We start from the raw sequence: 45886 nt of genomic DNA, 5'->3' as shown, positions 1-45886 counted from the left end.
GGGGGGGGGGGGGGGGGCTGTTGGGCCGGGCGCAGGGCGGCGAGGGCCGCCGGTCCGACCAGGCAGATGCCGAGCACTGTCGTCACGGCTCGCACCGTGTCCCACGTGAGCGTCGACGTGACGAGCGAGTAGAGGCCGAACGAAGCCAGGTTCGTGCCCAGGGACGCACCGGGGGAGTAGGAGATGCCGGTCCCCGAGCCAACGGCGAACGGCCAGAACCACAGGTTCATCACGAGCCCGAACAGGTAGGACGCGACGACGCCGTAGCACGCGAGCATGGCGATCTCGACGCGCGCGCCCGCGCGCGGTCCCATCCGGCCGACCCGACCTTCGCTCCCGAGCCGCGGCAGCAGGGCAGCTCCGGCGCCCACCCAGCCGCAGGCGAACATCTGGAACGGGGTCCACGGCCCGAACCCGCCCCAGAGCACCGAAGACACCGCGATGGTCAGCAGTCCGAGCAGCAGTCCGAACCGTGCGCCGTAGACCCGCCCGGCCAGGATCAACAGGATGAACACGGCCTCGACACCGCCGACGCCCGTGCCCGCGATCCGGACCGCAGCTCCGACGGCCGCGAGCACCCCGAGGAGGGCCACCGTCTTCGCGGTGTACATCTCGCGGTCGACCACGAGGGCGAGCGCGACGATCACGGCAGGCACGAGGGCGAACGCGATGAACGGAACGGCGCCCTGCGCGTCCCTGGGTACGGCGGCGGCGAACAGCGGCCAGGCGAATCCCGCGGCGGCGAGCAGGCTGCCGCCCCACAGCACGACGGATGTCCAGCGACCGCTTCTGCGCTTCAATGCGTCACCCGCGGGTCAGGGCCGGTGGTGCAGACAGCGCCGAGAGTTCCTGCGGCCGGGGCCGCGCCCGTCGTCGTTCCCGTCTTCGTTCCCGTTGTCGTGCGCGTCATCGAGCGCGGTCCCGTTGAGGACTCGACGCCGGTTTCCGCGCCGCCGTACTCAGCGCCGGTCACCCGTCCGGCCTCGAGGTGAAGTGCCCGGGTGGCGAAGTGCCGGGCGAAGTCGCGGTCGTGCGTCGCGAACAGCACCGCGCATTCCCGGTTGGACGCGCGTTGCAGCGCCGCTCCCACGAGCGCGCGGGCGGCGGCGTCGAGGCCGCGGGTGGGCTCGTCGACGAGCAGCACCCGAGGTGCGGCCGCGAGTTGGATCGCGATCGCGAGGCAGAGCCGCTGGCCCGCCGACAGGTCCCGCGGGTGACGCTCGAGAAGCGGTGCCGCTGTGGCGGAGTCGTGGCCGAGAAGCCGCGCGAACGTCCCGGCGGTGGAGCCCGGGTCGGATATCGCGCTTCGCCCACCACGCCGGCCCGCCATTCTCCCGGTCCTTCGGTCTGCCGTCGACCGGTCACTGCGGCGGCACTCGTCCGCGACGGTCGTGGCGAAGAACAGGTCGTCGAAATTCTCCGGTACGAGTGCGACGGCACGGCGCCGGGTCTTCCGGGGCAGCGCAGCGACGTCCTGCCCGGCGACGATCACGGTCCCTCGGGTCGAGGGCAGCGCGAGCGCGTTCAGGAGGCTGCTCTTGCCCGCGCCGTTCCGGCCTTCCAGGGCGACGATCTCGCCGGCCGCGAGTTCGAGGGACACCGCGTCTACGACGGTCCGGTCGCCGTGTCGAACCGTCAGGCCGTGGATGCCGGCGAGCGGCCCTGCGTTGGCCGGCACCTCGTCGGCAGGCACCTCGGTGGGCGGTCCGTAGCCAGCGCCCGGCGTCGCGAGGCGGTGGTCGCCGACCCGGCCGGGCGGGAGCTCACCGGGCAGCAGCATTCGCGCGCGGTGCCCCTCGAGCACGAGCCAGGCATCCGCGATCGGGTCGAATTCGCGGGTGTTGTGCTCGGCAACCACGACGCAGACCCCGGCTTCGTGGGCCAGCCGGTCGAGTACCCCGCAGACCCTGTCCCTCGCGACCCGGTCGAGCTCGGCGAGCGGTTCGTCGATGAGCAGGAGCATCGGACGCCGGATCAGTGCGCCACCGAGGGAGACGAGGGTGGCCTCTCCCGCGGAGAGCGCCGAGACGGGGCGGGCAAGCAACTGCGTGATGCCGAGTTGCGCCGCCACCTCCCGCACCCGCTGCTCCACGATAACCGGGGCAACGCCCCGCAGGGCAAGAGCGAATCCGATCTCCTCCGCAACGGTCTCGGCGACGAAGGACAGCCGCACGTTCTGGGGCACCAGGCCGACGAAGCCGGCCGTGTCGCGCGGGGGAGTCTCGGCCCGGTCGGCGCCGCCGATCTCGATCCGGCCGGCCTGGTGACCATTGTGGAAGTGCTGGAACAGTCCGCTCATCGCCTGGAGCAGGCCGGACTTGCCAGAACCGGTCGGCCCGACGATGACCGTGAGCGTGCCGGGGGCGAGCGCGAGGTCGAGGTGCTGGAGGCGCCAGTCCCCGTCGAAATCGAGCGCGGCATCCGTCATGAGCGCGGGCACCTCACAGGCACCGTCCACTGCCCTGGTCGACGCGAATCCGCGGGTCTCCATCGATGCGGCGAGGGAGAGGGCGCGCTCGATGGTCTGCTCGAAAACCGGGACCAGCAGCGCTGCCACGGTCCGCTCACCACGGAGGGCGGCGGCCAGGCGGACTCGCCTGACCGAGTCGAGCAGTGCGGGAAACGTGGCCCACGCGATCACGAGAGCGCGGGACACCGTGCGCAGCGGCCCGCGGCGAGCGCCGCGGGCGAACAAGCGGCTCACGTCGACGACCGCGTTGAGTACCCCGAAGAAGGCGATCACCGCGGCGACCGGGAGCGCGCTGAGTGCCGCGTTCCAGATTCCGCCCGTCGTGACGGTTCCGAACAGTGCCACGTGGCTGAATGGGCCGGCGAGCGGGATGCGGGGCAGGTCGAGCAGCACCGCGCCGCCGCCGCCGCCTCCGCCGAAGAGCAGCCGATAGCCCACCCGCAGACCGATGAATCCGAGCGCGAGCAGCATGGCCGCGCGCAGGGGAGCCGGGCGGAAGCGGAACACCGGGGTCGGAGTCTTAGCTGCCGGGTGTCGGGGTCTCGGTGCCCGTGGTGAACACGAGGCCGAGGGACTGTCCCGGCGTCACCTGGAGGCTGCCGAGGCCCTCCTGGGCGTATTCCCAGGCCGCCCCCGGGGTGGGCTGGATCCACAACGCCCAGTAGGCGTATGCGGGTGCCATCGACTGGCACGATTCGACGAACGAGGCCTGGCCCGTGACCGTGACTGTTTCGTCGGCGGCGGGGCGCCCGTTCACGCGGCAGACGACCTGGTCGCCGTACTGGACGGTTCCCTCGGTCGAGACCGCGGCGGTCTTCATCACGGCGCTCGCGGCGATCGTGGTCGCCGCGGCGGTGTCCACGCAGTCGGTGATCTTGGGTGCGGCGAGGGTTCCGAAATCGACGACGACCCGCACGCCGGAGCAGGCCTCGGGCGAGGCAGACTCCGTGGGAGCGGCCGCTGCGGCGGTTCCGGGCGTGGCGGTTCCGCTGGTCGAGGTGGACGGGCCGGTGGCGCAACCGCTGAGCGCCAGCGCTCCGAGCAGGGTGAGCGTAGCGAGTGCTGGCATCTTCATGTCCCCCAGAATACTGAGCGTCAAGCCGGAATCGGAATTCGTCAGACGCGCAGGGTCACCGTGCTGGAGCAGGCCGGCGACACCGGTGCCGGGCCGGCATCACAGCGCAGGCACTCGCTCGGCCGGGAGGGGAGGCGCGGGCGGGGTCCCGTCGCCGAACGGACGCCCGCCCAGGGCCTCGCGACCCGATGGTTCGAGCCAGCCGCGCGCATCCGGCCCCTTCGGGACGATGCCGCTCGGATTGATGTCGCTGTGGGTGACGTAGTAGTGGCGTTTGATCTGATCGAAGTCGATGGTGTCGCCGAATCCCGGCGTCTGGAACAGGTCCCTCGCGTATGCCCACAGCACGGGCATCTCGCTGAGCTTGTTCCGGTTGCACTTGAAGTGCCCGTGATACACGGCGTCGAAGCGTGCGAGCGTTGTGAAGAGGCGGATGTCGGCCTCGGTGATGGTGTCGCCGACGAGGTAGCGCTGAGCCGTGAGACGGTCTTCCAACCAGTCCAGACGGGCGAACAGGGTGTCGTATGCCCGCTCGTAGGACTTCTGGCTGCCGGCAAAACCGCACTTGTAGACGCCGTTGTTGACATCGTGGAAAATCAGGTCGGCGACCTCGTCGATTTCGGCGCGATGCTCGACGGGATACAGATCGGGAGCGCCCGCACGGTGATACTCGACCCATTCGGTTTCGAAGTCGATCGTGATCTGCGGGTAGTTGTTGGTGACGACCCGTCCGCTCGGAACGTCCACGATCGCGGGTACGGTGATGCCGCGCGGGTAGTCCGGGAATCTCGCGAAATAGGCCTGCTGGAGCCGTTCAATGCCGAGCACCGGGTCGACGGCGCCGGGGTCGAGGTCGAAGGTCCAGCTGTTCTTGTCGTGTGTCGGTCCGGGAAGGCCCAGCGAGATGACCTCCTCCAGCCCGAGCAGGCGCCGGACGATCGCCGTTCGGTTCGCCCACGGACAGGCCCGCGCGGCCACGAGCCGGTACCTGCCGGGCTCAACGGGCCAGCCGTCGCGAGCGTCGCGGGTGATGCGGTCCTCGATGTAGTGAGTGTCGCGATCGAAGGGCTGTCCCGGTTCGATGTAGCTCGGCTTCAGGTCTGCGCCCTCGGGCATTGGGGTGGTCATTCCTCAACGGTAGCGGTGGCGCGAGATGACACAGCGCGAGAATTTACCTCGCGGTAACGGAGTCGCGTCATTCTGGATGCTGTGCAGCGGCTACTCTCCGAGGAAGGCATTCAGAGGAGATACTGCATGATCGGTCGCGTTGACCCGTTTATCGGCACCGAGGTAACGGACCTTCCTCCCCAGACCGGTCTCGCCGCGACGTGGTGGTGGCCGAAGCCGCAGATCGGGAACACGCACCCTGGCGCCACCTACCCTCTCGGGATGGTGTCGGCCTGCGCCTATTCGGGCGCCTATCCGACGGGCTACGGCCGGTACGACCTCTCGCTCGAGGGCATCCCGCCCCTCCTGCATGAGCGTCACCTCGCTTCGGGATTCGCGCACTTCCAGCAGTCCGGTACCGGCGCCATCCGCAAGTACTACAACTATTTCCGCGTCACGCCGATGATCGAACCGCTCGACGTGCTCGGGCGTACGTGGGAGCTGACCGACGAACAGGCCGAGCCGGGCTGGTATTCCGGAACCCTCGACTCGGGCATCACCGCGGAGCTCACCGTCGGGCCGAAGAGCGCGGTGCACCGGTACACCTTCCCCGCACACTCCAAGGCGCGGGTCGTCATCGACTTCTCGCACGGTGGCCTGTCGATCCCGTACGGCGCCACAATCCCGGTGCGGGCCCACCTCGAGTGCCTCGAGCCCGGAGTCGCGAGTGGCGAGATCGTCGTGGAGGGCGCCCCTCTGTCGGTGTACATCGAGTGCGACAACCCCCAGTGGCGTCAGATGCTCTGGTACGACAGGCGCCTGATGCCCGGTGGGACCCGGCTCGACTTCGACCATATCCGGCCGACGACCTTGCGTCCGTTCGGCCTGATGTGGGCCGGTCCGAGCGAGGAGGGCCAGACGATCGAGCTGCGGATCGGATTCTCCCTGCGGGGCGTCGAGCAGGCCAAGCGTAACCTCGAGGCGGACTGCGGAACCGGACCGGCGCAATTCACGCCTCGCCGCGAGCGCACCCAGAAGGTCTGGCGTAAGAAGCTCAAGGGCATCACGGTCAGGACACCGTCTGCCGCTCGCCAGACGGTGTTCTCGACGGCGCTGTACCACGCCCTGATCAAGCCCTGCCTGGCCCCGTCGGAGAGCCCGTTCTGGCCGACGGACGGGCCGTTCGTGTTCGATATCAGCACGATGTGGGACATCTACCGCACCCAGCTGCCGCTGATCACCGCACTGATGCCGGAACGGGCCGTCGAGCTGGCGAACGCGATGATCACCATCTCGGAGGAGGAGGGCAACTTCCCCATCGGGTACCGGATGGCCCGGGGGAGCGACCGCTTTTCACGCCAGGCGAGTGCTCTGGCCCACACCTTTCTCTCCGACCTGTGCCAGCTCGGCCTGCCCGGCATCGACTGGGACTGGGCCCTCGTGCACATGTCCGACGACCTGCGCCGCACCTACGGTGAGGAGTTCCTGGTGCACGGGGAGGCGCATCCGATCAGCCACACCCTCGACCTCGCGTTCGGATACTGGTGCACCGCGAAGGTTGCCGGGCATGTCGGCGACAGGGCCCTCGTCGAGCAGTTCGTCGCCCTGGCCGAGCGCTGGGTGAACGCCTACGACCCGGTCACCGGTCTCCTGAAGGACTCCACGTACTACGAGGGCACCCGGCACAACTACTCGTTCCGGCTGGTGCACGACATGGATGCCCGCATCGCCCTGAGTGGAGGGGCCGAGCGGTTCATCGCGCAGCTCGACGAGTTCTTCGGCTACGGCGCCGAGCCGGTGAAGCAGCTCGTCCGGGGCTCCGGCCCGGAGGAAATCATTGCCGGCTATCGCCTTGGCCGATTCGAGGGGCTCAACAACGAACCCGACATGGAAGCGCCGTGGTCGTACCACTACGTGGGTCGGCCGGACCGCACGGCCGAGATCGTGCACAACATCGTGCACCAGCAGTTCGGCACCGGGCGGGGCGGGCTCCCGGGCAACGACGACTCCGGTGGACTGAGTTCCTGGTTCGTGTGGGCCTCACTCGGGCTGTTCCCCGTCGCCGGCCAGAACATCTTCCTCGTCAATGCGCCATCGTTCGAGAAGTCGACGTTCTCTGTCGGTAAGCACTCGTTCACCATCCGTACTCGTGGATTCATTGAACCGACACCCGGCGGACCCGTACAGTATGTGCAGGCTATGGAATTCAACGGGGAACCGCTCGAGCGCACGTGGCTCAGCGGAAACGAATTCCACGCGGGTGGCGACCTCGTCGTGGAATTGGGGCCTGAGCCGAGCAGCTGGGGAACGACGGACTTCCCACCCTCGACGCCATCATCCTTGTCACCATCACGAGCGTCACGATCCACGGGAGAGACACCATGAATTCTGTTGAGAACCGGCTTGTCATCGTGGTCCGGGCCGATCCGGTCATCTGCGGCCACTCCGTCGAAGCGCGCAACCTCGCGGAGACCGCGCTCGAGCGCGGCTTCGACGAGGTGCGGATCGTCACGTGGCCGATCGACAAGCTCCAGGCCTCCGGGCTGCCGCTCAAGCCGCTCGACTCCGTGCTGCCGTACAGCAAGGGAATCTTTGTCGACCGGCCTGCTCCGGTCGGCGACTACAAGGTGCTCGACGGCCGCCACCTCGCCGGGGTCACCGGCCGGCTGATCGAGCTCTTCACCGACGGCGTGCCGACGGTGTGCCTGTCGCTCTACCTGACCCCTCACACGCTCGCCGTCTCCGATGCAGTCCGGGCCGCCTGGGGGACCGGGCTGCCGGTCAACGTCACGACGATTGCAGAGGCGGTCGGTTCGGATGTCACGAACGTCGTGCGTACCGCCGTCGAGGAGGGACGGTTCGGCGCCGCAGCGCACATCCTGTCGAGCTACCTCGGCCAGGACTACTGTGTCGCCGTCTCCGAATACACCCGCCAGCTCATCATCACCGAGGCGGAGCTCGTCGACGAGCACCATGGCACCCGGTACGCGGCCCAGTGCCGCGAGCGGATCACGATCTCCTACCCGGCGATCGACGCCGACTCGTACCTGCACCTCGACGAGAGTGTCATCGAGGATGTGCTGACCGCCCGCGGTCTCGAACGCGACGGGTACATCCTGTTCCTTTCCCGTCTCACCGCGGCGAAGGGCGTCGACGATCTCATCGCGGGGTACGCAATCAGCGCGGCCAGCCAGAACAAGATCCTCGTGATCGCGGGCCGTGGCCCGCAGTCCGAGGCGCTCCGGGCGATCGCCGCGGCCTCACCGCTCGCCGACCGCATTCGGTTCCTCGATGACGTCGGTGATGCGGAGAAGCCGTACCTGATGGCCGGATGTGCCGCCTTCGTGCTTCCGAGCAAACCACGGCCGGAGTTCGTGGAGACGTTCGGCATCGCTTTGGCCGAGAAGATGCTGGCCGGCGGCGGTCCCGTGATCACGACGGTCACAGGCGGCATCGGCGAAGCGGTGGGCGACCACGCCCTGATCATCCCCGTCGAGGACCCGCAGGCGATCGCCGAGGCGATCGACCACGCAATCCTCGAAACCACGGCGGATGAACGCAGGGACTGGGCAGACCGAGCGCGCGAGTACGCGATGCAGTTCGACCGGCGCAACGTCTTCGACAAGATGTTCGCCCCGTTGCGCGACACCGCCGAGGTCCCGCACCAGTAGGAGCCGCAGCAGTAGGAGCGGAGCCGGGGGTCAGACCAGTCGCGGGCGAGCCGGCGGGTCTGAAACCGTGAAGTCTGAAGCGGTGGCGTCTGAAGCGCCGATGTCTGAACTGCCGGGGTCCGAAATGCACAGTTTCGAACGCCGATAGTGCGGAACACGGTGGCTAAGCCGCTGCCGCTGGCGCTGGCGCTGCCGCCGTCCCCGCTACACCGCCGATCTTCCTCGTCAGTCGCCGTCCCGGAGGATCGGGCTCGTGCTGGTGAGGAGGAGGGGTCTCTGTCGGGGGTCGAGTCCGGGTGGTGGGGTGAGCCAGTATCGGCCCCTGTCGTCGCGGGTGATGCGCCAGTGTTCGTTGTGGAGTCTGAGGTGGTCGGCCCGGCAGAGCAGGATCCCGTCGTCGAGGTTGGTTTCGCCGGTGTCGTCTTTCCAGTGGCGGATGTGGTGGGTTTCGGTCCAGGAGGGTGGTCGGTCGCAGCCGGGCCACATGCAGCCGCCGTCGCGGATGGCGAGGGCGGCCCGTTGGGCGGGGCTGAAGGTGCGTTGTTCGCGGCCGAGGTCGATGCCGCTGCCGTGGTCGTCGAAGGTCACGTCGAGGATCCCGCTGTCGCAGAGGTTGCGTTCCAGGGTTTCGGTGGAGACCGTGACTGCGGTGCCCTCGATGACGCCCGGCTGGAGTGTTGGCGTCTCGGTTTCGGGGTTCGCCCCGGCATCGTCGGTTGGTTCGCCTGCGATGGGAGCCTGCTTTCCGGGTTCGGTCGCGATCGTCGCGGACCCGGTGGGCGCAGTCCCTGTGGGTGCCATACCGGTCGATAAGGCTTCGGTCGGTGCGGTGCCGCTCGGGGCCGTGCCACTCGGTGCGGTGTTCCGGGGGCGGATGGTGACCATGCGGACGGCGGGACTGCGGCCGCCGGCGATGCGCTTCGGGTCGGCTTTCACGCCGAGTTTGGTCAGGGCGAGGAACGCGTCCGCGGTGAGTTGCTCGGTGGTGCGCGGGTCGTCCTGCACCCGTTTCGCCCACGCGGCTTGTTCCTTGTCGACAAACCGCACCCCGCCACGCCTTGGGCTGGTGATGGCGTCGTAGGTCTGCATCAGGTATTCGCCGTCTTCCGGGGCGAACAGGCCCACCATGCGCACCTGCCCCGTGTGGAGCCGGTAGAACCGCAGGGACCGGTCGTCGTAGGCGGCTTTCTCGCGGGCGGCGATGCCGGCCTCATCGAGTACGTCCCGCACCCTTCTGGCCCGTTTGAACAACTGGTCGGCGTTCAGGGTGCGTGCCTCGGTGAGGAGCCGGGTGAGGGCGGTGGCGAGTTTCTCCGGTGTGATCGCCCGGTCCAGGTCGCCGAGGCCTTTGCGGAGCGACTCCGCTTTCTCGACGCTGAGCCAGCCCTGGGCGAGGGCCCGGCCGATCGGCGTGTGCCACGGCGGCACTACGGCCGGCGGCACCGGATGCTCGATCGGTGGCAGGTCGGGAGCGGCCACGTCGAGGGGCGGAGTTTCGTCGAGCAGCTTCTCGGCCTCGGCGGCCTCCCGGGCGGCTTTCTCGGCGGCGTCGGCTTCGGCTAGCAAACGGCCGACCGCGAGCAGCTTGGCCGCGTCGCCCTTGCTCGACCCGGAAACGTCCTGGAGCAGGTCTTCCGGGGAACGGTAGCCCTTCCGGGCGGCGAGGCCCTTCCCGCCGAGTTCGGGCCGGGACCGGCGGGCGAGGGTCGCCGCGAACCACGCCGCCTGGGTGTCGAGTGCCCGCCGGGCGCCAGCGATGAGTACCTGTCCTTCCAGCACGGCCTCGTCGGTGAGCGCGTCGACAATCGTCGACGAGCCACCGAGCCCGGCGATGACATCCGCCAGCGACCGTAACCCGGCGAGTACACCGCCGCCCTGCCCCGGGCTCTTCCGCACCGGATCGCCGTGCCCCGACTCGCCGAACACCCGATCGCGATACGGCTGATCGGGTGAAGCGGGCGACTCCGGGAGGTTGGTGATGCCCCCACGTTACGACCGACCACCGACACTCTCTGAGTATCGCTCAGGTCTGTCAAAACTCCGTCTGACCAGCAAACTGTTGAGGACAAGTCGTCACTCAAATGCTTCGAAAAAACGGTCACGGAACTCGTCCATCCGCCATTCGGGTGCCGTGCGATCCGGCAGCATTCCCGGTTGCCAGTGCCAGGGAGCGATCCGACTCATGACACCGGGGTCCTGGGAGATGATGCTGATCGGCACAGTGTGGTTCGCGCCTTCGCCACTGACAACAGTCGCCGGTTGGTGGTCGCCGAGTACGACGAGGACGAGGTTCGGGTTGCCGTAGGTGGTGAGGAACGAGATGAGCGTGCTGAGCGTGTATTCAACCGATTGTCCGTAGAGCTGCTGCACCAGATGCGGGTTCTGCCAGACCTCGCTCGGAGACAGCCCCTGGTCCGGCTGGGGGTCGTAGATCGAGCCGTCCCTGACCGCGGTCCACGGCACCTCGTGGTGCAGGGGAGTCCACGGGGTGTGCGAGGACACCAGGTCGTTCTCCGCCATCAGCGGACGGTGCGGTCCTGCCAGCTCGTGCTTCTGAAAGTATGCCCAGGTGTACTGGTCGGGTATCAGGGCATAGCTGAACGGAGGACCCTGATATCCGACGTTCTGGGAGGTGAGTTCTGTGCCGAAATGATAGAACGATCGGCCGATCGGCCACGGCCCGGTGTCGGAGGGCACGTCACTGATGGTGTCCCAGCCCGCCTCGGAGAATGCCCTGCTGAGGGTGAGCCGGTTTCCGGCGGTGACCTGATCGTATTTCTGTTGTGAATCGATCCAGAGCCCGGTCTGCAGGGTGGAGTGGGCGAGCCAGCTGATTCCGCCAAACGTCGGCGAGGTGAGAAAGGCGCTGCGTTCCTGGTAACCCCTGGCTGCGAGCGCTGCGTTTCCCCTGCGCAAGACGTCGTCGACGCCGACGGAGAAGAACGTGTCCTGAACGGCGACCTGGCCATAACTTTCGATGAACGCGACGATGACGTCCTTTCCCTTCAGTCCGGTGAGGAGAGTGGATGACGGCAGTCGGGCGTATTCGTCGGTTGCGCTCGCGCGCGCGAAGCTGGCCTGGTCGGCATCCGCGATCCTGACCTGCTCGGCTTTCTCGACGACCGTGTGGATCGTGTCCGCAGCGGCGACGGATTCGCCGGGCACGACCTGGGCGCCGCTGAGTCCGAGCACGATCCAACTCGCTGAGATCACGACACCACCGATCGCTGCCGGGCGGCGGTGCCGACGCATGGCGTCCGAGATCCGAAGGAATGCGCTAGCGAGTAATAGAGAGACAGCCAGGAAGGCGAGCGGGATCAGGACGAGTAGCGCGACCGATGCGACCGGGCCGGCAGAATCCCGGAGGACACCGTAGGCATCCCGCACCGCCGGCCAGCCGGTCACGACATTGAATGGCTGACCGACCGTCGATCTGAACCCACGATCGAGAGCCGCGAGGGCGATGGTTGCGACGAAGACCATGGCGGCGAGGATCGAGACGCTCCGGCGAGCGAACGGACGCCGCAGCCCCGCCAGGATTACGACGACGACGACCGCTTCCAGGGGAACGCGAACCAGGGCCAGCACCGACCCCGTGCTGATCCATCCAGGAGCGAGGACGGCGACCAAGGCCAGGACGAGGGCCGCGACCAGGCCCACCCGTCGTCGAACCGTCGGCGGACGGTTGGCGCTCACCGCATTCCCACCATGACCGGCGTCGTGACCACAGCCGGGTGGGCGTCCGCGTCGTGCTCGGTGAACCGATCTGAGAGCGCGTAGCGCATCAGGACCATGTCGCCGATCGGCCTGGCTTCTGCGAGGTGAGCCCGCCGCTCACTGGTCCAGGGAAACACGGCGTCGCCGACGAAGCGGGCACCCCCGGCCGAGCCGACGAAGAACGGCGCCACGCACAACTGGAGCTCGTCGACAAGATTCGCGGCCAGAAACTGCGTGTGGACTATCGCTCCTCCCTCGACCATGAGCCTGCCGATCCCGCGCCGGCCCAGGTCGGCCAGGAGGTCGGACATTCTCACGCCACCGTCCAGTCCGACGACAACGGCGGCGGGTTCTAGCCGTCGCCGGAGGCCACCGGCCAGCGGTGCGGGGCAGTACACGAGCCGAGTGGTGTCGCCCGAGGTGAAGAATGCCGCGTTCGGATCGAGATCGCCCGTCGCCGTCACCGTGACCTTCCACGGTGAGCGCGGCAGGCCGGCTGCCTCTCGACGGTTCTGCCGTGCGGCGCTCCTCACCAGCAATCGCGGGTTGTCGGCTCGCACGGTTCGTGCACCGACCAGGATGGCGTCGTGGCGTGCCCGCACGGCGTCAACGCGATCGAGGTCGGCCGCATTCGACAGGGTGAGCCGCGGTGGACGCGCTGTGTCGAGATACCCATCGAGCGAGATGGCGCTGCTCAGGGTGACGTATGGCGTGAGTGTCACGGTGTCTCCTCGTGGTCGAGAGCGTGGTCGAGAGCGTGCGGAACCAGAATGGACTCCGGTCGTCGCAGACGAGCGGCGACAGCGGCGGCGACGAGCGCGCCCGGCGCGATCGAGAGGATCGTGAGCACACCGAACAGGGTGGATGCCGCCACCCCCGCCGGCGCGCCCACACCCGCGAGTGCGAATGCCCAGCCGGCGATGCCCTCGCGAGGTCCCCAGCCGCCGATGTTCAGCGGGATCGAGGCGCCGAGCAGGATCACGAGAGCGAGAGTGATCATCCGCACCCCGGACATCCTCTCGCCAACGGCCAGCGTTGCGAGCGTGAGTGTCGCGACATGGCAGCCGACGACGATGACCGACGCGAGCGCGACCTGAAGGGAGGTGCGCAGCGATCCGAGGCCGGCCCGGAGTTCGTGCGCCTCGCTGAGCAGCACCGCACGGGCGCGGGCGCTCAGCGCTATCGCAGCGGCAAGCCCGGCGACGACAATGCCGAATCCGATCCCGAGCGCCGGCAGCAGGTAGCCCTCGAACTCGGTTCCGAAGCACGCCAGCACGACCAGCGCCAGGGCGAGCTGCACCACCTGCCCCGACACGCGTTCTACTGCGACCGCGCGCGCGGCGGGCCTGACGCTTGTACCGCTCGGGCCGCTGTCGACTGCTCGGCGGATGTCCCCGACGATTCCGCCGGGAAGGATCGTGTTCAGGAACTGGGACTGGTAGTACATTCCGACGGCGGTCGATAAGCGGAGCGGAACTCCCAGGCGCGTCGCGATGAGCTGCCACCGCCACGAGGCAGCCACCGTCGCCACGGCAGCAAGGAGCAGGGCCGCACCGATCGTCGGTCCGTCCAGGCTGAGGATTCCCCGCAGGAACGGGCCCGTGCCCACCTGGCCGATGACGCCGACGAGGACGGCGGCGCCGAGGACCGGACGGAGGGCACGGCGGAAACCCGCCGACCGTAACGCCTGGCGAATCCGGGTTCGGACGCGGAGGGTCATCCGCGCGGCCAGGCCAGCAGGTCGACGTGGCGGATGCGCGCTGCCAGCTCCCCGCGTCCGATCTGGGACATCCGAAGTCGCCGGTAGCGCCCGGCCTCAGCGCTCAGCCGAGGATCCTGCTCGACGGCGGCGTCCACCCATCCGCTGAACCAGTCGACGAGCAGGCGGTGCCTGGTGTGGTCGAGCAGCCATTCCGTGACGGTCTGGCGCACATCCCAGCCGGCCTGTGTGAACAGACCGCGCGCAATCGCCGCGCCGTACGGACCGAGCTGCCTCCGATTGTCTGCCAGTCGGAGCTGATGTGCGTTGAAGGCATCCTCGAACGCTGCGTCGAGGTCGTCCCGGGGGCGCAGGCGCACCCGGCCCGTCACGCTGAGAGTCAGAAGAGCGGGGCAGCGGGCTCCGACGCAGGCGTCCACGATGGTGTGGGTCTCGTGGGAGGTCAGCACATCGAGCAGAGCGGATGCGGTCACCAGGGACGCTCCCGCCAGGTCGGATGCCCGCAGGTCGGCGAGATTTCCCGGTCGGGCCACAACGGAGATCAATGCCGAGTTCCTGTCCTGCGGACGGATCCGATTGATGGCCGATTCGATCAGGTCCGGATTCCAGTCGTGCAGGATCCACGTCTGGGGTCCGGGAAGCAGGGGAGCGAGCCAGCGCATCATCGAACCGGTCCCGCTGCCGAGATCGTGAACGATGACGGGTCCCTCAGGGACCTTCGTCGCGGCGGCGAGCGCAAGGTCGTGTGAGCGCGCAACGGCGTCCTCCGGCTCACGCAGCGCCAGCCATTCCTGACTGACGAGGGGAATACTCGTCATGGGCAAACCGCCGTTTCGCTGAGTGCCACCTCGGTGAGCGTCGACGCAATAGTGGCGACCGTCGCGCTCCAGGGCCTGGCCCGTCTGCTGGCCGCCACGGCGGCTCCCTTGAGCTGCGACCTCAGTACCCCACTCGCGAGCCAGTGGCGCAGCGCGACTTCGAGCGCCCGCGGGTCCTCCGGCGCGACGAGGATCCCCGCCGATTCGTTCGAGAGCGCTTCCGGTATCCCACCGACACGGGAGGCCAGGACGGGGATGCCGCGGGCCAGGGCCTCTGTGACGACCATCCCGAAGCTCTCGTACCGGGATGGCACGACGACAAGGTCGGTCCCGGCGTATGCGTTGTCCAACTGTGGTCCGGCCAGCGCACCCGTGAACCGTGCCCTGCCGGTGAGGCGAGTCCGGCGGCGGGCGCGCGTCAGCTCGTCGACAAAAGCGGGGGCACCGTCGAGTGATCCGACGAAGGTGCACGTCCACCCGGAAACGTCGGTGAGGTGCGCCAATGCGTCCAGCAGCAGATCCTGGCCTTTGTGCGGGGCGACCACGCCGACGCACAGCAGCCGGTCGCCTGCTGGTGTAGCGTTCGCCGTGGTGGCGGGATCCGTCCCCGGGTAGGCGACGACGACGTCGCCGGGCTCTGAGTCGTGACGCGTGATGATCTCGGACCGGGTCCATCCGCTCGTGGCGATGATGCGTTTCGCAGCCCGGAATGCGTCTCGTTCGCGGCTTTCGGCAGTGACCATGTGCGCGAGGACTACCAAGCGGAGCCGGGTGGCCTGGAGGCCCAATGCCACCGATTCGCGGGCGGCGACCAGGCCGTCGACCAGGGCGAGCGCACCGTCCGGCAGCCTCGACAGGGTCTGGGCCGTGAGCGTGCCGTCATCCGGCGGGATCGGAACCATGTGCACCTCCCAGCCGCGGCGTCGGAGCCCATCGCGAACGTGCTGGTCGTAGACGTTGCCACCGCTGACCCTGGCGGGGTCGTCGATCGCTGCGGGCACGAAGAAGGAGACCCGACTTTCGGCGGACATGCTCATGGCGTCCTCGTGTAGCTTGCCCACGCGATGTGTGACTCATGGAGCGTGACCGTGATGGAGTCCAGCTTCTGAACGGGGCCGAGCGACCCTGCCTGCACCTCTTCGGCCAGCCGATCCGCGATCGCTGTGCAGAGCACTTCCGTGGTTGTGTTCCGGCCCCGGAACCGCGGCTCTTCATCGAGGTTGCGGTACGTGAGCGACCCCGTGATCTCCGCGAGCGCACTCGCGAGTCTGCCGATGTCCACCACGACGCCGTTGGCGTCGAGGCCGCCCGCAGCGACGGTTGCGTCGACGATGAATGTGGCTCCGTGGAGTCGCTGGGCAGCACCGAAGGCGTCGCCCGTGAGACTGTGGGCGATCATCAGATGATCCCGGACCGTAACCGTGTACGTCATTCTGGTTCTCCCCACATGATGGTGTGACACAGAACATCCGGAGCCCCCCGGGCGAGGCTCGCCATCACCTCGGGAAGGTCGCGCCACGAGGATTCACCGGTCAGCACGGCATCGAAGGCCGGGTCGTGCAGGAGCCGCAGGGCCAGCTCAAGGCGTTCGCGCGTCGACCGGTTTCCCCGGCGACTCGCTGCGACCGCTCCGACCTGGCTCGACCGGATCGTCAGTCGTCGCGAGTGGAAATCGGCACCCAGCATGAGCGTGACCGGTCGATCGCCGTACCAGCTCGCCTCCACGACCTCACCGTCGGTGGCCACTGTTTCGAGGGAGAGCTGCAAGCCGGCGGCCGAGCCGCTCGTGTTGATGACGATGTCCCGGTCACCGGGCGGCCGCGCGGCGTCGACGAAGCCAACGCCCAGTCGATCGGCAACCGCCTGGCGCGCCGGGTTGACGTCGATCAAAACGACTTCGACTCCGGGGATGCTGCGGAGCAGTCGTGCGACACAGCATCCGATCATGCCCGCGCCGATGACGGACACGCGGTCGCCGACGAGAGGACGGGCATCCCAGAGCACATTGACGGCCGTTTCGACCGCGCCCGCGAGCACGGCGCGGCGTGCCGGGATCCCGGCGGGAACCGGCACGACCGCATCGGCAGGGACGACGAATGCTGACTGGTGGGGGAAAAGGGTGAACACGATCCGGCCTCTGAGGGATTCTGGTCCCCGGTCCACGACGCCGACATTCAGGTAACCGTATTTGACCGGCCCCGGAAAGTCGCCGTCCTGGTGGGGGGCACGCATCCGGTCGAACTCACTGACCGGGACCTGTCCGCTGAAGACCGAAGCCTCGGTGCCTCGGCTGACTCCGGTATAGAGCGTCCTCACGAGCACCTCTCCCTCGCCGGGTTGCGGCAAGGGTTCCCGCCGGAGAACCCCGACGTGGGGCGATTCCACCCAGAAAGCGTAAGTCTCGAGCACAGTCCCTCCCGTTCGTGAACGATTGATGCCGGAGCGCCGTCTTAAAAGATGGGTTAACACAGAAACGAGACAGGGATGCATAGAGTTCAATTCGCTCCGATTTCGTCGGTGATCGCCGGGACCGCCGCCGCGACGTGCCTCGGCCTGGCCGCTGGGTCCTGGGGCCGGTCGTGGGTGCCCGCCGCCGGCTGGCTAGTGGCCCTCGGCTACCTGATGATTTCGAATGCGCTGCTTCTGCGCGGGCTCCAGCGGAGACACGCGACTCGTTTCGGGCCCGCGAACATGGTCACTGCGGCGCGGTCGACGCTCGTCGGGGTCATCAGCGGGATCGTCGTCGTGTCGTTCCTCGCGCCGATACCCGTCGCACTGATGGTGGCCCTGGTCGTGCCTGCCCTCGTTCTGGACGCCGTCGACGGCTGGGTCGCGCGGCGTACGAATTCCGCGAGCGAGCTCGGCGCGCGGTTCGACATGGAAGTCGACGCGTTCCTGTTGCTCGTGCTGAGCGTTTACGTGGCGAAGGACCTGGGTACCTGGGTCCTCTGGATCGGCACCATGCGGTACCTCTTCGTCGTTGCCGGGTGGATCTTCCCCTGGCTCTGCCGGTAGCTGCCATATCGTTATTGGCGGAAGGTCGTCACGGCCGTGCAGGGCATCGCCCTGGCGATGGCCGCGACACGGCTTCTCCCCGGTGTTGATGCCCTGCTCGTCGCGCTGGCGCTCGTCCTGCTGGTCGAATCCTTCGGGCGCGACGTGGTCTGGCTCGCCGCACGACGGTCAGAGAGTGGCGATGAACGGTTGGCAGAGCGCGCCTAGGCCGACGACATCCTGACCCCGATCAGGAATGGCGAGCGACGGAGCTTCAGGCGTGATCCGTGAAGGCACCCCGGTAGTCATGGACGAACGTCGTCAGGGAGCGTGGTGCCCGACCGAGCACGTTCGCGACGGTGGGCGTGACGGTGGAGGCGTAGCCAGCCCGGAAGATTTCAAACAGCGCGAGGATGTCCTCGACCTGCCCGGCTGGCAGTCCGAATCCCAGCAGGTTCTTGCGGGTGACCTCCGGTGGCGTGTCGACGTAGTGGACGTCGTGGCCGAGCTCCGCGGCGAAGGCGGCTGCGGCGTCGCCATACGTGAAGGCCTCGCTTCCGGTCAGCACGAGCGACTCTCCGGTGTGCCCGCCCGTGGTGAGGACGGCTGCGGCGACCTCGGCAATGTCGCGTGCGTCGATCATCGAGACATGCCCGTCTCCGGCCGAGGCATAGATGGCCCCTGCCTTGATCGTCTCGGCGCTACTGAGCAGATTCTGCATGAAACCGTTCGGCTGCAGGATCGTCCAGCTCAGGGCCGATGCCTTGAGGTGCTCGTCCAGCGAGAAGTGCCCGCGCCCGAAGCTCGTCGTGGCGTCGGGCGCGGCTCCGAGCACCGACAGCCGCACGAGCTGTTCGACGCCGGCAGCCTCAGCGGCGTCGATGAGCGGCCGCTGCAGGTCGAAGAACCCTTCGGGTGACGGCGAGTTCAGGAAGACCCTCTCGGCGCCCGTGAGCGCGGCGCTCACTGAGGAGGCGTCCCTCAGGTCACCGGACACGATGTCGACGCTGTCCCCGAATGCGGCCCGGGCCTTGTTTGCGTCGCGTACCAGGACTCGGACAGGGGCGTCCTGGTCGAGCAAAGTTGCAACCAGATGAGAGCCGATGTTGCCTGTGGCACCGGTCACCAGAATCATGAGATGAACCTCCAGGTCGGATCGGGAGGAGCAGTGCAGAGAGCAATCTACAGCGTGTGCCCACATTTCGGAACTGCAGGCGACACGCTGCCGTCCTGCGGCGTCTCGTGCGCTGGAGAAGTGGATGCTCTGCCGCTATCTTCAGTGAACGGGAAACGCCGAGAGAAGGAGTGCTGCGATGACTCAGTATCGAGCGGTCTTCGACGCAGAGATTGCATTCTCCAACGGCGGTGGGCTACAGGCGCAGGGCTTTCGCGTCGACGTCCCCGAAGCACACCTGAGGGACGAGGAAATCGGTCGACCGTTCATTACGTCGTGCATCTGTTGATGACAGAAACGGTGGACCTCCGCAATGTGCGCATCATCGAAGAGGCTCACAAGCGCACCCGCGGCGGTCCAAGCGACCCGCGGCGGTAGAGAAAGCGCTCCAGCGGTGACCGCCGGGATCCGGGGCTGACGCCGTCTTCTTGCAGGGCTACAAGCTGTGGGAACAGTGTGGTTCGTCCAGCCCAAGATCGCGCGCTGGTCCGGCGCGTAGTTCGACGCCCTCGATTACGGTCGGTTGGCTGAGCCCTAGTGCCGGTCCCCAGCTTGTCATTTCGTGTTGCGGATCAAAATCGTCATTCGTCAGTGGTGGAAAAGGGGTGTGGTCCCTTTCTTCTCGGTGCGGGACGAGAAAATGGGCCGTGCGCGCGAGGGAGGGCCGTGCTGAGCGCCCGATTCCCGTGCTGCGCCGGTGGGTGAGCGCGCTGAGGGCCACGGCGACGGGTTGGGTCAGAGTAGACCGCGCGGTGGGCGGTACTGATACTGCAGATCAGCGTCTTGGATAAACCGAATGATGCGCGCCGGCGACCCGGCGACGACCACTCCCGCGGGGACGTTGGCGGTGACCACACTCCCCGCCCCGACTATCGAGCCGGCACCGATGGAAACGCCGGGCAAAATGATGGCACCCGCTCCGATCCAGACGTCGTCATCGATGTGCACAGGCGCCGAGAATTGCGATCCGTCGCGGCGGAGATCAGGGTGCACAGGATGTCCGGTCGTGGTGATGAGTACGTTGGGTGCGAACATGACGCGGTCGCCGATATGGATTTCCACGTCGTCAACCAGGGTGAGGTTGAAGTTGACATAGACGGAATCGCCGAGGTGCACGTGGTTTCCGTAGGCCACCCGTAGGGGCGGCTCAACCCAAACGTTTTCTCCCATACTTCCCAATAGTTCACGCAGGATACGCTGACGACCTTCATCGTCGCGTGCTCGGGTTGCGTTGAAATCGTCGGCGAGATCCTTGCCGCGAAGGCGCTCCTCCGTGAGCTTTTCGAGGCCGGCTCCGGAGTCAGTGTAGAGGTGGTGCTGGTTCATCCGGTCGCGCACGTCGCGTTCGCGAGGGTCCACGTTCTCGTCGTCAGTGCCGATTGTGGTGTGGTCATTCATTTCTTGGATCCTTTGAGTCTGGGAGTCGGGTGGTAAACGTAGCTCGATGCTCGATGGCCATCCACTCGGGAGTATCCGAGAGGAAGTAGGCGTCTGCGGCGGCCTCACATTCGGCGCATGTCGAGAACATATGACTGGGCGCCTCGTTGTGAATGCTCTCGTACTGAGTGCTCGGCGACGGTTTGGAGGACAGCGCGAAAGCGAAGGCAAACACGAGGACGCCCGCGGCGGGCACGATCAGCAGGCCGAAACGAACGGTGGATGCGTCGGCTATCGCGCCGATAATGGGAGGTGACAGGAGAAAGCCGACGCGTAGCAGCCAGCTCACAATGGTGAGTCCCGTGCCAGGGCGGAATCCCGGCAGCTCGTTTGCGGCGTGCATCGCCGCCGGGATAAGCGTGGCGACGCCGAGACCGGCGAGACCGAATCCGATCACGGTGCCGAGAACGGTGGGAAAGGCCAGGGCGAGGCCCATTCCGACGAAGGCGATGGTGCCGCCCGTGCGTGCGACTAGGCGCTGCCCGAAGCGGTCTACAAGTCGATCGCCGACAATCCGACCGACGAACTGCATTCCCTGCAGAGCGATGAATCCGGCCCCGGCGATGAAAGCCGATGCTCCTAGCGAGCCTGACAAGTAGATTGCTGCCCAAGAACTTCCTGCGTCTTCGACGATGGCGCCCGATGCTGCGATGACCACAAGAGCGACGAGAATTCCGTAGCGGCTCAACAATCTCGGAGGCCGCATCAAGTTGGTGGTACCGGTGCCCCCTGTCACGGTCGCAGGAGAACCGGCAGTGATTGGCTCGGCGCCGGGGAGCAGGAAACGGTAAGCGAAGGCTGCCATGAGACTGAAGAACACAGCCGAAACGGTCAAGTGCGTCACAACGGGCACCGCGAATTGTGCGGCGACTGCGCCGAGAATTCCTCCGAGAACTGCACCCACACTCCAGACCGCGTGGAAAGAGTTCAGAATCGAGCGGTTGTACAGCCTCTGAACGCGCAGCCCGTGAGAGTTCTGGGCTACGTCGGTGATCGAATCCATAGCGCCAGCGAGGAAGAGTCCCGCAGCAAGAATTGCGCCGACCGGTGCCACCCCGGCAAGCACGATTCCAGCCGCCGACAACACAGTTGCAAGAATCGCCACTCTCGCCGAGCCGAACCTCCGCACAAACGATCCGGCCGTCAACCCGGCGAGAAGCGCTCCAAGAGCAAACGCCGACACTGCAAACCCAAACGCGCCATTAGTCAGGTCAAGATGCGCCTTGATCTCTGGGTACCGCGGCAGAAGGTTGGCGAAGATTGCGCCGTTCGTAAAGAACAACATCGCCACACCAACGCGAGCGCGGACGGCCTCCCGAGGTGGATGCTGCGATTCATTCGTCGGAGAAACGATGGGAGAGAATCCTTTCTTTCCAGACGCCGTGAACGTTCACGTGAACGTTCACGGCGACGCTACCAGTAGTCTGTGGTCATGGCAAACAGCGGTTCACAGATCACGATCCTGGACGTGGCACGTGTTGCCGGCGTCTCTCGGCAGACGGTGACGCGAGCCCTCAACGGCCTTCCCGATATCAGCGCCGCCACTCGGGAACGCGTAATCGGCGTCGCGCGCCAGCTGAACTATCGGCCTAATCGTGCGGCACAAGGCTTGGTACGTGGCCGCGATGTCACCATCGGCTTTGTCGTTGATGACCTGCGCAACCCGTTTTATCCTGAACTCGCATCGGCGCTCAGTCGGATCGCTTCGGAGCACGGCTGGAGTGTCATCTTGTCCGATCTCGGTGATGACGAGCAAAAGGCTCGTGCTCGGCTTGAGTCTTTGACGCATCGTGTTGACGCGCTCGTGCTCACCGGGTGCCGCACAAATACCGTTGGGTTGCTTCCCGATGACGCTGTCCGTGGTCGTGCCCTGGGTATCCCCATCATCATGCTTGACGGCTCTGCGGCGGATAGGGTCGATGCGTTCGTCGAGATCGACTATCAGGCCGGGGTTCGCGCGGCACTGGACCACTTAACGGCCAACGGAAGACACCGCATTGCGATGATCGACTCCAGTCATATCGCGTCTTCGCGGCGGCATTCGTATCGTGAGTACCTCCACGAACACGACCTGTCCTGGACCGAAGGATCTGAGTTTCGCGACGACGAGACCCACCAAGGTGGCGTACGAGCGGCTACCGAACTCATCCGCGGATATCCCGATGCGGATGCCGTGCTCGTCTATAACGACGTTATGGCTATTGGCGCCCTGAAAGAATTCGCACGATCCGGCGTTTCTGTGCCCGATGACATAGCCGTGGTCGGAACGGACGGTCTAGCCATTGGTGCCCTCGTCACTCCCGAACTGACGAGTCTTTCGATCGACAAGGCTGAGCTAGCGCAGCACGCCGTTGAACTGGTCGACAATATTCTGTCCGGGCGCGCCCCAGGCGGAACGCGAGAGAGTCGCAGTTCCGGGCTGACGCTCGTGGTACGCGAGTCCGCCTAACAGGCGGACATAGCGGCGGCCGGCGAAGATCTCGTTGGGATCAACTCCATTCGCGACGCCGGCCAGCACCACACTCAGACGGTGCTACGTCGCCCGCTTGAAGACGCCACAGAGCACCACAATCCAGACAGCTGGGATATCTCTCCTGGACGGATGAAATCGATAGTCGCATCTTCGCTATGACCGGCCATAGCCGGCGTTGGAGGCGACGCGCGGAATCTTCATCGCGTGCGCCTTCGAACTACGGTTATCGTGGTAGCCATCCGGTTCGCGTCGCGAGCAAGTAGAGGTTGTCTCATGGGCAGGAACCTGGTCATCTGTCTTGACGGCACGGGCGCCCAACCGCGAGCACGGGGTGACTCGAACGTCATCAAGGTGTTCGGGATGCTCGACCTCACCGACCCGACGAAACAGATCGCCTACTACGACCCGGGGGTGGGCACATTCTCGTCGTCCGCCTCGTGGGGTCCGCTCGCGCGTTGGCTTTCGCGTGTCGGCGGGCTTGCGTTCGGGAATGGGCTTCGCCAGAACCTGGGCGAGGCATACACCTGGCTGATGCAGGAGTGGGCTCCGGGTGACCGCATCTTCGTGTTCGGATTCAGCCGCGGCGCCTACACCGCCCGCGCTCTATCAGGCATGCTGCGCACGATCGGCCTTCTTCATGCCGGCTCTGAGAACCTCGTGCCCTATGCGGTTTCCGAGTTCACCAAGCGCAGCAAGGATGACCGCCCCAAGGGACAGGACGGCGACACCACCCCGAGCGGGAAGACCCCCGCCCGTGGCGCGCCTCGCACCCCGCAGACCGTCGCGTCGAGGGCATTCTGGGCCGGAATCGACGAGTTCTCCGAGAACTTCGCCCGCAAAGTCAACGGCCGGAGTACCGTGCCCGTCGCGTACCTCGGCGCATTCGACACGGTGAAGGCGGCGGGGTTCCTCAAGTGGGATATCAAATGGCCCTATACGCGCAAGCTGGACAACGATGTGCGCGTGCGTCATGCCGTGTCGATCGATGAGAAGCGCCGACCCTTCCGCGAATACCTCGTCACGCCGTCGCCTCAGTCCCAGCTTGAGGAGGTCTGGTTCGCGGGCGTGCACACGGATGTCGGGGGTACCTTCGAGGACGACCCGCGCCTCTCGAACATCACCCTCAAGTGGATCGTCGAGGGCGCCCTTGAGGAAGGAATGCTCGTTGAACCGGGTCAGTACGCGAAAGCGTGCACCGTCACTCAGCTGAGCTCCGACGGAACCGTGCACTCGAATAGCTGGATTTGGAAGATCTTTATCGACCGAACACGCCCGATCCCGGCGAACGCGTTCATCCATTCGAGCGTCAGGCCCCGCATGGAGGCCCCGGGCCTCTATCGAAGGCGGATCCCGTCGGGCGTGAAGTGGGCTGACCCGAATTGGAGAGACCTCGCGCCAATCCCCGTCCAAGCCGCCAATCCGATCGAGTCCGCGCTCGCGCCTGCGGAGCACCCGGCGCCGACGGCCGTAGCGACCCGACCTGTTACACCGTGAAGGTCACCTGACTCCACAGCAGTCCCGGGTCCACCTCTACCGCGGGTGGCGCGGCGACTGGCGCATCCGCTCGAACCACATGCGTGTTGAGTTGAGCCAGGGCCGTGAGAAGTTCTGCCTTCGGAATGGTGTTCTCCCACTGTTTCACCAGTCCCCAGGGCAGCATCGCATAGGCCCCGTGCCCGAGCACGGATTCAACGAACGGCTTCGGAGTCGCGTTGTGCGATCCATGGTGCCCGATCTTGTAGAACGCGACACTGCTGACGAGTGCCTTCGACACGGGGTCGTCGAGCACGTGCTCCCAGGCCCCTTCCTGCGAGTCGCCCACGAACAGCAACCGCGTCCCGGATACGTCGAGCACGAAGTACACGCTCGTGTTGTTGACGGAACGTTCGAGTACGGCTGCTGCGTCGAGCAGCGCGTCGTCGTCGGTGCCGAGCTGAGTCAGGCGCAGGGATGCGCGCGCGTCCCTCAGCTCCGAAGGGATCGACTGGACGTCCTCAGCCGCCACGACATAGATCGGATCGAAAATGGTCGGTGTTTCGTCGTCGTCGGGGTTCTGGTCGGAGTCGAGTTGCAGCCACTGTGCTGACGCCGGCGGGTCCATCAACGCCAGCTGCTTCGGATCGCGCGACGGGCCGAGCAGGTGGATACTTACCCCCTCGATGGGCATGGCGATCACGTTCTTCGCGGGGTCCCGGTTGGGTACGAACATGACCGGCGGCGTGTTCTTGAACTGGGTGCCGTTGCGACTGAGCAGCCGGTCGGTTGCTTTCGCGTTGCCCATCGAGTTCGCTGCCAGGGAGCTGGCCAATGCCAGCGGAGCCGGCAGGTCCCCTGAGCTCGCCTGGGCCTTCGCCTCGATGAAACCGTGGATCTGGGTCGCCGTCGACACAAGCGAATTGCGCAGCGCCTGGGCCGCCGGATCGCTCGTGTCCTCCACGAACGGGACCAGCACCTGGCCGACGTCGACGCTGGTCCACTCGTCGACTGCGAAGCCGCTGATGTGGTCCTGGTGGTGGTGGGTGGCGACGACAACGTCGAGGTGCGGGGGAGAGCCGGCAGGGGCAACCGCAGTGAGGTCCGCGATGACCGTGTGGACCACATCGGAAATGTCCCGTGTCACACCATTGATCGTCGCGCGGCCCTGACTGTGCACACCGCAATCGACGAGCATCCGCCACACCTGCAGCCCGCGTGTGATCGTGACTCGGAAGCAGTCACCAAAGCCAACGTTGTACATCCGCACGGCAACGGTCGTTTGGTCAGGCATGGGGAACGACTTCCGGCATCGGGACCTCCTCTGCTGCATGCAGAGCCGCGAACGTCATGCGAAGCAGCGAGGGCTGGTCGGTCCAGGCCGCGAGCGCATCCGCCGACGTTACTTGGTCGCTCCACGCCTGCAACGCTTTCGCGCGCTTCGCACCGATCGCAGCGCACGATTCCGCGAACGCTCGCACCGCATCCGGTTTCCCGGTGAATGTCTCCGGTTTCGTCAACGCGTCAGGGTTCGACAAGGGAAGTGGCTTCACCACCACGTGTACGACTTGCCCGTCGACGCGGGCGATCACCGTCGTTCCTGCTCGGATAGCCAGTCGTTTACCCGCGGACAGGGACTGGTCTTCGAGCTCCGGATGGCGTTGCGCGAACTGCGCCACCACGATCGGCCGAGGCTGCAGGTCGGATGCTTGCACGAACACCGCGTGCACGCCCACCAATTCCAGAGGGAGGTCCGGATCCAGGCCGAGTTCGTACGCGTGATATCTGCCCCAGTCGATGAGCGCCGCGACCGTTGCGGAATTCGCTGTCGCCGCCGACGCCGGTTTCAGGGTTCCCGACTTTGCCGCAGGATCCGTCGGCTCCACAGGTCTCGCACGAGTGGATACCCGTGGCGGTGCATCCGATGTGTCCGGCCCCTCGATCTCCGGGTCCGCGTCCGCGCCGGTGATGGTCGTCGACGCCTCGCCGCCCAAGTCGAGGTTCTGCGTCGCCTCCAGAATGAGGGGCGCCAAATCGACACTGTGTGCCCCGCGGGTCAGGCTGAGTTCCGGATCCGCCGGTCCGGGCCAGGTCAATGCTTCCTCTGTCAGCGAGGACACCGACGGCGGATAGATCCCGCGCCGCCGCAGAGCCTCAACGAGGTTCGTCCTCAAACGCATCACATCATCCGGGTAGAGTGCCCGGTCGGCCGTCACGATACCGCGGACCACATCTCCGAACGTCACGTCGACCACCGGCAGGTATTGGAAAGCCCGCACGACCATCCCGAGGATACGGTCTGCATTCCGGATCGCCTCGACCGTCACCCGTTTCACAAGGTCGGTTGGCAAGGCGCCTGGCGGGAGAACTCCGGTTCCGCCGGTAGCCAGCCGGCGCAGATCGTTGATCTGTTTCAAATAGGTGTCGAGGTAGGCGTCGAAGACCGCCGCCACGAAGCACGCCCCCCGCGCGTGCGGCTCTGTCGCCGCCAGGAACGCGTCCGGCGTGCGCGGCGACCCGATGGCCGACCGCAGCGCCGCACCGCGGCCCGTCGACACCCCGAATTCAAGCGCGAGGTCGAGCAACGCCGACCCTTCCCGAAGGTCTGTGCTCGAGTTGGCGACCGCCTCAGCCACCACGTCCGGGAAGAGAAAGTGGTGAAACAGCGCCACCAGGTCGGCGAATGCCTCGTGCCACGCGAACACATCCGGATTCGATGCCTCCGAGAAGTACTTGCGGATGCGATGGACGATCGCGTGCGTCACTTCGTGCGCCACAACATCGACGCTCAGGCAGGTGAACATCACCTGCCCGGGCAGATTCGATCCCGGATCGCGTTCGTCGGCCTTGTAGTAGCCGAAGAGCACCGCACGCCGCGTTGGATCAAAGAACGCATTGCGGCCTTCAAACGCGTGCGGCACGATCCGCAACTCCCGACCGCCCCGCCAACGGAAACGCTGCCCACCGAAACGTTCGAACCGTTCGATCACGCTCATCGTGACGGCGTAGACAACCTGCTGGTGGGTGCGCGGGTCGCTTTCGGACGGACGAAGCCCGCCCTGGGCCAGGATCGCCGGATCATTCAGATCGACCGGCCGATACCAGACATCGCGGACCGCGTCGTAGTCCACCACCTGCACCAGCCGGCCCGATGGTCCCGGCTCCAAATCGCGCTCGAACGGCACATCGACCGTCAAAAATCGGCCGCTCAATCGCGTTGACATCGGATCGAACGCGTAAACCGGCAACGGCCGCCTGGCGGGCAGCCGCACCGGCGGATCGTTACGTGGTCCCAGCCGCGCCGGCGGCTGGTCTTGTGGCTTGGCGACCCCCATCGGTGCCTTCTTCCTGCGCAACAATGTCAGACGGTGAGTGTTCGCGCTCGAGGTGTTGGCTCGATCATCCCCCGTGCGGTTCCGATTGGGAACCCCGGACGAGGTTGACCACGGGAGGAGCTTTGCCAGACAGGTCGTGGACGTGGCAGGACTTCACAGTCGGAACCGACCTCCTTTCGCGCGCAGGGGATCGGCGTCCGGATCTGGTTAGCGGACCCTCAATTGCGCGGGGAAGTGGTCCGGCGTAACTTTAGTGTCTTCGGGGGATGTGCAAATTGGTGCACCTCGTCAGGTTCGATTTCCTGAATCCTCCACATATCTTTGGGAAGTGTGCAGCTCTCGTAGGTGATGCGCCATTTCTGATCGTCGGCGCCTCCAGACCTGCTCGAACAAGCGGATGGCGAATCGGAGGCCGAGCAGGACTCGACGACTTGATGCCGACGACCTCTTCGACGACGACGACCTGGACGCTGTAGCAGACCAGCTCGATCACGCAATCGCTGCTTCACGTGTGCGCCATCGGCGCCTGATTCGCCCTAGTTCCGCGTCATGACTGACCTGTGTTGGTACCGGTGGTGGGACTCGAACCCACACGTCCTCTCGAACAAAGCATTTTGAGTGCTCCGCGTCTGCCATTCCGCCACACCGGCTCACAACACCTGGTTCAGAATACCGTAGGCTTTGACCCGTGACCGACCAAGATTCCACCCCAGTACCTCCTCGCCGTGTTGTCGTGGCAGAGGATGAGTCCCTCATTCGTCTCGACATCGTCGAAATCCTTCGTGACGCCGGATTCGAGGTGGTCGGCGAGGCTGGCGACGGCGAAACCGCTGTCGCCCTGGCGACCGAGCTGCGACCCGACCTGGTGATCATGGACGTCAAGATGCCGCACCTCGACGGCATCTCCGCCGCAGAGCGCATCACCAAGGCCCACATCGCTCCGGTTGTGCTCCTCACCGCGTTCAGCCAGAAGGAACTGGTCGAACGGGCGACGGAGGCCGGCGCGCTCGCGTACGTCGTCAAGCCGTTCACTCCGAATGACCTGCTGCCCGCGATCGAGATCGCGCTGTCCCGATACAGCCAGATCATCACCCTCGAGGCCGAGGTCGCCGACCTGGTCGAGCGCTTCGAGACCCGCAAGCTCGTCGACCGGGCCAAGGGCCTGCTCAACGAGAAGATGGGCCTCACCGAGCCGGAGTCGTTCCGCTGGATCCAGAAGGCGTCGATGGACCGCCGCCTCACGATGCACGATGTCGCCCAGGCGATCATCGAGCAGCTCTCCGCCAAGAAGTAGCACCACAGCGGAGTAGCACAACAGCACAAACGAAAGGCGGGCCCGGTCAATGGCGACCGGACCCGCCTTTTCTTGTATCTGCGCGGCGTGCGTGTCAGGTCAGGCCATGCCGGGGCGGTCCGTGATCAGGTTGGTGATCCGGATCGTGGAGCAGCGTCTGCCCTGATCGTCGTCGATCTCGATCGAGTGCGTCGTCAGGGTGCGCCCGAGGTGGATCGGCGTGCAGACGCCGGTGACCCAGCCGCTCGTCGCCGAGCGGGTGTGCGTCGCGTTGATCTCGATGCCGACCGCGAGCTTCCCCGGCCCCGCGTGCAGGTTCGCCGACATCGAACCGAGGCTCTCACCGAGCACCACGAACGCGCCCCCGTGCAGGAGCATCGCCGGCTGGGTATTGCCGAACACCGGCATCCGTGCCACCGCCCGCTCGAGGCTGAACTCGAGGAATTCGATGCCCATCTTGTCGGCGAGGGCTCCGCCGCCGCGCTGCTGCACCCAGGCAAGGGCGTCTTCGGTCTTCTGCGTCATGGTCACCTTGGATAGAGCCCGGCGCCGTCGGACGACGCTTGTAGGCTGTCTGTGTGTCGGATTCCGAAAAGCCTACCCTGATGATCATCGACGGCCATTCCCTGGCCTACCGGGCGTTCCATGCCCTCCCGGTCGACAGTTTCCAGACCCGGGACGGCCAGCACACCAACGGCATCCACGGGTTCATCTCGATGCTGCTGAGCCTGCTGCGTACCGAGAACCCTTCCCATATCGCCGTCGCCTTCGACATCTCGCGGGCCTCGTTCCGCACCCGGGAGTACCCCGAATACAAGGGCACCCGGGCGAGCACCCCGCCGGAATTCAAGGGTCAGGTCCCGCTGCTGCAGGAGGCCCTCGCGGCCATGAACATCACGACCATCACGAAGGAAGACTTCGAGGCGGACGACATCCTCGCGACCCTGTCCGTCCGCGGAACCGCGGAGGGGTACCACGTCTTCGTCGTCTCCGGCGACCGGGATTCGATCCAGCTCGTCAACGACAACGTGACCCTGCTCTACCCGGCGAGCCAGGGCGTCTCGGCCCTCACCCGGTACGACCCCGCCCGCGTGCGGGAGAAGTACGGCATCGACCCGGCCCAGTATCCCGACGTCGCCGCGCTCGTCGGCGAGACGAGCGACAACCTGATCGGCATCAGCAAGGTCGGCGAGAAGACCGCCGTCAAGTGGCTCGGCCTCTACGGCAGCCTGGACGGCATCCTCGAACACGCGGACGAGATCAAGGGCGTCGTCGGCAATAACCTGCGCGAGCAGAAGGAGAACGCGATCCGTAATCGCCGCCTCAACCGGCTTGTGACCGACCTCGAACTCCCCGTCGAACTGCCCGACCTCGTCCGAGCCCCGGTCAACGAAGCCGCCGTGCGCGAGGTCTTCGGCCGCCTCGAGTTCAAGAACCTGCTCGAGCGCGTCATCAAGCTCGAGGGCGGCGCGGACGAGTCAGGCGCGACCGTCGTGCCGGTCGAGCGCGACGATGTGCCCACCGCACCTGTGGCCAAGGATCTTCTCGACGAGGAGCTGGACGCCTGGCTCACCCGGGTGATCGCGACCAACCCGGGCGGACTCGGTCTCCAGGTCGAGGTGCAGGACGGTAAGGCGATCGGCTTCGGCGTGTCCGGGCTCGAGGAATCCGTGAACCTTCCGTGGCAGCCGGGACGCACCGATTACCTGCCCTTCGAGGACTGGCTCGCGAGCGACGCGCCCAAGATCATGCACGACGCAAAGCACCAGCTCAAGGCACTGCGCCGCAGCGGCCTCGGCTTCGGTGGGCTCGTCACCGACACCCTCGTAGCCGCCTGGCTGCTGCGACCGGGCGGGCCAGACAAGACCCTCGCCGACCTCGTCACCCGCTACCTCGACGAAACGCTCCCGGTCGCCGATCCCAACCAGCTGGTGCCGGACGAGTCAGAGTCCGGCGGCGTGCCCACCGAGGCCTGGTACGCCTACCGGCTCTCCGCCGCGCTCGGGGCCTTGCTCGACCCGGGATCCCAGTCCGTGCTCACCGACATCGAAATGCCGACCCTGCTGACCCTCGTCGACATGGAACTCACCGGCGTCGCCGTCTCGCACGAGGAACTCTCCGTCCTGTCGGGCCAGCTCGGCGAGCGGGCGGCTGAGTACGCGGCGGGCGCCTATGCCGAGATCGGCCGGGAGGTCAACCTCGGCTCGCCCAAGCAGCTCCAGGAGGTCCTCTTCGAGCAACTGGGCATGCCGAAGACCCGCGCGAACAAGACCGGGTACACGACGGATGCCGGCGCCCTCGCCGATCTCCAGGCGAGCAACCCGCATCCCTTCCTCGGTCTCCTCCTGCAACACAGGGACGCGACCAAGCTCCGCCAGATCGTCGAGACGCTCGACAAGGCGATCGACGCGACCGGACGCATCCACACCACCTACGTGCAGATCGGCACCGCGACCGGCCGGATCTCCTCGGCCGATCCGAACCTGCAGAACATCCCGGTGCGCACGGAGGAGGGCCGTCGGATCCGCGCGGCCTTCCACTCCGGCCCGGACGCCGAGTGCCTCCTGACGGCGGACTACTCCCAGATCGAGATGCGCATCATGGCGCACCTGTCCGAGGACGCCGGGCTGATCGAGGCGTTCAACGCGGGAGAGGACCTGCACCGCTTCGTCGGCGCATCCGTTTTCGGGGTCACTCCGGAGGACGTCACCAACGAGATGCGCAGCAAGGTCAAGGCGATGTCCTACGGCCTCGCATACGGGCTGAGTGCCTTCGGCCTCTCCAAGCAGCTCCGGATCGACCAGAAGGAAGCCCGCCAGCTCATCACGGACTACTTCGCCCGGTTCGGCGCCGTGCGCGACTACCTGCGGCACGTCGTCGAACAGGCCAAGGTCGACGGCTACACCGCGACGATCTTCGGCCGTCGACGCCCGTTCCCCGAACTCCACAGTTCCAACCGCGTGCTCAGGGAGAACGCGGAGCGGGCTGCACTCAACGCACCGATCCAGGGCTCGGCCGCCGACATCATGAAGATCGCGATGAACAACATAGCGGAAGACATGCTCGAGGAGGGCCTGGAGTCCCGGATGATGCTCCAGGTGCACGACGAATTGATCTTCGAGGTCGCCCCTGGCGAGTGGGACGCCCTCCGCACCGTCGTCACGCACCGGATGGAGACCGCCGCCGCTCTGCTCGTGCCGCTCGACGTTCAGGTCGGCAGGGGCGCGAACTGGGACGCCGCCGCGCACTGAGGCCACGGCTGTCTCGCCGCGCCGCCGCGGGTGCGGTGTTCTAGGCTCGGTCCATGAGCCCAGACACCGCGCGTACCCCCACAGCGATCGACGCGATCGCCGAAGACTGGGTCGACACCCTCGTCGACCTCGACCCCACGATCGGCACATACATCGGCCGCACCGGGGGCGGCGACCGCTATGGCGACTACTCTCCGACCGGCCTCGAGCGGCACCGCAGTGCGTCCCTCGCCACGATCGCCCGCCTCGATGCCGCGGTCGTCGTCGACGCCGTCGACGAGGTCACCCGAACCGACCTGCGCAGCGAACTCGCCCTCGGTGTCGAGAGCGCCGACGCCGGCCTGCCCCTGCGGGACCTGAACAATCTCGCGTCGCCGGCGCAGGACATCCGTGCGGCCTTCGACCTGATGCCGACGGACACCATCGAAGACTGGCGCACCATCTCCACAAGGCTCGGAGCCGTTCCGGACGCCGTCGCCGGCTACATCGAGACCCTGCGCCTGGGCATCAGGGAAGGCATCATGCCCGCGAAGCGCCAGGTGCGCGAGGTCGCCGTGCAGGCGCGCCGGCACGCGGCGAAGACGGGTTTCTTCGCCACGCTCGCCGCAGAAGCGAGCCCGGCGACCGGCAACCTGCCTGCGAGTCTCGCGACCGACCTCGGCGCAGGCGCCCGCCGCGCCGCCGCCGCATACTCCGGCCTGGCCGCCTTCCTCGGTGACGAGCTCGAACGCGTCGCGCCAGAGGCGGATGCCGTCGGCCGGGAGATCTACGCCCTCCAGTCCCGCCGTTTCCTCGGTGCCGCTGTCGACCTCGACGAAACCTACGAGTGGGGGATCGAGGAACTCGCCCGGATGGTCGCCGAGCAGGAGGGCATCGCCAGGCAGATCCTCCCGGGGGCGAGCGTGCAGGAGGCCATCGCCCACCTCGACGCCGACCAGAGCCGCACCCTCCACGGCACGGCCGCCCTCCAGCGCTGGATGCAGGAGACGAGTGACCGCGCCGTCGCCGAGTTGTCGGTCGACCACTTCGACATCCCACAGGAGATCCGCGCCCTCGAGTGCCTGATCGCCCCCACCCAGGACGGCGGCGTGTACTACACCGGGCCGAGCGACGACTTCTCCCGGCCCGGCCGGATGTGGTGGTCGGTACCGGCAGGCGTCACCGAATTCTCCACCTGGCGCGAACTCTCGACGGTGTACCACGAGGGCGTGCCCGGCCACCACCTGCAGATCGGGCAGGCGGTGCACAATCGCGGCATCCTGAACACCTGGCGTCGCCAGCTCGCGGGCACGTCGGGGCACGCGGAGGGCTGGGCGCTCTACGCCGAACGCCTGATGAGCGAACTCGGCTACCTCGACGACCCGGCCGACCGCCTGGGCATGCTCGACGGCCAGCGGATGCGCGCCGCCCGCGTCGTCATCGACATCGGCGTGCACCTCGGCAAGACCCTGCCGGACGGAAGCGGCCCCTGGACCGCCGAGCACGCCTTCGACTTCTTCCGCCGCAACGCGAACGTCGACGAGAGCACGGTCCAGTTCGAAGTCAACCGGTATCTCGGCTGGCCGGGACAGGCGCCCTCGTACAAGATCGGCCAGCGCATCTGGGAGGAACTCCGCGACGCGAGCAAGGCCAGGGAGGGCGCAGCGTTCTCGATCAAGGACTTCCACAGGCGCGCCCTCGACCTCGGCGGTGTCGGCCTCGACACCCTCCGCGCGGCACTGCTGTCCTGACCCAGACCCGAGCCCTCGGGGCTTGAGCGGATGTTGCCGGTCGCCCCCGCAAACCGCTAAGCTGGATTGTCACGTTTGTGACGAACTATCCGCTGCCATGCGCGGAGTCCACAATCCACACCCGTTCGCGTATGGCCCGATTTATGTCCATCCTGGAGCAACTACTACATGACAATCGCAACGACCGATAGGGCACCTAAGCAGGTCGCCATCAACGACATTGGATCTGCTGAAGACTTTCTTGCCGCGGTCGAAAAGACTCTGAAATTCTTCAACGACGGAGACCTCATCGAGGGCACCGTTGTGAAGATCGACCGCGACGAGGTCCTCCTCGACGTGGGTTACAAGACCGAGGGCGTCATTCCCTCCCGCGAACTTTCCATCAAGCACGACGTTGACCCTTCCGAGGTTGTCAAGGTCGGCGACCTGGTCGAGGCACTTGTTCTCCAGAAGGAAGACAAAGAAGGCCGCCTCATCCTCTCGAAGAAGCGCGCCCAGTACGAACGTGCGTGGGGCGACGTCGAGAAGATCAAGGAATCCGATGGCGTTGTCACCGGTTCGGTCATCGAGGTCGTCAAGGGCGGGCTCATCGTCGACATCGGCCTCCGTGGCTTCCTGCCGGCGTCGCTCATCGAACTTCGCCGCGTTCGCGACCTGACCCCGTACCTGGGCCAGGAGATCGAAGCGAAGATCCTCGAACTCGACAAGAACCGCAACAACGTTGTGCTGTCCCGTCGTGCCCTGCTCGAGCAGACGCAGTCCGAGAGCCGCACCACCTTCCTCAACAACCTCCAGAAGGGACAGGTCCGCAAGGGCGTTGTCTCCTCGATCGTCAACTTCGGTGCGTTCGTCGACCTCGGTGGCGTTGACGGCCTGGTTCACGTCTCCGAACTCAGCTGGAAGCACATCGAGCACGCCAGCGAGGTCGTCGAGGTCGGTCAGGAAGTCACCGTCGAGATCCTCGAGGTCGACCTCGAGCGCGAGCGCGTGTCGCTGTCGCTCAAGGCCACCCAGGAAGACCCGTGGCAGGTCTTCGCCCGCACCCACGCCATCGGCCAGGTTGCACCGGGCAAGGTCACCAAGCTCGTCCCCTTCGGCGCGTTCGTTCGCGTCGCAGAGGGCATCGAGGGCCTGGTTCACATCTCCGAGCTCTCCGGCAAGCACGTCGAGCTCGCCGAGCAGGTCGTTTCGGTCGGCGACGAGGTCTTCGTCAAGGTCATCGACATCGACCTCGAGCGTCGCCGCATCTCGCTGAGCCTCAAGCAGGCCAACGAGGGTGTCGACCCCGAGGGCACCGAGTTCGACCCGGCGCTCTACGGAATGCTCACCGAGTACGACGACCAGGGCAACTACAAGTACCCCGAGGGCTTCGACCCGGAGACCAACGAGTGGCGCGAAGGCTTCGAGAACCAGCGCGAGAAGTGGGAGCAGGACTACGCTGCAGCCCAGGCTCGCTGGGAAGCCCACAAGAAGCAGGTTGCTTCCGCGAACGACGAGATCATCGCCGTCGGCGACGTTCCCTCCGCAGCGGGCAACTCGTTCTCGAGCGAGACGGCCGGAGCCGGAACGCTTGCTGACGACGAGGCACTCGCCGCACTGCGCGAGAAGCTCAGCAGCAACAACTAGCACGCAGCTCCACCGCAATACCAGAACCGGCCGGACCCTTCGGGGCCCGGCCGGTTTCCTGCGCCCTGGCCGCATCGGTAGCATTGCCGGGGTGTACCTCATTGGACTGACCGGCGGGATCGCATCCGGCAAGAGCACCGTCGCGAGCGCCCTCGCCGACCTCGGCGCCGTCGTCATCGATGCGGATCGCCTCGCCCGCGACGTCGTCGAACCCGGCAGCCCCGTCCTGGCGAATATCGCGACCGAATTCGGCGCCGACCTCGTCGGACCGGAGGGTGCGCTGGACCGGCCCAAGCTCGGAGCGATCGTCTTCGGCGACGCGGCGGCACTGGCCCGGCTCAACGCGATCGTGCACCCCGCCGTCCGTGTGCTCACGAACGAACGCATCCGTGCGGCGGGGCTCGCGAACCCCTTGGCCGTGGTCGTATACGACGTTCCCCTGCTGGTCGAGGCGGCCGTCGAGCATCCGTTCGACCTCGTCGTCGTCACCCAGGCGACCCCGGACACCCGAATGCAACGGATGGTCGGGCTCCGGGGGATGAGCCAGGATGACGCGGCCCGGCGCATCAGTTCCCAGGCGGGCGACGCCGACCGGCTCGCGATCGCCGACGTCGTGATCGACACCGACGGCACCCTCGAGCACACCCTGCGGCAGGTCGACGAGCTCTGGGAACGCGTGCGGGGCGACGGAAACACTGCCGGAACGAAGAGTGTCGGTGGTCGAATCTAGACTGGACAGATGGAACCCACGCGATCCGTACATCCCTTTGAGGTCGTGAGCGAATACACGCCGAGCGGCGACCAGCCGACCGCGATCAAAGACCTCGCCGAGCGCATCAACGCCGGTGAAACCGACATCGTGCTCCTCGGTGCCACCGGAACCGGCAAGTCCGCGACGACGGCCTGGCTGATCGAACAGGTGCAGCGCCCGACGCTCGTGCTCGCGCACAACAAGACCCTCGCCGCGCAACTCGTGAACGAGTTCCGCGAGTTGATGCCGAACAACGCCATCGAGTACTTCGTGTCGTACTACGACTACTACCAGCCGGAGGCGTACGTCCCGCAGACGGACACCTTCATCGAGAAGGACTCCTCGATCAACGCCGAGGTCGAGCGGCTCAGGCACTCCACCACGAATTCACTCCTGAGTCGACGTGACGTCGTCGTCGTCTCCACCGTGTCCTGCATCTACGGGCTCGGCACGCCAGAGGGTTACATGGAGGCCATGATCGCCCTCCAGATCGGCCAGAAGGTCGACCGCGACTGGCTGATCCGCAAGTTCGTGGCGATGCAGTACCAGCGCAACGACGTCGACTTCTCCCGCGGTCACTTCCGGGTGCGCGGCGACACCATCGAGATCATCCCCATGTACGAAGAACTCGCCATCCGGATCGAGATGTTCGGCGACGAGATCGAAGCGCTCTACAGCCTGCACCCGCTCACGGGTGACATCGTCCGCAAGCTCGACTCCGTGTCCGTCTTCCCCGGCTCGCACTACGTCGCGAGCACCGAGACCATGCAGCGCGCCATCGTCACCATCCAGGAAGAACTCGCCGAACGGCTCGGCCAGCTGGAACGGGAGGGCAAACTGCTCGAGGCGCAGCGGCTGCGGATGCGCACGACCTTCGACCTCGAGATGATGGAACAGATCGGCTTCTGCTCCGGCATCGAGAACTACTCCCGGCACATCGACCAGCGGTCACCGGGGGAGGCGCCACACTGCCTCCTCGACTACTTCCCCGATGACTTCCTGATGGTCATCGACGAGTCCCATGTCACGGTCCCGCAGATCGGCGCGATGTATGAGGGAGACTCCTCCCGCAAGCGCACCCTCGTCGAGCACGGTTTCCGGCTCCCGAGCGCCCTCGACAACCGCCCGCTCAAATTCAACGAATTCAAGGACCGGGTCGGCCAGACCGTGTACCTGTCCGCAACGCCCGGAAAATACGAGATGGGCATCGCCGACGGCATCGTCGAGCAGATCATCCGCCCGACCGGGCTCATCGACCCGCAGATCGTCGTGAAGCCCTCCAAGGGGCAGATCGACGACCTCCTCGAGGAGATCCACAAGCGCGTCGCACTCAACGAGCGGGTGCTCGTCACGACCCTCACCAAGAAGATGGCTGAGGAACTCACGGACTTCCTCACCGAGGCCGGCGTCCGCGTGCGCTACCTGCACTCCGACGTCGACACGCTGCGGAGGGTCGAGCTCCTCACCGAACTCCGCGCGGGCGTGTACGACGTGCTCGTCGGAATCAACCTCCTGCGGGAGGGCCTCGACCTGCCGGAGGTGTCGCTCGTCGCGATCCTCGACGCGGACAAGGAAGGATTCCTGCGCTCCGCAACCTCCCTCATCCAGACCATCGGCCGTGCCGCCCGGAACGTCTCCGGCGAGGTGCACATGTACGCCGACCGGATGACCGCATCGATGGAACGCGCGATCGACGAGACCGACCGCCGTCGCGAGAAGCAGGTCGCCTACAACACCCTGCACGGCATCGACCCCACTCCGCTCCGCAAGCGGATCGCCGACATCACCGACATCCTCGCGCGCGAGCAGGCGGACACCGCCGAGCTCCTCTCCGGTCGCGACGCGCGGCGCAAGGTCGCGGCGACCCCGCTCCGCACCGGCATCGCCGCGAACGGCGCCAACGACCTCGAATCGATTATCGCCGACCTCAGCGGGCAGATGCTCGAGGCCGCGGGAGAGCTCAAGTTCGAACTCGCTGCCCGGCTCAGGGACGAGGTCTCCGAACTCAAGCGCGAACTCCGGCAAATGGAGAAGGCCGGGCACATCTGATCCGTTCCCGACCGCTCCCGATCGGAATTCGAACGTTTGTTCGCTTAGGGCGTGCCCCGGCGGCACGAGTGTGTCGGTGGTACTGAATAGACTCGAACGGTGTCAATTTCGAAGGTAACGTCCGGGTCCAAGCTCAGTGTCCGCGGTGCGCGCGTGCACAATCTGCACAACGTCGATTTGGAGATCCCCCGGGATTCCCTGGTCGTCTTCACCGGATTGTCCGGCTCGGGCAAGTCCTCGCTCGCGTTCGACACCATCTTCGCCGAGGGCCAGCGCCGCTACGTCGAGTCGCTCTCGGCGTATGCGCGCCAGTTCCTCGGCCAGGTCGACCGGCCGGACGTCGACTTCATCGAGGGCCTCAGCCCCGCCGTCTCGATCGACCAGAAGTCCACCAACCGCAACCCGCGGTCCACGGTCGGCACGATCACCGAGGTCTACGACTACATGCGCCTGCTCTGGGCCCGCATCGGAGTGCCGCACTGCGCGGTCTGCGGCGAGGTCATCCAGGCCCAGACCGTGCAGCAGATCGCCGACCAGCTCATGGAGCTCCCGCAGGGCACCCGGTACCAGATCCTGAGCCCGGTCGTCTCCCAGAAGAAGGGCGAATTCGTCGACCTGTTCAAGGAGCTCGCCGCCGGGGGATACTCCCGTGCCATGGTCGACGGCACGCAGATCCAGCTCAGCGAACCGCCGACGCTCAAAAAGCAGCTCAAGCACGACATCTCCGTCGTCGTCGACCGCCTCGTCGCGGCGCCGGAGCTCCTCAGTCGCCTGACCGACTCCCTCGAGACAGCACTCAAGCTCACCGACGGCATCGTCCAGATCAACTACGTCGACGGGGAGGGCGACGCGGCGTGGCAGAGCTACTCCGAAAAGCTCTCGTGCCCGAACAACCACCCCGTGCAGCTGACCGAGATCGAACCGCGCACCTTCTCGTTCAACGCGCCGTTCGGTGCCTGCCCCGAGTGCTCCGGGCTCGGCACTCGGATGTCCGTCGACCAGGACCTCCTCCTCGGCGACCCTGAGCTGAGCATCGCGGAGGGCGTGGTCCTGCCCTGGACCACCCAGGGAAAGGGCCTCTTCCAGTACTACGAGAAGCTGCTCGACGGCCTCGCCCACGACCTCGACTTCTCCCTCGACACCCCGTGGGGCGACCTCAGCCTCGATGTTCAGAATGCCGTTCTCCGCGGGGACAACTTCGAGGTCCGGGTGAAGTGGAAGAACCGCTACGGCCGCGAGATGAGCTACACCTCCGGCTTCGAAGGCGTCGTGCCGTACATCGAACGCCAGTACCTCCAGGCGGAGTCCGACACCCAGCGCGCCCGCTGGGGCGAGTACCTCCGCGAGATCGACTGCCCGGTCTGCTCGGGCACCCGGCTCAAGCCGGAGGTCCTCGCCGTGCTGATCCACGGCTCCAGCATCGCGGATGTCTGCAACCTGAGCCTCGCCGACGCCCGGTCCTTCATGGACCTGCTCGAACTGACCGACCGGGAGGCCATGATCGCCGCCCAGGTGCTGCGCGAGATCAAGGCACGCCTGGACTTCCTGATCCGGGTCGGGCTCAACTACCTCAACCTCGCCCGTGCGGCCGCGAGCCTCTCCGGCGGCGAGGCCCAGCGCATCCGCCTGGCTACGCAGATCGGCTCCGGACTGACCGGGGTGCTCTACGTCCTCGACGAACCGAGCATCGGCCTGCACCAGCGGGACAACCGCCGGCTCATCGAGACCCTCGTCGCCCTCCGCGACCTCGGCAACACCCTCATCGTCGTCGAACACGACGAGGACACCATCAAGATGGCCGACTGGATCGTCGACATCGGGCCCGGTGCAGGCGTCAACGGCGGCCACGTCGTGCACTCCGGCTCGTACGCGAGCCTGCTCGAGAACCGCGAGTCGCTCACGGGCGACTACCTCGCCGGTCGCAAGTCGATCGAGACCCCCGAGACCCGCCGCCCGATCGACCCGGACCGCCAGATCAGCGTCATCGGAGCCGAGGCGAACAACCTCAAGAAGGTGTCCGTCACGTTCCCCCTCGGCACCTTCACCGCGGTGACCGGGGTGAGCGGCTCAGGCAAGTCTTCCCTCGTCAACGACATCCTCTACCGCGTGCTCGCCAACCGGTTGAACGGCGCCCGCAAGCTTCCCGGCAAGCACACCCGGGTCACCGGGCTCGAACAACTCGACAAGGTCATCCACGTCGACCAGGCCCCGATCGGGCGCACCCCGCGCTCCAACCCGGCCACGTACACGGGTGTGTTCGACAAGATCCGCACCCTGTTCTCCGAGACGATCGAGGCGAAGGCCCGCGGCTACCTCCCCGGCCGGTTCAGCTTCAACGTCAAGGGCGGTCGCTGCGAAGCCTGCTCCGGCGACGGCACGATCAAGATCGAGATGAACTTCCTCCCCGACGTCTACGTCGCGTGCGAGGTCTGCGGGGGAGCGCGGTACAACCGCGACACCCTGACCGTGCACTACAAGGGCAAGAACATCGCCGAAGTCCTCGACATGCCGATCAGCGAGGCCGCCGATTTCTTCGAACCCATTTCGGCGATCCACCGCTTCCTGAAGACCCTCGTCGAGGTCGGCCTCGGCTACGTGCGCCTCGGCCAGAGCGCGACGACGCTCTCCGGAGGTGAGGCGCAGCGCGTCAAGCTCGCCACCGAGCTCCAGCGGCGCTCGAACGGCCGCAGCGTCTACGTCCTCGACGAGCCAACGACCGGGCTGCACTTCGAGGACGTGCGCAAGCTCCTGCTCGTGTTGAACAGCCTCGTCGACAAGGGCAACACCGTGATCGTGATCGAGCACAACCTCGACGTGATCAAGTCGGCCGACTGGGTGATCGATCTCGGACCGGAAGGCGGCTCCGGCGGGGGTCGCGTCCTCGCGACCGGCACGCCGGAACACATCGCGACGGTCAGGAAGAGCCACACGGGCACCTTCCTCAAGGAGATCCTGGCGGGGCGCTAAAATTCTTCTCGGCCAGAACAAGGATCAGGAGAGTTCATGTCGGACGCGTTGAGCTATCGGCCGAAGGCGGGCGAGATCCCCACCGTCCCCGGCGTGTACCGCTTTCGCGACGATACCGGGCGGGTGCTCTACGTCGGCAAGGCGAAGAACCTGCGGGCGCGGCTCAGCAACTACTTCGCGCCGCTCAGCAGCCTGCACGAGCGCACCCGGCGGATGGTCACGACCGCAGCGTCCGTCGAATGGACCACCGTCGGCACCGAGGTCGAGGCTCTCCAGCTGGAGTGGACCTGGATCAACGAGTTCGACCCGCCGTTCAACGTGCAGTTCAAGGACGACAAGTCCTATCCCTACCTCGCAGTGACCCTCGCCGACGAGGCGCCGCGCGCACTCGTCACCCGCACAACCGGCATCCGCGGCGCCCGCTATTTCGGCCCGTACCCGAAGGTCTGGGCCGTGCACGAGACCATCGACCTGATGCTCAAGGCCTTCCCGATCCGCACCTGCAACAACGCCAACTACAAACGCGCCATGCAATCGGGAAAGCCGTGTTTCGCCGGCCAGATCGGCCGTTGCTTCGGCCCGTGCTCCCAGAAGGTGTCCATCGAGGAACACCGGGTCATCGTCGACGAGTTCGTGAGCTTCATGGCCAGCCAGGACCGCACCATGATCAACCGGCTGACCAACGAGATGAAGGCCGCAGCACTCAGCCAGCAGTACGAGCTCGCGGCGAAACGGCGTGACCAGGTCAAGGCCCTCACGAACGTGCTCGAGAAGAGCGCGGTCGTCCTGCGCGACAACGTCGACATCGACCTGTTCGCCGTCGAGGAGGACGAGCTCGCAGCGGCCGTGCAGCTGTTCATCGTGCGCGGCGGCCGGATCCGCGGTGTCCGCGGCTGGGTCGTCGACAAGGAACTCGACCTGACCACGGGGGAGCTCATCGATTCCCTGCTGCAGACCGCATATTCCGGCGATGCCGTTCCGCCCCGCGAAGTCGTCGTCCCGCTGCTTCCCGAAGATTCCGCAGCGCTCGAGCAATGGCTCGGCGGCATCGCCGGGCGCAAGGTGCACCTCGCGGCCGCCCAGCGCGGCGAGAAGGCCGCCCTGCTCGCGACGGCCACGCAGAACGCGCGCCAGGCGTTGATGCTCTACAAGACCCGCCGCAGCTCCGACTTCGTCGCGCGGTCCAAGGCGCTCGAAGACATCCAGGAGGCGCTCGGGATGGAGTCGGCCCCGCTCCGGATGGAGTGTTACGACGTCTCGCACCTGAGCGGCACGAACATCGTCGCCTCCATGGTCGTCTTCGAAGACGGACTTCCGCGCACCGACGAGTACCGGCGCTTCAGCATTCCGGAGTCCACAGACGACACCGACTCGATCTACCGCACCCTGACCAGGCGCCTCGCCTACCTCGTGCCCGACGACGGTCCGGCGGCGGACGCCGGCACCGAGTCGCCCACGGATGCCCCCACGGATGTCCCCACGGATTCGGCGGGTGAGTCCGCTGATACCCCCGCCAAGCGGAAGAAGTTCCGGTACCAGCCGAACCTCCTCATCGTCGACGGTGGTCAGCCTCAGGTCGCCGCGGCGGCCAGGGCGCTCCGCGAATCCGGGGTCACCGGCATCCAGCTGTGCGGCATTGCCAAGCGGCTCGAGGAGATCTGGCTGCCCGACTCGGACTATCCCGTCATCCTGCCCCGCAACAGCGACGCCCTCTTCCTCATCCAGCGAATCCGTGACGAGGCCCACCGCTTCGCGATCACCCACCAGCGCGCCCGCCGCAAGCGCGACATCGCGACGGTCCTCGGCGAGATCGCCGGACTCGGCCCGGCACGGGTCAAAGTGCTGCTGCAGCATTTCGGATCCGTCGCCCGGCTCAAAGAGGCCCCCATCGAGGCAATCGCCGAGGTCCGCGGCATCGGACCCGGCCTCGCTGCGACGATCCACCAGCACTTTCGCGCCTGAAAGCGATCTCGGTCGGTAGGCTGGACTGACAGGCCCACCACCGACAGAAGGCGCACCCCCAGGATGACGACGGAGAACGACAAGCAGGAAATGCTTATCGTCACGGGAATGTCCGGGGCCGGGCGTTCGACAGTGGCCAACGCCCTCGAGGACCTCGGCTGGTACGTCGTCGACAACCTTCCGCCCCAGATGCTGCGCCCCCTCGTCGAACTCGCAGGCAAGGCAGGGACGAGCCTCCCCAAGATCGCCGCCGTCGTGGACATCCGCGGCCGTGATTTTTTCGCGGATTTCCAGGAGATCGTGCAGTCCCTCCGCAACGGCTCCCAGCTCCGCGTGATCTTCCTCGAGGCCAGGGACGACGTCCTCGTGCGGCGCTTCGAGTCCGTGCGCCGACCGCATCCGCTGCAGGGGGACGGCACCATCCTCGACGGCATCGACGCCGAACGCACCCGGTTGCGTGCCGTCCGTGAGTCGTGCGACATGGTCATCGACACGTCCGACCTCAACATCCACCAGCTCGCGACGACCATCAGCGAACGCTTCGCCGCAGAAGACGCCGCAGGCGTGCACGTCACCGTCATGAGCTTCGGCTTCAAGTACGGTCTTCCCACCGACGTCGACATGGTCGCCGATGTCCGCTTCCTGCCGAATCCGTTCTGGGTGCCGGAACTCCGTTCCCACACCGGACAGGACCCCGAGGTGCGGGACTTCGTGCTCGCCCAGCAGGGTGCCCTGGAATTCATCGAGCACTACTCCCTGGCCCTCGCCCCGGTGCTGGCCGGCTACCAGCGCGAGAACAAACGCCACGCCACCATCGCCATCGGCTGCACGGGGGGCAAACACCGCTCGGTCACGATGGCGCGCGAACTCGCCCAGCGGATCGAGGACCTTCCCGGTGTCGCGATCAGCCTGAAGAATCGCGACCTCGGCCGGGAGTAAGACCCGCCCGGTGCGCCACCAGCGAGCTGCGCCGGGCCACACAGACCACAAACCGGCCCATTTGGGGCCAGTACGACAGAATGGACAAGCGATTGGCACTCACGGCCGACGTCAAAGATGAACTTGCACGGGTTGACGTGTCGAAGACAACGGTCCGGGCGGCGGAGCTCGCGACGATCCTGCGGTTCTCCGGCGGCCTGCACATGATCAACAGCCGGATCGCGATCGAATCGGAGCTCGACACCGCGCTGCTCGCCCGCCGGGTGCGCAAGGACCTCGCCGAACTCTACGGCGTCCGCAGCGAAGTCTCCGTGATCTCGGCCTCCGGGCTGCGGCGGACGAGCCACTTCCTCGTGCGCGTGCTCGACGGGGGCGAGACCCTGGCCAGGCAGACCGGCCTGCTCGACGCGCGGCGTCGCCCCATTCGCGGCCTGCCCAACCGGCTGACCACCGGCTCCAAGGAGGAGATCGCCGCCGTCTGGCGTGGAGCGTTCCTCGCGAACGGCTCCCTCACCGACCCCGGCCGCTCGGCGGCCCTCGAAGTGACCTGCCCGGGCAACGAGGCCGCGATGGCTCTCGTCGGCACGGCCGGGCGGCTCGGCGTCGTCGCCAAGGCCCGAGAAGTGCGGGGGGTGCACCGGGTCGTGATCCGCGACGGCGACGCCATCGGCGTCATGCTCGTGCACATGGGCGCGGCGGAGACCGTGCTCAACTGGGAAGCGCTCCGGCAGCGCCGTGAGGTGCGCGCCACCGCGAACCGACTCGTCAACTTCGACGACGCCAACCTCCGCCGCAGCGCACAGGCCGCCGTCGCGGCATGCGCCCGCGTGCAGCGTGCCATGGAAATCCTCGGCAGCGACATACCGGAGCACCTCCGCTACGCGGGCGAGCTGCGACTGTCCTTCCGCGACTCGAGCCTCGACGAACTGGGCCATCACGCCGATCCGCCCATGACGAAGGACGCCGTCGCCGGACGCATCCGCCGTTTGCTCGCCATGGCGGACAAGAAGGCCGTCGACCAGGGGATCCCTGGAACAGACGCGAACCTTCCCGCCGATCTCGACGATGTTTGAGGCCCCTCGTCAGCGGGACACCCTGACCTGAGTAGACTTGAAACGTCGCTTACACACTCGTGGCGGAGCACTTCGCGCCAACTCGACAGAGGAGATATGAATGGCTGAATACACTTTGCCCGCTCTCGCCTATGACTACTCGGCACTTGCGCCGAGCATCAGCGGCACCATCATGGAACTTCACCACAGCAAGCACCACCAGGCATACGTGACCGGCGCGAACACCGCCCTCGCGCAGCTTGCGGAAGCTCGCGACTCCGGCCAGCTGGCCAACGTCAACAAGCTTGAAAAGGACCTCGCCTTCAACCTCGGCGGTCACGTCAACCACTCCATCTTCTGGACCAACCTCTCCCCGGACGGCGGCGACAAGCCCACCGGCGAGCTGGCGAGCGCCATCGAGGACTTCTTCGGTTCCTTCGACAAGTTCCAGGCGCACTTCACCGCGGCAGCCCTCGGCGTGCAGGGTTCCGGCTGGGCGGTTCTCGCCTGGGACTCGATCGGGCAGCGCCTGATCGTCCAGCAGTTCTTCGACCAGCAGTCCAACTTCGCCGCGGGCACGATTCCCGTGCTCATGCTCGACGTCTGGGAGCACGCCTACTACCTCGACTACCGCAACGTGCGTGCGGACTACGTGAAGGCATTCTGGAACATCGTCAACTGGGCGAACGTCCAGGAGCGTTTCACGATCGCCCGCGAAAAGACCAACGGGCTCCTGCTTCTTTCCTAGCAGGCAGCGGAGCGGGCCTGTCTCTTATACACATCTGACGCTGCCGACGAGCG

The 45886-nt window shown here is 66.4% G+C and carries 35 protein-coding genes, 1 tRNA gene and 1 pseudogene; 18 read left to right on the top strand and 19 right to left on the bottom strand.

From position 1 onward, the window contains the following. The 4 genes and pseudogenes from QN350_RS08275 to QN350_RS08260 all read right to left on the bottom strand — a co-directional run. A pseudogene (locus tag QN350_RS08275) lies at positions 1-800 on the bottom strand (ECF transporter S component); the annotation flags it as partial. Beyond that, entirely contained in the window at positions 797-2977 is a 2181-nt protein-coding gene (locus QN350_RS08270; protein ID WP_322139975.1) for an ATP-binding cassette domain-containing protein, read from the bottom strand. The gene QN350_RS08270 and the pseudogene QN350_RS08275, both read right to left, overlap by 4 nt. A gap of 13 nt (positions 2978-2990) precedes the next feature. Beyond that, positions 2991-3545, bottom strand: coding sequence for a hypothetical protein (locus QN350_RS08265; RefSeq protein WP_322139974.1), 555 nt, complete (start codon positions 3543-3545; stop codon positions 2991-2993). Between the two features lie 99 nt (positions 3546-3644). Then, positions 3645-4673 (bottom strand): glutathione S-transferase family protein, encoded by a 1029-nt coding sequence (locus tag QN350_RS08260; protein WP_322139973.1) that lies wholly within the window; start codon positions 4671-4673, stop codon positions 3645-3647. Between the two features lie 126 nt (positions 4674-4799). Here QN350_RS08260 and QN350_RS08255 point away from each other — a divergent pair, with 126 nt between their 5' ends. Together QN350_RS08255 and QN350_RS08250 are read left to right on the top strand one after the other, a co-directional pair. Then, a complete protein-coding gene (locus QN350_RS08255; RefSeq protein ID WP_322139972.1) occupies positions 4800-7037 on the top strand; it encodes a glycoside hydrolase domain-containing protein in 2238 nt (745 codons plus the stop codon). Continuing rightward, a complete protein-coding gene (locus tag QN350_RS08250) occupies positions 7034-8323 on the top strand; it encodes a glycosyltransferase (RefSeq protein ID WP_322139971.1) in 1290 nt (429 codons plus the stop codon). The genes QN350_RS08255 and QN350_RS08250 overlap by 4 nt, the downstream gene beginning before the upstream one ends. Before the next feature lie 225 nt (positions 8324-8548). Here QN350_RS08250 and QN350_RS08245 read toward each other — a convergent pair whose 3' ends face one another. From QN350_RS08245 to QN350_RS08210, 8 genes are all read right to left on the bottom strand, one after another. Continuing rightward, positions 8549-10249 (bottom strand): HNH endonuclease signature motif containing protein, encoded by a 1701-nt coding sequence (locus tag QN350_RS08245; RefSeq protein WP_322139970.1) that lies wholly within the window; start codon positions 10247-10249, stop codon positions 8549-8551. Positions 10250-10396: 147 nt separating this feature from the next. Next, the gene (locus QN350_RS08240; RefSeq protein ID WP_322139969.1) at positions 10397-12019 is read right to left on the bottom strand and encodes a CDP-alcohol phosphatidyltransferase; all 1623 of its coding nucleotides are present in this window, start codon (positions 12017-12019) and stop codon (positions 10397-10399) included. Continuing rightward, positions 12016-12762 carry a RibD family protein gene (locus QN350_RS08235; protein ID WP_281535060.1) on the bottom strand — a complete coding sequence of 249 codons (747 nt, stop codon included), beginning with the start codon at positions 12760-12762 and terminating at the stop codon, positions 12016-12018. Before QN350_RS08235 ends, QN350_RS08240 begins: the two co-directional genes overlap by 4 nt. Beyond that, positions 12759-13760, bottom strand: a complete 1002-nt coding sequence (locus QN350_RS08230) for a lysylphosphatidylglycerol synthase transmembrane domain-containing protein (RefSeq protein WP_322139968.1) — start codon at positions 13758-13760, stop codon at positions 12759-12761. The genes QN350_RS08235 and QN350_RS08230 overlap by 4 nt, the downstream gene beginning before the upstream one ends. Further along, positions 13757-14578, bottom strand: coding sequence for an SAM-dependent methyltransferase (locus tag QN350_RS08225; RefSeq protein WP_322139967.1), 822 nt, complete (start codon positions 14576-14578; stop codon positions 13757-13759). The genes QN350_RS08230 and QN350_RS08225 overlap by 4 nt, the downstream gene beginning before the upstream one ends. Beyond that, complete coding sequence (locus QN350_RS08220) at positions 14575-15609, bottom strand: glycosyltransferase family 4 protein (protein WP_322139966.1); 1035 nt, start codon at positions 15607-15609, stop codon at positions 14575-14577. The genes QN350_RS08225 and QN350_RS08220 overlap by 4 nt, the downstream gene beginning before the upstream one ends. A gap of 2 nt (positions 15610-15611) precedes the next feature. After that, the gene (locus QN350_RS08215) at positions 15612-16010 is read right to left on the bottom strand and encodes a 6-carboxytetrahydropterin synthase (RefSeq protein WP_322139965.1); all 399 of its coding nucleotides are present in this window, start codon (positions 16008-16010) and stop codon (positions 15612-15614) included. After that, complete coding sequence (locus QN350_RS08210) at positions 16007-16894, bottom strand: zinc-binding alcohol dehydrogenase (RefSeq protein ID WP_323507802.1); 888 nt, start codon at positions 16892-16894, stop codon at positions 16007-16009. The genes QN350_RS08215 and QN350_RS08210 overlap by 4 nt, the downstream gene beginning before the upstream one ends. Positions 16895-17095: 201 nt before the next feature. Between QN350_RS08210 and QN350_RS08205 the strand changes: the two genes are divergently transcribed. Further along, positions 17096-17593, top strand: a complete 498-nt coding sequence (locus tag QN350_RS08205) for a CDP-alcohol phosphatidyltransferase family protein (protein WP_323516097.1) — start codon at positions 17096-17098, stop codon at positions 17591-17593. 36 nt (positions 17594-17629) lie between these two features. Beyond that, complete coding sequence (locus QN350_RS08200; protein WP_323516094.1) at positions 17630-17800, top strand: hypothetical protein; 171 nt, start codon at positions 17630-17632, stop codon at positions 17798-17800. A gap of 46 nt (positions 17801-17846) precedes the next feature. Here QN350_RS08200 and QN350_RS08195 read toward each other — a convergent pair whose 3' ends face one another. After that, complete coding sequence (locus QN350_RS08195) at positions 17847-18707, bottom strand: SDR family oxidoreductase (RefSeq protein WP_322139962.1); 861 nt, start codon at positions 18705-18707, stop codon at positions 17847-17849. Between the two features lie 178 nt (positions 18708-18885). On the opposite strand from QN350_RS08195, the gene QN350_RS08190 reads away from it, so the two are divergent. Next, positions 18886-19035, top strand: a complete 150-nt coding sequence (locus QN350_RS08190) for a hypothetical protein (RefSeq protein ID WP_322139961.1) — start codon at positions 18886-18888, stop codon at positions 19033-19035. Between the two features lie 446 nt (positions 19036-19481). Here QN350_RS08190 and QN350_RS08185 read toward each other — a convergent pair whose 3' ends face one another. Then, entirely contained in the window at positions 19482-20144 is a 663-nt protein-coding gene (locus tag QN350_RS08185; protein WP_322139960.1) for a sugar O-acetyltransferase, read from the bottom strand. Next, positions 20137-21468 (bottom strand): MFS transporter, encoded by a 1332-nt coding sequence (locus QN350_RS08180; RefSeq protein ID WP_322139959.1) that lies wholly within the window; start codon positions 21466-21468, stop codon positions 20137-20139. Before QN350_RS08180 ends, QN350_RS08185 begins: the two co-directional genes overlap by 8 nt. 147 nt (positions 21469-21615) lie before the next feature. Between QN350_RS08180 and QN350_RS08175 the strand changes: the two genes are divergently transcribed. After that, positions 21616-22632: a LacI family DNA-binding transcriptional regulator gene (locus tag QN350_RS08175; protein ID WP_322139958.1), complete on the top strand. Its 1017-nt coding sequence runs from the start codon at positions 21616-21618 to the stop codon at positions 22630-22632. Positions 22633-22929: 297 nt separating this feature from the next. Next, positions 22930-24150 (top strand): DUF2235 domain-containing protein, encoded by a 1221-nt coding sequence (locus QN350_RS08170; RefSeq protein WP_322139957.1) that lies wholly within the window; start codon positions 22930-22932, stop codon positions 24148-24150. On the opposite strand, the gene QN350_RS08165 is transcribed toward QN350_RS08170, so the two are convergent. The 3 genes from QN350_RS08165 to QN350_RS08155 all read right to left on the bottom strand — a co-directional run bounded on the left by QN350_RS08165 (position 24140) and on the right by QN350_RS08155 (position 28114). After that, a complete protein-coding gene (locus tag QN350_RS08165; protein ID WP_322139956.1) occupies positions 24140-25423 on the bottom strand; it encodes a hypothetical protein in 1284 nt (427 codons plus the stop codon). The two genes, QN350_RS08170 and QN350_RS08165, sit on opposite strands and share 11 nt — an antisense overlap. Beyond that, positions 25416-27464 (bottom strand): hypothetical protein, encoded by a 2049-nt coding sequence (locus QN350_RS08160; protein WP_322139955.1) that lies wholly within the window; start codon positions 27462-27464, stop codon positions 25416-25418. The genes QN350_RS08165 and QN350_RS08160 overlap by 8 nt, the downstream gene beginning before the upstream one ends. A 564-nt stretch (positions 27465-28028) precedes the next feature. Next, positions 28029-28114: transfer RNA gene (locus QN350_RS08155), tRNA-Leu, on the bottom strand. Between the two features lie 38 nt (positions 28115-28152). On the opposite strand from QN350_RS08155, the gene QN350_RS08150 reads away from it, so the two are divergent. Continuing rightward, positions 28153-28758: an ANTAR domain-containing response regulator gene (locus QN350_RS08150; protein WP_134366651.1), complete on the top strand. Its 606-nt coding sequence runs from the start codon at positions 28153-28155 to the stop codon at positions 28756-28758. A gap of 99 nt (positions 28759-28857) precedes the next feature. On the opposite strand, the gene QN350_RS08145 is transcribed toward QN350_RS08150, so the two are convergent. Next, entirely contained in the window at positions 28858-29283 is a 426-nt protein-coding gene (locus tag QN350_RS08145) for a hotdog fold thioesterase (protein ID WP_281535048.1), read from the bottom strand. 53 nt (positions 29284-29336) lie between these two features. Here QN350_RS08145 and polA point away from each other — a divergent pair, with 53 nt between their 5' ends. From polA to QN350_RS08095, 10 genes are all read left to right on the top strand, one after another. After that, positions 29337-32009, top strand: coding sequence for a DNA polymerase I (polA, locus tag QN350_RS08140; protein ID WP_322139954.1), 2673 nt, complete (start codon positions 29337-29339; stop codon positions 32007-32009). A 53-nt stretch (positions 32010-32062) separates the two neighbouring features. Continuing rightward, positions 32063-33739 (top strand): DUF885 domain-containing protein, encoded by a 1677-nt coding sequence (locus QN350_RS08135; RefSeq protein ID WP_322139953.1) that lies wholly within the window; start codon positions 32063-32065, stop codon positions 33737-33739. A 168-nt stretch (positions 33740-33907) separates the two neighbouring features. Continuing rightward, positions 33908-35365 carry a 30S ribosomal protein S1 gene (gene rpsA / locus QN350_RS08130; RefSeq protein ID WP_134448701.1) on the top strand — a complete coding sequence of 486 codons (1458 nt, stop codon included), beginning with the start codon at positions 33908-33910 and terminating at the stop codon, positions 35363-35365. Between the two features lie 91 nt (positions 35366-35456). Then, positions 35457-36095 carry a dephospho-CoA kinase gene (coaE, locus tag QN350_RS08125; protein WP_323516092.1) on the top strand — a complete coding sequence of 213 codons (639 nt, stop codon included), beginning with the start codon at positions 35457-35459 and terminating at the stop codon, positions 36093-36095. Between the two features lie 9 nt (positions 36096-36104). Next, a complete protein-coding gene (gene uvrB, locus QN350_RS08120) occupies positions 36105-38165 on the top strand; it encodes an excinuclease ABC subunit UvrB (protein WP_322139951.1) in 2061 nt (686 codons plus the stop codon). A gap of 99 nt (positions 38166-38264) precedes the next feature. After that, positions 38265-41132 (top strand): excinuclease ABC subunit UvrA, encoded by a 2868-nt coding sequence (gene uvrA / locus QN350_RS08115; RefSeq protein ID WP_322139950.1) that lies wholly within the window; start codon positions 38265-38267, stop codon positions 41130-41132. Positions 41133-41168: 36 nt separating this feature from the next. Then, positions 41169-43094: an excinuclease ABC subunit UvrC gene (gene uvrC / locus QN350_RS08110; RefSeq protein WP_322139949.1), complete on the top strand. Its 1926-nt coding sequence runs from the start codon at positions 41169-41171 to the stop codon at positions 43092-43094. A 63-nt stretch (positions 43095-43157) separates the two neighbouring features. Beyond that, entirely contained in the window at positions 43158-44033 is an 876-nt protein-coding gene (gene rapZ / locus QN350_RS08105) for an RNase adapter RapZ (protein ID WP_322139948.1), read from the top strand. A gap of 92 nt (positions 44034-44125) precedes the next feature. After that, the gene (whiA, locus tag QN350_RS08100; protein WP_322140429.1) at positions 44126-45106 is read left to right on the top strand and encodes a DNA-binding protein WhiA; all 981 of its coding nucleotides are present in this window, start codon (positions 44126-44128) and stop codon (positions 45104-45106) included. Positions 45107-45206: 100 nt separating this feature from the next. Further along, positions 45207-45833, top strand: a complete 627-nt coding sequence (locus QN350_RS08095) for a superoxide dismutase (RefSeq protein WP_281535044.1) — start codon at positions 45207-45209, stop codon at positions 45831-45833. Positions 45834-45886 lie beyond the last annotated feature (53 nt).

It is taken from the genome of Cryobacterium sp. 10I5 (assembly GCF_035019865.1).
Lineage (GTDB): Bacteria > Actinomycetota > Actinomycetes > Actinomycetales > Microbacteriaceae > Cryobacterium > Cryobacterium breve_A.
This window is presented reverse-complemented; position numbering and strand designations above follow the sequence as displayed.

Excerpts from the sequence above, each read along its gene's own strand:
- QN350_RS08265 (WP_322139974.1), bottom strand. The coding sequence starts at position 3,545 with ATGAAGATGCCAGCACTCGCTACGCTCACCCTGCTCGGAGCGCTGGCG.
- QN350_RS08260 (WP_322139973.1), bottom strand. The coding sequence starts at position 4,673 with ATGACCACCCCAATGCCCGAGGGCGCAGACCTGAAGCCGAGCTACATC.
- QN350_RS08255 (WP_322139972.1), top strand. The coding sequence starts at position 4,800 with ATGATCGGTCGCGTTGACCCGTTTATCGGCACCGAGGTAACGGACCTT.
- QN350_RS08250 (WP_322139971.1), top strand. The coding sequence starts at position 7,034 with ATGAATTCTGTTGAGAACCGGCTTGTCATCGTGGTCCGGGCCGATCCG.
- QN350_RS08230 (WP_322139968.1), bottom strand. The coding sequence starts at position 13,760 with ATGACCCTCCGCGTCCGAACCCGGATTCGCCAGGCGTTACGGTCGGCG.
- QN350_RS08225 (WP_322139967.1), bottom strand. The coding sequence starts at position 14,578 with ATGACGAGTATTCCCCTCGTCAGTCAGGAATGGCTGGCGCTGCGTGAG.
- QN350_RS08220 (WP_322139966.1), bottom strand. The coding sequence starts at position 15,609 with ATGTCCGCCGAAAGTCGGGTCTCCTTCTTCGTGCCCGCAGCGATCGAC.
- QN350_RS08215 (WP_322139965.1), bottom strand. The coding sequence starts at position 16,010 with ATGACGTACACGGTTACGGTCCGGGATCATCTGATGATCGCCCACAGT.
- QN350_RS08195 (WP_322139962.1), bottom strand. The coding sequence starts at position 18,707 with ATGATTCTGGTGACCGGTGCCACAGGCAACATCGGCTCTCATCTGGTT.
- QN350_RS08190 (WP_322139961.1), top strand. The coding sequence starts at position 18,886 with ATGACTCAGTATCGAGCGGTCTTCGACGCAGAGATTGCATTCTCCAAC.
- QN350_RS08185 (WP_322139960.1), bottom strand. The coding sequence starts at position 20,144 with ATGAATGACCACACCACAATCGGCACTGACGACGAGAACGTGGACCCT.
- QN350_RS08180 (WP_322139959.1), bottom strand. The coding sequence starts at position 21,468 with ATGTTGTTCTTTACGAACGGCGCAATCTTCGCCAACCTTCTGCCGCGG.
- QN350_RS08175 (WP_322139958.1), top strand. The coding sequence starts at position 21,616 with ATGGCAAACAGCGGTTCACAGATCACGATCCTGGACGTGGCACGTGTT.
- QN350_RS08170 (WP_322139957.1), top strand. The coding sequence starts at position 22,930 with ATGGGCAGGAACCTGGTCATCTGTCTTGACGGCACGGGCGCCCAACCG.
- QN350_RS08165 (WP_322139956.1), bottom strand. The coding sequence starts at position 25,423 with ATGCCTGACCAAACGACCGTTGCCGTGCGGATGTACAACGTTGGCTTT.
- QN350_RS08160 (WP_322139955.1), bottom strand. The coding sequence starts at position 27,464 with ATGGGGGTCGCCAAGCCACAAGACCAGCCGCCGGCGCGGCTGGGACCA.
- QN350_RS08145 (WP_281535048.1), bottom strand. The coding sequence starts at position 29,283 with ATGACGCAGAAGACCGAAGACGCCCTTGCCTGGGTGCAGCAGCGCGGC.
- QN350_RS08135 (WP_322139953.1), top strand. The coding sequence starts at position 32,063 with ATGAGCCCAGACACCGCGCGTACCCCCACAGCGATCGACGCGATCGCC.
- rpsA (WP_134448701.1), top strand. The coding sequence starts at position 33,908 with ATGACAATCGCAACGACCGATAGGGCACCTAAGCAGGTCGCCATCAAC.
- uvrB (WP_322139951.1), top strand. The coding sequence starts at position 36,105 with ATGGAACCCACGCGATCCGTACATCCCTTTGAGGTCGTGAGCGAATAC.
- uvrC (WP_322139949.1), top strand. The coding sequence starts at position 41,169 with ATGTCGGACGCGTTGAGCTATCGGCCGAAGGCGGGCGAGATCCCCACC.
- rapZ (WP_322139948.1), top strand. The coding sequence starts at position 43,158 with ATGACGACGGAGAACGACAAGCAGGAAATGCTTATCGTCACGGGAATG.
- QN350_RS08095 (WP_281535044.1), top strand. The coding sequence starts at position 45,207 with ATGGCTGAATACACTTTGCCCGCTCTCGCCTATGACTACTCGGCACTT.